Annotated in this window: 52 protein-coding genes and 4 tRNA genes (2 of these 56 only partly in view); 4 read left to right on the forward strand and 52 right to left on the reverse strand. The window is 65.7% G+C overall.

Going from position 1 to position 57,671, the window contains the following annotated elements; genetic code table 11:
- The 36 genes from J2X21_RS14955 to rpsL all read right to left on the reverse strand — a co-directional run.
- On the reverse strand, positions 1–10,228 hold the 5' portion of the coding sequence (locus tag J2X21_RS14955; RefSeq protein WP_310329987.1) for a two-partner secretion domain-containing protein. Its footprint begins 1,556 nt before the window's first position; 10,228 of the gene's 11,784 nt are visible here — the first part of the coding sequence; its start codon is at positions 10,226–10,228; its stop codon lies off the left edge, out of view.
- A gap of 154 nt (positions 10,229–10,382) precedes the next feature.
- Positions 10,383–12,092 carry a ShlB/FhaC/HecB family hemolysin secretion/activation protein gene (locus J2X21_RS14960; protein WP_310329988.1) on the reverse strand — a complete coding sequence of 570 codons (1,710 nt, stop codon included), beginning with the start codon at positions 12,090–12,092 and terminating at the stop codon, positions 10,383–10,385.
- A gap of 256 nt (positions 12,093–12,348) precedes the next feature.
- Complete coding sequence (gene rplQ, locus J2X21_RS14965) at positions 12,349–12,738, reverse strand: 50S ribosomal protein L17 (RefSeq protein ID WP_310329990.1); 390 nt, start codon at positions 12,736–12,738, stop codon at positions 12,349–12,351.
- Positions 12,739–12,833: 95 nt separating this feature from the next.
- Positions 12,834–13,823: a DNA-directed RNA polymerase subunit alpha gene (locus J2X21_RS14970; protein WP_056194188.1), complete on the reverse strand. Its 990-nt coding sequence runs from the start codon at positions 13,821–13,823 to the stop codon at positions 12,834–12,836.
- Positions 13,824–13,959: 136 nt separating this feature from the next.
- Positions 13,960–14,583 (reverse strand): 30S ribosomal protein S4, encoded by a 624-nt coding sequence (gene rpsD / locus J2X21_RS14975; RefSeq protein WP_310329991.1) that lies wholly within the window; start codon positions 14,581–14,583, stop codon positions 13,960–13,962.
- 234 nt (positions 14,584–14,817) lie between these two features.
- Positions 14,818–15,222: a 30S ribosomal protein S11 gene (gene rpsK / locus J2X21_RS14980; protein WP_056194196.1), complete on the reverse strand. Its 405-nt coding sequence runs from the start codon at positions 15,220–15,222 to the stop codon at positions 14,818–14,820.
- A 26-nt stretch (positions 15,223–15,248) separates the two neighbouring features.
- Positions 15,249–15,614, reverse strand: coding sequence for a 30S ribosomal protein S13 (gene rpsM / locus J2X21_RS14985; RefSeq protein WP_268154334.1), 366 nt, complete (start codon positions 15,612–15,614; stop codon positions 15,249–15,251).
- A 30-nt stretch (positions 15,615–15,644) separates the two neighbouring features.
- Entirely contained in the window at positions 15,645–15,758 is a 114-nt protein-coding gene (gene rpmJ, locus J2X21_RS14990) for a 50S ribosomal protein L36 (protein ID WP_056194202.1), read from the reverse strand.
- A 61-nt stretch (positions 15,759–15,819) separates the two neighbouring features.
- The gene (gene infA, locus J2X21_RS14995) at positions 15,820–16,038 is read right to left on the reverse strand and encodes a translation initiation factor IF-1 (RefSeq protein ID WP_011830996.1); all 219 of its coding nucleotides are present in this window, start codon (positions 16,036–16,038) and stop codon (positions 15,820–15,822) included.
- A gap of 54 nt (positions 16,039–16,092) precedes the next feature.
- Complete coding sequence (secY, locus tag J2X21_RS15000) at positions 16,093–17,403, reverse strand: preprotein translocase subunit SecY (protein ID WP_310329993.1); 1,311 nt, start codon at positions 17,401–17,403, stop codon at positions 16,093–16,095.
- 26 nt (positions 17,404–17,429) lie between these two features.
- A complete protein-coding gene (gene rplO / locus J2X21_RS15005; protein ID WP_310329994.1) occupies positions 17,430–17,861 on the reverse strand; it encodes a 50S ribosomal protein L15 in 432 nt (143 codons plus the stop codon).
- A gap of 26 nt (positions 17,862–17,887) precedes the next feature.
- Positions 17,888–18,070: a 50S ribosomal protein L30 gene (rpmD, locus tag J2X21_RS15010; protein WP_119046645.1), complete on the reverse strand. Its 183-nt coding sequence runs from the start codon at positions 18,068–18,070 to the stop codon at positions 17,888–17,890.
- Positions 18,071–18,090: 20 nt separating this feature from the next.
- Positions 18,091–18,612, reverse strand: a complete 522-nt coding sequence (gene rpsE / locus J2X21_RS15015) for a 30S ribosomal protein S5 (protein ID WP_268169241.1) — start codon at positions 18,610–18,612, stop codon at positions 18,091–18,093.
- A gap of 16 nt (positions 18,613–18,628) precedes the next feature.
- Positions 18,629–18,985, reverse strand: a complete 357-nt coding sequence (gene rplR, locus J2X21_RS15020) for a 50S ribosomal protein L18 (RefSeq protein WP_310329995.1) — start codon at positions 18,983–18,985, stop codon at positions 18,629–18,631.
- Between the two features lie 11 nt (positions 18,986–18,996).
- Positions 18,997–19,530: a 50S ribosomal protein L6 gene (gene rplF, locus J2X21_RS15025; RefSeq protein ID WP_310329996.1), complete on the reverse strand. Its 534-nt coding sequence runs from the start codon at positions 19,528–19,530 to the stop codon at positions 18,997–18,999.
- A gap of 18 nt (positions 19,531–19,548) precedes the next feature.
- On the reverse strand, positions 19,549–19,944 hold the full coding sequence (rpsH, locus tag J2X21_RS15030) for a 30S ribosomal protein S8 (RefSeq protein ID WP_119046642.1): 396 nt from the start codon (positions 19,942–19,944) through the stop codon (positions 19,549–19,551).
- Between the two features lie 23 nt (positions 19,945–19,967).
- Positions 19,968–20,273: a 30S ribosomal protein S14 gene (gene rpsN, locus J2X21_RS15035; RefSeq protein ID WP_310329997.1), complete on the reverse strand. Its 306-nt coding sequence runs from the start codon at positions 20,271–20,273 to the stop codon at positions 19,968–19,970.
- Positions 20,274–20,281: 8 nt separating this feature from the next.
- Positions 20,282–20,821 (reverse strand): 50S ribosomal protein L5, encoded by a 540-nt coding sequence (rplE, locus tag J2X21_RS15040; protein WP_310329998.1) that lies wholly within the window; start codon positions 20,819–20,821, stop codon positions 20,282–20,284.
- Between the two features lie 10 nt (positions 20,822–20,831).
- Positions 20,832–21,146, reverse strand: coding sequence for a 50S ribosomal protein L24 (rplX, locus tag J2X21_RS15045; protein WP_310329999.1), 315 nt, complete (start codon positions 21,144–21,146; stop codon positions 20,832–20,834).
- 23 nt (positions 21,147–21,169) lie between these two features.
- Positions 21,170–21,538 carry a 50S ribosomal protein L14 gene (gene rplN, locus J2X21_RS15050; RefSeq protein ID WP_056194233.1) on the reverse strand — a complete coding sequence of 123 codons (369 nt, stop codon included), beginning with the start codon at positions 21,536–21,538 and terminating at the stop codon, positions 21,170–21,172.
- Positions 21,539–21,807: 269 nt separating this feature from the next.
- Complete coding sequence (locus J2X21_RS15055; RefSeq protein WP_310330001.1) at positions 21,808–22,317, reverse strand: peroxiredoxin; 510 nt, start codon at positions 22,315–22,317, stop codon at positions 21,808–21,810.
- Between the two features lie 98 nt (positions 22,318–22,415).
- Positions 22,416–22,685 carry a 30S ribosomal protein S17 gene (rpsQ, locus tag J2X21_RS15060; protein WP_310330002.1) on the reverse strand — a complete coding sequence of 90 codons (270 nt, stop codon included), beginning with the start codon at positions 22,683–22,685 and terminating at the stop codon, positions 22,416–22,418.
- Positions 22,682–22,885 carry a 50S ribosomal protein L29 gene (gene rpmC / locus J2X21_RS15065; RefSeq protein WP_233374001.1) on the reverse strand — a complete coding sequence of 68 codons (204 nt, stop codon included), beginning with the start codon at positions 22,883–22,885 and terminating at the stop codon, positions 22,682–22,684. The genes rpsQ and rpmC overlap by 4 nt, the downstream gene beginning before the upstream one ends.
- Before the next feature lie 10 nt (positions 22,886–22,895).
- The gene (gene rplP / locus J2X21_RS15070; protein WP_310330004.1) at positions 22,896–23,312 is read right to left on the reverse strand and encodes a 50S ribosomal protein L16; all 417 of its coding nucleotides are present in this window, start codon (positions 23,310–23,312) and stop codon (positions 22,896–22,898) included.
- Positions 23,313–23,314: 2 nt separating this feature from the next.
- Complete coding sequence (rpsC, locus tag J2X21_RS15075; protein WP_310330005.1) at positions 23,315–24,175, reverse strand: 30S ribosomal protein S3; 861 nt, start codon at positions 24,173–24,175, stop codon at positions 23,315–23,317.
- A gap of 15 nt (positions 24,176–24,190) precedes the next feature.
- A complete protein-coding gene (rplV, locus tag J2X21_RS15080) occupies positions 24,191–24,520 on the reverse strand; it encodes a 50S ribosomal protein L22 (RefSeq protein WP_310330007.1) in 330 nt (109 codons plus the stop codon).
- Between the two features lie 12 nt (positions 24,521–24,532).
- Positions 24,533–24,811, reverse strand: a complete 279-nt coding sequence (gene rpsS / locus J2X21_RS15085) for a 30S ribosomal protein S19 (protein ID WP_088484478.1) — start codon at positions 24,809–24,811, stop codon at positions 24,533–24,535.
- A gap of 10 nt (positions 24,812–24,821) precedes the next feature.
- A complete protein-coding gene (rplB, locus tag J2X21_RS15090; RefSeq protein ID WP_310330008.1) occupies positions 24,822–25,646 on the reverse strand; it encodes a 50S ribosomal protein L2 in 825 nt (274 codons plus the stop codon).
- A complete protein-coding gene (rplW, locus tag J2X21_RS15095) occupies positions 25,647–25,961 on the reverse strand; it encodes a 50S ribosomal protein L23 (protein WP_310330009.1) in 315 nt (104 codons plus the stop codon). It lies immediately after the preceding gene.
- Positions 25,958–26,578: a 50S ribosomal protein L4 gene (rplD, locus tag J2X21_RS15100; protein ID WP_310330011.1), complete on the reverse strand. Its 621-nt coding sequence runs from the start codon at positions 26,576–26,578 to the stop codon at positions 25,958–25,960. The genes rplW and rplD overlap by 4 nt, the downstream gene beginning before the upstream one ends.
- Positions 26,578–27,249, reverse strand: coding sequence for a 50S ribosomal protein L3 (gene rplC, locus J2X21_RS15105; protein ID WP_310330013.1), 672 nt, complete (start codon positions 27,247–27,249; stop codon positions 26,578–26,580). The genes rplD and rplC overlap by 1 nt, the downstream gene beginning before the upstream one ends.
- Positions 27,250–27,525: 276 nt before the next feature.
- The gene (gene rpsJ, locus J2X21_RS15110) at positions 27,526–27,837 is read right to left on the reverse strand and encodes a 30S ribosomal protein S10 (RefSeq protein WP_132576760.1); all 312 of its coding nucleotides are present in this window, start codon (positions 27,835–27,837) and stop codon (positions 27,526–27,528) included.
- Between the two features lie 65 nt (positions 27,838–27,902).
- On the reverse strand, positions 27,903–29,093 hold the full coding sequence (gene tuf, locus J2X21_RS15115) for an elongation factor Tu (protein WP_310330015.1): 1,191 nt from the start codon (positions 29,091–29,093) through the stop codon (positions 27,903–27,905).
- A 122-nt stretch (positions 29,094–29,215) separates the two neighbouring features.
- Entirely contained in the window at positions 29,216–31,321 is a 2,106-nt protein-coding gene (fusA, locus tag J2X21_RS15120) for an elongation factor G (RefSeq protein ID WP_310330017.1), read from the reverse strand.
- A gap of 69 nt (positions 31,322–31,390) precedes the next feature.
- A complete protein-coding gene (gene rpsG / locus J2X21_RS15125; RefSeq protein WP_119046632.1) occupies positions 31,391–31,861 on the reverse strand; it encodes a 30S ribosomal protein S7 in 471 nt (156 codons plus the stop codon).
- A gap of 158 nt (positions 31,862–32,019) precedes the next feature.
- On the reverse strand, positions 32,020–32,394 hold the full coding sequence (rpsL, locus tag J2X21_RS15130) for a 30S ribosomal protein S12 (protein WP_233395045.1): 375 nt from the start codon (positions 32,392–32,394) through the stop codon (positions 32,020–32,022).
- A gap of 221 nt (positions 32,395–32,615) precedes the next feature.
- Here rpsL and J2X21_RS15135 point away from each other — a divergent pair, with 221 nt between their 5' ends.
- Positions 32,616–33,029 (forward strand): PIN domain-containing protein, encoded by a 414-nt coding sequence (locus J2X21_RS15135; protein ID WP_310330018.1) that lies wholly within the window; start codon positions 32,616–32,618, stop codon positions 33,027–33,029.
- 55 nt (positions 33,030–33,084) lie between these two features.
- On the opposite strand, the gene rpoC is transcribed toward J2X21_RS15135, so the two are convergent.
- The 13 genes from rpoC to J2X21_RS15200 all read right to left on the reverse strand — a co-directional run bounded on the left by rpoC (position 33,085) and on the right by J2X21_RS15200 (position 47,161).
- Positions 33,085–37,302, reverse strand: a complete 4,218-nt coding sequence (gene rpoC, locus J2X21_RS15140; RefSeq protein ID WP_310330019.1) for a DNA-directed RNA polymerase subunit beta' — start codon at positions 37,300–37,302, stop codon at positions 33,085–33,087.
- A 20-nt stretch (positions 37,303–37,322) separates the two neighbouring features.
- The gene (rpoB, locus tag J2X21_RS15145) at positions 37,323–41,444 is read right to left on the reverse strand and encodes a DNA-directed RNA polymerase subunit beta (protein WP_310330021.1); all 4,122 of its coding nucleotides are present in this window, start codon (positions 41,442–41,444) and stop codon (positions 37,323–37,325) included.
- Positions 41,445–41,786: 342 nt separating this feature from the next.
- Positions 41,787–42,167 (reverse strand): 50S ribosomal protein L7/L12, encoded by a 381-nt coding sequence (gene rplL, locus J2X21_RS15150; protein WP_310273307.1) that lies wholly within the window; start codon positions 42,165–42,167, stop codon positions 41,787–41,789.
- Between the two features lie 54 nt (positions 42,168–42,221).
- Entirely contained in the window at positions 42,222–42,755 is a 534-nt protein-coding gene (gene rplJ / locus J2X21_RS15155) for a 50S ribosomal protein L10 (RefSeq protein WP_310330022.1), read from the reverse strand.
- A 280-nt stretch (positions 42,756–43,035) separates the two neighbouring features.
- The gene (gene rplA, locus J2X21_RS15160; protein ID WP_310330024.1) at positions 43,036–43,746 is read right to left on the reverse strand and encodes a 50S ribosomal protein L1; all 711 of its coding nucleotides are present in this window, start codon (positions 43,744–43,746) and stop codon (positions 43,036–43,038) included.
- Between the two features lies 1 nt (position 43,747).
- Positions 43,748–44,185: a 50S ribosomal protein L11 gene (gene rplK, locus J2X21_RS15165; protein ID WP_310330063.1), complete on the reverse strand. Its 438-nt coding sequence runs from the start codon at positions 44,183–44,185 to the stop codon at positions 43,748–43,750.
- A 165-nt stretch (positions 44,186–44,350) separates the two neighbouring features.
- Positions 44,351–44,926: a transcription termination/antitermination protein NusG gene (gene nusG / locus J2X21_RS15170; RefSeq protein WP_310330025.1), complete on the reverse strand. Its 576-nt coding sequence runs from the start codon at positions 44,924–44,926 to the stop codon at positions 44,351–44,353.
- Positions 44,927–44,941: 15 nt separating this feature from the next.
- Entirely contained in the window at positions 44,942–45,328 is a 387-nt protein-coding gene (secE, locus tag J2X21_RS15175; RefSeq protein ID WP_310330027.1) for a preprotein translocase subunit SecE, read from the reverse strand.
- A 142-nt stretch (positions 45,329–45,470) separates the two neighbouring features.
- Positions 45,471–45,546 (reverse strand) — tRNA-Trp (locus tag J2X21_RS15180).
- Between the two features lie 13 nt (positions 45,547–45,559).
- On the reverse strand, positions 45,560–46,750 hold the full coding sequence (gene tuf, locus J2X21_RS15185; RefSeq protein ID WP_310330015.1) for an elongation factor Tu: 1,191 nt from the start codon (positions 46,748–46,750) through the stop codon (positions 45,560–45,562).
- Between the two features lie 52 nt (positions 46,751–46,802).
- Positions 46,803–46,877 (reverse strand) — tRNA-Thr (locus tag J2X21_RS15190).
- A gap of 76 nt (positions 46,878–46,953) precedes the next feature.
- Positions 46,954–47,027: transfer RNA gene (locus J2X21_RS15195), tRNA-Gly, on the reverse strand.
- 49 nt (positions 47,028–47,076) lie between these two features.
- A tRNA-Tyr gene (locus tag J2X21_RS15200) sits at positions 47,077–47,161 on the reverse strand.
- Between the two features lie 553 nt (positions 47,162–47,714).
- Between J2X21_RS15200 and J2X21_RS15205 the strand changes: the two genes are divergently transcribed.
- Both J2X21_RS15205 and J2X21_RS15210 read left to right on the forward strand, forming a co-directional pair.
- A complete protein-coding gene (locus J2X21_RS15205; protein WP_310330029.1) occupies positions 47,715–50,519 on the forward strand; it encodes a TonB-dependent receptor in 2,805 nt (934 codons plus the stop codon).
- Between the two features lie 103 nt (positions 50,520–50,622).
- Positions 50,623–52,233, forward strand: coding sequence for a tryptophan halogenase family protein (locus J2X21_RS15210; protein WP_310330030.1), 1,611 nt, complete (start codon positions 50,623–50,625; stop codon positions 52,231–52,233).
- Between the two features lie 7 nt (positions 52,234–52,240).
- Here J2X21_RS15210 and J2X21_RS15215 read toward each other — a convergent pair whose 3' ends face one another.
- Positions 52,241–53,260 carry a cupin-like domain-containing protein gene (locus J2X21_RS15215; RefSeq protein ID WP_310330031.1) on the reverse strand — a complete coding sequence of 340 codons (1,020 nt, stop codon included), beginning with the start codon at positions 53,258–53,260 and terminating at the stop codon, positions 52,241–52,243.
- A 7-nt stretch (positions 53,261–53,267) separates the two neighbouring features.
- Complete coding sequence (locus tag J2X21_RS15220) at positions 53,268–54,221, reverse strand: cupin-like domain-containing protein (RefSeq protein WP_310330033.1); 954 nt, start codon at positions 54,219–54,221, stop codon at positions 53,268–53,270.
- A gap of 400 nt (positions 54,222–54,621) precedes the next feature.
- Between J2X21_RS15220 and J2X21_RS15225 the strand changes: the two genes are divergently transcribed.
- On the forward strand, positions 54,622–57,273 hold the full coding sequence (locus J2X21_RS15225) for a TonB-dependent receptor (protein ID WP_310330035.1): 2,652 nt from the start codon (positions 54,622–54,624) through the stop codon (positions 57,271–57,273).
- A gap of 52 nt (positions 57,274–57,325) precedes the next feature.
- Here the strand turns inward: J2X21_RS15225 and J2X21_RS15230 are convergent, their stop codons facing one another.
- Positions 57,326–57,671 carry the 3' portion of a heavy metal translocating P-type ATPase gene (locus J2X21_RS15230; RefSeq protein WP_310330064.1) on the reverse strand. Its footprint extends 1,727 nt past the window's final position, so the window shows 346 of its 2,073 coding nt (coding positions 1,728–2,073); its start codon lies off the right edge, out of view; its stop codon occupies positions 57,326–57,328.

The following is a 57,671-nucleotide window of genomic DNA, read 5'->3' on the forward strand; positions in this document are numbered from 1 at the left end:
GGCTGCCCGCGGCCGTCAGCGCCACGCTGCCGGCCTCGATGACGGTGGCTCCGCTGTTGCGCTGCGCGGCGGTCAGCGTCAGCGTGCCGAGGCCCTGCTTGACGAGGCTGCCGCTGCCGCTGGCGACGCCGTCGAAGCGGCTGTCGGCACCGCCCGCGCCCAGCGCCAGGCGCGCGTTCAAGGCCAGCGCGCCGGCACCGGACAGCGACGCGACGGCCTGGTCGGCGTTGACCTGCACGCTGGCGCCGGCGTCCACGGCCAGCGTGCTGGCGCCGTGCAAGGCCTGGGCCACATGCAAGGACAGCGTGCCGCCGCTGACGTGCGTGCTGCCCGTGTAGACATTGGCCGCGCCCAGGCCCAGCGTGCCGCTGCCCTGCTTCACGAGGCCGCCGCTGCCGCTGATGACGCCGTCGAAGCGGCTGCTGCGGCCGCTGGTGCCCAGCGTCAGCGTGTGCGCGCCCAGCGCCACGTGGCCCGCGCCGTCCAGCGCGCCCAACGGCTGGTCTGACAGCAGCGCCAGCGTCGCGCCCGCAGCCACGCCGACGCCGGTCGTCGTGGGCAGCACGCCCGCGCCGTCCAGTTGCAGGCGGCCGGCGGCCACCTGCACATCGCCGGCCAGGTCGTGCCGGCCCGCCAGCGTGAACTCACCGGCGCCCAGCTTGACCAATCCACCCCGGCCAGTCAGCCGGCCATCGAAGCGCGTGCTGCCGCCGTTGGCACCCACGGCCAGTTGCGCGGTCTGCACGTCCACCGTGCCGGCACCGGCCAGCGAACCCAGCCGGATGTCCTGTTGCACGGTCAGCGTCGCGCCGGCATCCACGCTGACGGCCGTGCGTTCGTTCAATGCGTTAGCGCCGGCCAGCAGCAGCTCGCCGCCGGCCACGCGCGTGGCGCCGTCATGCGCGCCGTTCCCGCCCAACGTGAAGCGGCCGCTGCCCGTCTTGGTGAGTCCGCCGGTGCCGCTGATGTCGCCATCGAAGCGCGTGTCACTCCCGTCGGCACCGGTGGCCAGCGTGAAGGCGCCCAGGTCCACCGCGCCGGCGCCGCTCAGCGAGCCGGCGGTCTGGTCGTGGCCCAGCACCAGGCGCGCATCGGCCGCCAGCTGGATGGCGCTGGTGGCCGGCAGTGCGCCGGCCGCATCGGCGCGCAGCGTGCCGGCATTGACCTGCGTGGCGCCGCTGTAGTGGTTGGCCGCCGCCAGGCTCAACGTGCCGCCGCCATCCAGGCGCAGGCCCCAGCCCGCGCCGCCGTCGCCGATGGCGCCGCTGATCGTCAGGCCCTCGCCACCGGCCAGCAGCCCCGCGCGCGCGGCGCGCGCCAGCGGGGCGCGGGTCAGCACGCGCAGGTCGGACTGCAGCGTGACCGGCCCGGCCAGCGTGCCGCCGCCGGCGCTGTTCATCACGGTGCCGCCCTGGATCACCAGCTCGGCCCCCAGCCTGGCACCGTCGCGCAGGTCCAGCGTGCCGGCGGCTTCCAGCTTCACGGCACCGCTGCCGGCCTGGGCGTCGGGCCCCTGCAGCACCAGCGTGCCGGAGCGGATGCGCGTGCCGCCCGTGTAGCCCTGCGCGGTCTGCAGCGTCAGGCTGTGGCTGCCGTTCATGACCAGCTCGCCGCTGCCGGACAACGGCCCCTCCAGCCGGATCGCGCCGGCGCCGCCGAGATCCAGCCGCGTGGACACCGTGCTGGTGCGCAGCGTGTAGTCGCCGGCGCTGGACAAGGTCGCCACGCCGGCGCTGCCCACCGCGATGGCGGGCAGCTGGTTGTCGGCATGGGTCAGCGTGATGGTGCCCGCGCCGGCCTTCAGCGTCGCGAGGTCGGTGACCGTCAACGCGCCGCTCTGCGTGATGGCGGCGCCGGTTGCGGCCGTGTCTGCAGCCAGGCTGCCGTAGCGGCCGCCGATCAGATCCAGCGCGCCGGCCGACGTCAGTTCCAGCTGGGCCGCGTCGCCCGCAACCCGCAGGCCGTCGCGGCGCGCCATGTCGCCGTCGCGCAGCTGCACGCGGCCCAGGCTGCCGGTGCCGGCCTGCAGGTTCACCCGCCCGAGGTCGTTGCCCGCATGGGACAGATCCACGGCCAGTGCAGCGCCATTGGCAGTCAGCGTGGTCACCCCGCTGACGCGCAGCGCGCCGGTCTGGCGGATGCCACGCACCGCCGCAGCGGTCAGCGTGGTGTTGTTGCCGCCGCCCAGCGTCAGCACGCCGCCGCTGGACAGCTTCAGCGTCTGCACGTCGCCGCTGAAGCTGAGGTCCAGCGCGCTGCTGATGTCGGCGCTGACGAAGCTGCCGCCGTTGATGCCGCGCATCTGGATGGGGCCCAGCAGCTGGTTGCCGGCCTGGCCCAGCACCAGCTCCACGAGGCTGCCGTCGGCGATGAAGCCGGCCGTGCCATCCACGCGCATCGCGCCGGTCTGGCTGATGCGCCGGCCGCGCGTGGTGGCGCTGAGGTCGCCCGCCACGCTGCCGGCGCCCAGCTCGATGTCGCCGCCCGCATTCAGCGTCAGCTGCCGCGCCGTGAACGCGCCCAGCCGCAGCGCGCTGCTGGTGGCCAGGCTCACGTTGCCGCCCTGCACGCTGATGAGGCCGGCCAGCGCATTGCCGCCGTCGGCCAGCGTGATGTCGGCGCTGCCGGCGTTCAGCGTCGTCGCGCCGCCCACGGCGAGGCCGCCCGCGGCCTGCGTGATGACGCCGCTGCTGTCGACCTTCAGCTCGCCGGCGATGTTGCCGGTGCCCAGCTGCAGGCCGCCGGACGACACCGTCAGCGCGCCCAGGCTCAGCGAACCCAGGTTCAGCGCGCCGCCATTGCGCAGCAAGGCCGTGCCGCCGCGCAGGCCCAGCGGGCCGCCGAAGGTGTTGCCCGACTGCTCCAGCGTGATGTCCGCGCCGCCGGCGTCCAGCGTGGCGGCGCCGCTGACGGACAACGCGCCGGTCTGCGTGATGGCCCCGCTGCTGGTCGCGTTCAGCGCGCCGCCGACGCTGCCGCTGCCCAAGTCCAGCGCGCCCGACGCATTCACCGTGAGGTCGGATGTGGCCAGGCTGCCCAGGCGCAAGGCGCCGGCATTGCTGAGCGCCGCCGTGCCCCCGCTGAGGTTGACCAACCCCTGGAAGTGGTTGCCGGCGGCCGTCAGCGTGATGCCGCTGCTGGCCTGCAGCGTGCTGTCGCCGGCCACCGTCAGGCCGCCGGCGATCTGCGTGATGGGGCCGCCCAGCGCGCGCGCGCTCAGCGCGCCGCTCAGCGTGCCGCTGCCCAGCGTGATGCTGCCGGCGCTGGTGGCGTCCAGGCTGTTGAAGCTCAGCGTGCCCATCACGAGGCTGGGCTGGTTGTACAAGGTCACCGCATTGCCGGTCAGCGACAGCGCGCCCTGCAGCTGGTTGCCGGTGTTGGCCAGCGTGATGTTGCCGGTGCCGGCGTTGACATTGGCGGCACCGGTGACCTGCAGCGCACCCGCCTGTGTGATCGCATGGCCGCCGCTGCTGGCGGTCAGGTCGCCCGTCACCACGCCTCGGCCCAGGTTCAGCGCGCCGCTGCTGGTCACGCCGAGGTTGCCGGTGGCCAAGGTTCCCAGCGTCAGCGCGCCGGTGCCGGTCAGCTGCGTCGCGCCGCTGGTGAGCTGCACCGCGCCGCCCCATTGGTTGGCGGCCTCCATCAGCGTGACGGCACCGGCCTGCAGGCTGGTGGCGCCGGTGACGCTCAGCGCACCGGTCTGCGTGACGGCAGCGCCATGGGTGTTGACCGTCAGCGCGCCGGCCACGCTGCCCTGGCCCAGATCCAGCGCGCCGTTCGTGTCCAGCGTCAGCGCGCCCACGGCCAGCGTGCCCAGCGTCAGCGCGCCGTTGCTGCTGACCAGCGTCGCACCGCCAGCCAGGCTCAACGCGCCGCCCCAGCTGTTGCCGCCTCGGGTCAGCGTGATGCTGCCCGTGCCGGCCTGGATGCCGGTGGTGCCGGTCACATCGAGATCGCTGGTCTGCGTGACTGCACCGTTGCCGCTGTTGGCAGCCAGGTTGCCATCGACGGTTCCGCTGCCCAGGTTGAGCGCGCCGTTCGCTTGCAGCGTCAGCGCGTCGGTGTCCAGCGCGCCCAGCGTCAGCGCGCCGGTGGTGCGCACATGGGTGGCGCCGCCGGTCAGCGCAACCGTGCCGCCCAGCTGGTTGCCGGCGTGGCTCAACGTGATGGCGGCACTGCCGGCATCGACGGTCAGCGCGCCTGTGGTCAAGCCCGCTGTCTGGCTGACCGCGCCGCCCGTGGTCAGCACGAGGGACGCGACGTTGCTGGCGCCCAGCTGCACGGCGCCGCTGTCGGTCAACTGAGTGGCGCCGCCGGTGAGGCTGACGGTGCCGGCGAGGCGGTTGCCTGCGTTCGCCAAGGTGATGGCGTGGGTGCCGGCGTTGAAGCCGGCCGTGCCGTCCACGCGCAGCGAGGTGAGCAGCTCTTGCGAAATGGCGCCACCGGCTGCGGCGACGAGGTTGCCCGACATCGCACTGGCGCCCAGTTGCAGCGCGTTCTTGTCGGTGATGGCCACCGAGGCGCCGGTCAGGCTGACGCTCGCCTTGAAGTCGTTCAGCGGCCGGTTCAGCGTGATGCCGAAGCTGCCGGCGTTGAACTGGCTCGCGCCGTCGGCCTCGATGAAGCCCCCGGTCTGATGGATCGCGCCGGCGCTGGTCTCGACCACCAGCGTGCCCGTGGCCTCGATGTTGTGCGCCAGCGTGGCCGACTGGCCGCGCAGCGTGATGTTGCCGCCGGTCAGCGTGCCGAAGGTGTTGAACACCCCGCTCTGGCTGGACAGCGTCAGCGCCTCGGTGCCGGTGTTGATGTTGCCGGTGCCGGTCGGCAGCGTCAGTACATTGACGGTCTCCAGCACCAGCGCGCGGTTGGCCGGTTGCGTCAGCGCGAACAGATGCAGGTCGTCGATGCTCTTCAGCGACACGGCGCCGCCCGTGGCGGTGATGGCGCCGCGCCAGTCGTTGGCGGCCATCAGCGTGATGTCGGCGGTGCCGGCGTCGAGCGTGGCCGTGCCGCGCACGATGGCTGCGGCGCTCTGCGTGATGGCGCCACCCGCCGTGACATCCAGGTCGCCGGTGTCCAGCGCGCCCAGCGTCAGCGCGCCGCTGGCGTTCAGCGTGGTCGCACCGCCCGTCAGGCTCACGGCGCCGCCGAACTGGTTGGCGACGCCCCCCAGGTTGATCGCGGAGCCGCCGCCGGCATTGACCGTCGCGGTGCCGTTGGTGGCGGTGACACGGATGGTGCCGGCCGTCTGGTTGATGCCGCCGCCGCTGGTCGTCAGCGCCAAGCTGTCGACGGCCGTGATGTCGTGGCCCAGCGTCAGGCCGCTCTGGGCGGTGACGGACACGTTCTGCCCGGCCAGCTTGCCGCCGGCGGTGAAGCTGCCGCCGGTCGTCAGGCTGAGGTTGGCGCTGCCGGTGTCGATGTCGGTCATCGCGCCCAGGCTGAGGTTGCCGGTGCTGGACAGCGACAGCGCACTGTTCGCGGGCTGCGTCAGGCCCAGGATGTTCAGGGCGCCGTTCGACGCCAGGCTCAGCGAGTTGCCGCTGAGGGTGACGCCGTTCCACTGGTTGTCCGCGGCCGTCAGGCTGATGTTGCCGGTGCCCGAGGTCAGCGTGGCCGCGCCGGTGACATGCAGGCCCGCGCCGGTCTGCGTGAGCAGTCCGCCGCCGCTGTTGGCGTTCAGCGTGCCGTTGACATCACCCGCGCCCAGCGTCAGCGTGCCGCCCGCGGTGCTGGCGGTGAGCGCGCCGGTGTCCAGCGAGCTGATGTTCAACACCGCGGTGCTGCTGGCGCCGCTGCGGATGGCGGTGGTGCCCCCCGTCAACGCGACGGTGCCGCGCCAGTCGTTGGCCGCGTCGTTCAGCGTGATGGCGCCGCTGCCCGCGTTGATGCCGGCGTTGCCGGTGACGACCAGGCCGCCACCGAATTGCGTGATGGCCGCGCCGCCGGCCGTGGTCGCGCCCAGCGTGCCGTTGATGGTGCCGGCACCCAGCCGGATCGCGCCGGCCGTGGTGGTGGCGCTCAGCCCGGCGCTGTTGAAGTTGCCCAGCGTGATGTTGCGGCTGCCGGCGTCCAGCGTGGCCATGCCGCTGGCCGTCAGCGTGCCGCCCGACTGGGCGATGTGGCCGTTGCTGGTGGTGGCCGTCAGCGTGCCGACGCTGCCGCTGCCCAGCGTCAGGAGCCCGGTACCTGTGGTGGCGGTCAGCGCGCCGGTGCTGAGCGTGCCCAGCGTCAGCGCCTGTGCGCCGCTGTTGCTCACCTGCGTCGTGGCACCAGTCAGGTTGACGGTGTCTCGCAGGCTGTTGCCCGCCAGGTTCAGCGTGATGTCTCCGCCGCTGCCGGCGTTCAGCGTGCTGATGCCGGTGACGATCAGACCGCTGCCGAACTGCGTGATGGCCGCGCCGCCGGCCGTCGTCGCGTCCAGTGCGCCGGAGATGGTGCCGGCCCCCAGCCGGATGGCGCCGGCCGTGGAGGTGGCACTCAACGCGCCGCTGTTGAAGTTGCCCAGCGTGATGCCGCCGCTGCCGGCGTGCAGCGTGGCGGCGCCGCTGGCCGTCAAGGTGCCGCCGGCCTGGGCGATGTCGCCATTGCCGGTAGTGGCCGTCAGCGTGTCGACGTTGCCATGGCCCAGCGTCAGCGTGCCCTGCAGGGTGCTCGCGGTGAGGTTGCCCGTGTTCAACGCGTCCAGCATCAGCACGCTCGCGCTGCTGCCCGTGCTGGTGATGGCCGTGGTGCCGCCGGCCAGCGCCACCGTGCCGCGCCAGTCGTTGGCCGCATCGCTCAGCGTGATGGCGCCGCTGTCGGCGTTGATGCCGGCATTGCCGGTGACGACGAGGCCGCCCGCGGCCTGCGTGATGCCCGCGCTGCCGGCCGTCGTCGCGGTCAGCGCGCCGGCTATGGTGCCGGTGCCCAGCCGGATCGCGCCGGCCGTGGAGGTGGCGGTCAGCCCGTCGCTGTTGAAGCTGCCCAGCGTGATGTTGCCGCTGCCGGCGTGCAGCGTGGCGAGGCCGTGGGCCGTCAGCGTCGTCCCGGTGGCCTGGGTGATGTCGCCGCCGGCGGTGCTGGCCGTCAACGCACCGACCGTGCCGGCGCCCAGCGTCAGCACGGTCGTGCCGCTGGCCGTGCTGGTGATGGCCGTGGCGCCACCGGTCAGTGTCACCGTGCCGCGCCAGTCGTTCGCGGCGTCGTTCAAGGTGATGGCGCCGGTGCCCGCGTTGATGCCAGCACTGCCGGTGACGATGAGGCCGTTGGCCGCCTGCGTGATGGCGGCGCCGCCGGCCGTCGTCGCGTTCAGCGCGCCGGCTATGGTGCCGGCCCCCAGCCGTATCGCTCCGCCCGTGGACGTGGCCGTGAGGCCCGCGCTGCTGAAGTTGCCCAGTGTGATCGCGCCGCTGTCCGTGCCCAGCGTCGCGGCGCCGGTCGCGCCGATGCTGCCGCCCGTCTGCGTGATGGCGCCGGTGCTCGCCGTGGTGGCGGTCAGCGTGCCGGTGACGCTGAGGTCGCCCAGGCTGATGACTCCAGCGGTGGACGTGATGCCCAGCGTGCCGCTGGTGAGGTCGCTCAGCGTGACGCCCCCGCTGCCGGCGTTCAGCGTGACGGCGCCGCCCGCGGTCAGGCTCGTCCCGCCCACCTGGACGATGTCGCCATTGACGCTGTTCGCCGTCAGCGTGCCGACGGTGCCATGGCCCAGCGTCAGCGCGCCGCCCGCGGTGCTCGCGGTGAGGTTGCCGGTGTTCAACGCGCCCAGCGTCAGCACGGTCGTGCCGCTGGCCGTGCTGGTGATGGCCGTGGTGCCGCCGGTCAGCGCCACCGTGCCGCGCCAGTCGTTCGCGGCGTCGTTCAAGGTGATGGCGCCCGTGCCCGCGTTGATGCCGGCATTGCCGGTGACGATGAGTCCGCCCGCGGCCTGCGTGATGCCCGCACTGCCGGACGCGGTCGCATTCAGCACGCCGGCGATGGTGCCGAAGCCCAGCCGGATCGCACCCGCCGTGGAGGTGGCGGTCAGTCCGGCGCTGTTGAAGTCGTCCAGCGTGATCGCGCCATTGGCCGTGCCCAGCGTGGCGGCACCGCCCACGCTGATGCTGCCGCCCGTCTGCGTGATGGCACCGCTGCCTGCCGTGGTCGCGTTCAGCGTGCCGGCGCCGGTGACCGTGACGGCCCCCAGGCTGATGGCCCCGGCCGTGGACGTGATGCCCAGCCCGGCGCTGCTGAAACCGTCCAGCGCGACGCTGCCTATGCCCGCATTCAGCGTGGCGGCGCCGGTCACCGTCAGCCCGCCGGCGCCGCTGGCCTGCGTGATGTTGCCGTCGTTGCTGCTGGCGATCAGCACGCCCGTCACGTTGCCGCCCCCCAGGTTGAGGTTGCCGCCACCGGTGATTGCCGTGAGGTTGCCGGTGGCGACGCTGCCCAGTGTCAGGCCTTGCGTGCCGCCATTGGTCACCGCGGCGGTGCCGCCGCTGAGGTTCACCGTGCCGCGCAGCCTGTTGGACGCGTGGTTCAGCGTGATGGCGCCGGTGCCCGTCGTGAAGGAGGCGCTGCCGGCAATGTCCAGCGCACCGGTCTGCCCTATGGTGTTGGCGGCCGTCGTGGTGACGCTCAGCGCGCCGCTGGTGGTGGCGCCCAGCGAGATTGCGCCCTTGCCGTCGAGCGTCGCCGTACCGCCGGTGGTGATCGCGCCGGTGGTGATGCCACCCTCGGCCTTCAGCAGCACGTTCAGCGCCCCGGCCCCCGCGTTGATGGCGCCGGCACCCGAGAAGCTGATGCCACCCACGGACTCCAGCGTCAGCGAGCCGGCGCTGCCCACGATGGCGGCCTCGACGAGGATGTCGCCAGCCTCGCCCGCAGTGCCGACGCCCGTGGCGGTCTTGACGACGACGCCCGTGCCTGCGGCCAGCGCCGCGTTCAGCGTGGCGACGTCCAGCACCGCGCCGTCGGCACTGGGCTGGAAGGGAGTGGCCGTGGTGACATTGGCGTCCGCGGCGCTCTTGATGGTCAGGTTGGCCGGGTCCAGCAGCCATTGCCCCGCACGGCCCAGCGGCGCCGACACGTCCACGCCGCCGGTGGGCATGTTGAGCTGCCGCTTGCCCGAGGTCTCGACGTAGCCGCCGTTGCCGCCCAGCCGCCCGCCGCGGGCGGAGATGCGGCCATAGACGTCCGTGCGCTGGTCGGCCCAGACGGACACCAGGCCGCCATCGCCCCGCTCGACGGCATCCGCCTGCAGGCGCGCGCCGGCGGCAATCCAGGTGGACGCCGCGTTGTGCGCCGTGCCCTGCCCCTCGAAACCGCCGCCCACTTCGATGAGGCCGCCGCCCAGCCGCCCCGAGGCGTCCAGCCGCGCGGCATCCAGCAGGCCCACACGCCCGCCCAGCACCGTGACATGGCCGCCCTGCTCGCCCACGGCATCCAGCGTGCCGGCGACCAGCGTGTCGCCCGCCGTGCCGCCGTCGATGACGATGCGCCCGCCCTGCTGGCGCAGGCCACGCGCCTGCACGACGCCGTCCATGTTCAACACCTGGCCCGCCGCGCCGGCACGCGCCTGCGCGCGCAGCTCGACGCTGCCGCCGTTGGCGAGCATATGGCCGCTGAACTTCAGCGCGACATCGCGGTCGTCGTCGGTGCGCAGGTTGAACAGCACCAGGCCGTCGCCCTCGACGTCCACGGTGACGCTGCCGGCCGCCACCAGGCCCACGCGGCGCGCCTGGATGCTGCCGCCGACATCGAGCTTTGGCGCCAGCAGCGCGACGGTGCCGTCGGTGGCGGTGATGCTGCCGTCTGCCTGCAGGCCGCCCGCGCCTGGACCGGCCGAGAAGCGGTAGTTGCCGGCGAGGAAGGCGCTGTCGGACAGGTCCAGCGTGGACGCGACCAGCCCGCCCACATCGACCTGCGAGCCGCGGCCGAACACGATGCCGCGCGGGTTGACCAGGAAGACCCGGCCGTTGGACTGCATCTGGCCCAGGATCAGCGACGGGTCGCCGCCCACCACCCGATTCAGCAGCACGGATGACGCGCCGGGCTGCTGAATGCGCAGGCTTTCGTTGGCCGCGATGGAGAAGCTCTGCCAGTTGATGATGGCCTTGTCGCTGCCCTGCTGGATCAGCCCGTGGCCGGGCTGCGGCGTGGACAGCTGCACCTGGCCTTGCACCACCTGCGCCCCCTGCGGCAGCGCCTGCGCAAGCGGATAGGCGAGCGCCAGGCTCAGGGCCAGGCCCAGCGGCTTGAGCCTGTGCATGAAGCTGGCGGGCCGAGCGCCGGGCCGCTCCCAAGCCGGCCCGTTCTGGCGATGTGCTTGCCGGTCGAACCGGCAAGCATCGCCGTCCCCTCGGGGGACCGACCGGGCTTGCCCGCGTTCAGCGGGGCGAGACTGGGTGAGGGGCTTCTTCACTTTAGAAGTTCCAGGAGCCCTGCGCGTAGAAGCGCACTTTGCGGTGTTGGTCTTCGACCGCCGCGCGGCCATGCGTGGGCGTGGCCAGACTCATGCGCAGCGCATAGGCGCCGGCGCGAGCCCACACCAGCGACAGGCCGGCGCCGCCCAGCCAGCCGCGGTTGACATAGGACGGCTCACGCTGGATCAGGGCGGGGTCGTGCCGGTATTGCACGAAGGCGCCGTCGAAGAAGGCGGCCATGACCAGCTCGCTGGACCACTTGCCGAACAGGCTGGCCGGCGGCAGCCAGCGCAGTTCCAGGCTGGCCACGGTGCCGCTGTCGCCCGTGCCCTCGCCGGGGCCGAAGGCGCGCACGCCGTTGGGGCCGCCGGCACGAAACTGTTCGGTGGAGTCGAGGTTGGACATCGCCCACTGGCCGCGCACGGTGGCGTAGGCCAGCAGCCGGCCGCTGATGAGGTTCTGCAGCCGCGATGCCGAGAAGGTCAGCTTGCGGAACGTGGGCGCGTCGTCGCTGCCGCTGGGTGCGCCACCGACGAACTTCAGACGGCCCTGCAACAGATTCAGCTCGAAGGTGTTGACGCTGCCGCTGAGCAGGCTGTCACGGAAGTCGCCGCTGAAGCCGAGGTTGACGTCATCCACCCGCTTGCGCGTGGCCAGCGATGCGACGTTGTCGACATAGCGCTTCACGTCGGCCGAGCCCAGCACGAACAGATTGAGGTTGCGCGAGCGCACCCAGGGGTAGAGCGCGAACAGGTTGACCGTGGTGCCCGTGCCGCTGAGGTCCAGAGGGAACTCGTCGGTGTCCAGCTGGTAGCGCACGGCCGACAGCGAGGCGCCGGCCTTGAAGCCGTCGGCACCGATGGGGCTGGTGTAGCCCAGCAAAGCGAAGCGCAGACCGCCGGTGGCCGAGCTCAGGACCGACGCCGACAGCCCGTCGCCGCGGCCCAACGGGCTGGCCATGATGACCTGCCCGCCCAGGCGCTGGCCGCCGATGACCTCGGAGCCGTTCAGGTCGGCATCCACGCTGCCGCTGTAGCGCGCCTCGGCGCGCGGCGTGAATACCAGCGTGGCCGTGCCGGGGCGGGAACCAGCCCGCACCTCCGCCCGCGTGACGATGCCGCGCAGGTCGTTGATGAGGAACACCGTGCGCTCGACGGCGTCCACGGTCAGCACGTCTCCGGGCTTCAGGCGCTGCAGGTAGGCCTCCACCACTTCGCGGCGCACCGGCAGGCCTTCGCTCCAGTTCAGCACCACGCGGTCCAGCCGGCCTTCCAGCACGGCGATGCGTACGCCCTGGCCGTCGAACACCTGCTCGGGGATGTAGGCGTAGCCCAGGTAGTAGCCCAGGTCGCGCTGCAGGAAGCGGGTGACCTCGTTGGCGGCGTTGACGAGGTCCTCGAAGCCCTTGTCCTTGCCGGTGAAGGCCGCCGTCAGGCCCGGCAAGGCCGCGCGCAGCGCAGCGGGCGCGTCGGCGGCCAGCGTGTAGGCGGGCACGTCGATGCGCAACTCATCGTCGGGCTTGCCCAGTTCGCGCGCCACCGGCGGGCGCTCGGGCGGCAGCTCAGCGTTGCGCGCCACCTCGGGCGGGCGGGCCAGCTCACTGGCCGGCGGCACCACCGGCGGCGTGGCGGCTGCCGCGACGCCCAGCCCGACCGTCAGCATCGCGCCCGGCAACAGGCGGGCAGCGAGACGGCGGAGCGCTGGGATCAACGGGCGGGCGAGCGACAAGAGGCGGTTCCGGACGAAGGGTGGGGGCGGCGCTGCGAGCAGCCGCCCGACGAAGCCTGTGCCCGAGTCCTGGCCTGCCCTCGATCTGGCGGTCGCGTCCGGGATGAGTAGCGATGCGGGCCGTTGAGTTCCAGCGCCCCCGCATTCAGGCGCCCGTCCAACGGGCGGGCAGCCGATGTACAGACGAAAAAAGACCCGCTCGAGGCGGGTCTTTCGGGGTCAGCGGAAGCTGATGTGCTTATTCAGCGGCCTCGCCAGCGGTCTCGCCTTCGGCGCGGTCGACCAGTTCGACGTAGGCCATGGGGGCGTTGTCGCCGACGCGGAAGCCCATCTTCAGGATGCGGGTGTAGCCGCCCGGACGGGTCTTGAAGCGCGGGCCCAGCTCGTTGAAGAGCTTGGTGACGATGTCGCGGTCGCGCAGGCGGTCGAAAGCCAGGCGGCGGTTGGCCAGCGTGGGTTCCTTGGCGAGCGTGATCAGGGGCTCAACCACCTTGCGCAGTTCCTTGGCCTTGGGGACCGTGGTCTTGATCGCTTCGTGCTGCAGCAGCGAAACGCACATGTTGCGCAGCATGGCAGCGCGGTGGGCGCTGGTGCGGTTGAGTTTGCGGAGGCCGTTACGGTGACGCATGGTGCTTTTCCTTTCACTTCATTAATGCCGCCAGCCGGATCAGGTACTGGCGGGTGCACCGGGTGGCGTTGGTCAGCGCGCCACCCTTCCAAAAATTAACGCTTGTCCAGACCTTGCGGCGGCCAGTTTTCCAGGCGGGCGCCCAGAGTCAGACCGCGCGAAGCCAGCACTTCCTTGATTTCGTTGAGCGACTTGCGACCCAGGTTCGGGGTCTTCAGCAGCTCGGTCTCGGTGCGCTGGATGAGGTCGCCGATGTAGTAGATGTTTTCGGCCTTCAGGCAGTTGGCCGAACGCACGGTCAACTCGAGCTCGTCGACCGGGCGCAGCAGGATCGGGTCGAAGCTGCTGGAGCGCTGGGCCGGCTGGTCGAAGGCGTCGACCAGGTCGGTGCCTTGCAGCTGGGCGAACACGGCCAGTTGCTCAACCAGGATCTTGGCCGAGGCACGGATCGCTTCCTCGGGCGAGATGGCGCCGTTGGTTTCGATTTCCATGACCAGCTTGTCCAGGTCGGTACGCTGCTCGACCCGGGCGTTCTCGACGGCGTAGCTGACGCGCTTGACGGGCGAGAACGAGGCGTCGAGGACGATGCGGCCGATGCTCTTGGTCGGCTCGTCGCCGAAGCGGCGCATCGTGCCGGGCACGTAGCCACGGCCCTTCTCGACCTTGATCTGCATGTCCAGCTTGCCGCCTTGCGACAGGTGGGCAATGACGTGCTCGGGGTTGATGATCTCGACGTCGTGCGGGGTCTGGATGTCGGCCGCGGTGACGGGGCCTTCGCCTTCCTTGCGCAGGACCAGGGTCACTTCTTCACGGTTGTGCAGGCGGAAGACGACGCCCTTCAGGTTCAGCATGATGTGAACCACGTCCTCTTGCACACCGTCGATGGCCGAGTACTCGTGGAGCACGCCAGCAATCGTCACTTCCGTCGGCGCATAACCCACCATCGACGAGAGCAGCACACGGCGCAGGGCATTGCCCAGGGTGTGACCGTAGCCGCGTTCGAACGGCTCCAGCGTGACCTTGGCGCGATGACCGCCCAGGGGCTCCACGTTGATGGACTTGGGTTTGAGCAAGTTGGTTTGCATGAGGTCTTTCTTTCAATACCCTCGGTTCGTTACACCGATAAGGCTGAGGACCAGCCGGGCAGAGCCTTCGAGGGGCGAATGCCCGGACGAGGAAACGCCGACCGCACCCTTGCAGGCGTGGTCGGCGGGGAAAACATTAACGCGAGTACAACTCGACGATCAGCGATTCGTTGATCTCGGCGCCGAACTCATCGCGGTCCGGGGCCTTCTTGAACACGCCTTCCAGCTTGGTGCCGTCGACCTGAACCCAGGCCGGCAGGCCGATGGACTCGGCCAGCTTGAACGAGTCGGTCACGCGCAGCTGCTTCTTGGCCTTCTCGCGCACGGCGACGGTGTCACCGGCCTTGACCAGGTAGGAGGCGATGTTGACGACCTCGCCGTTCACCACGATGCCCTTGTGCGAAACCAGCTGACGGGCTTCTGCGCGGGTGGAGCCGAAGCCCATGCGGTACACGACGTTGTCCAGGCGCGATTCCAGCAGTTGCAGCAGGTTCACGCCGGTCGAGCCCTTGCGGCGCTCGGCTTCAGCGAAGTAGCGGCGGAACTGACGCTCCAGCACGCCGTACATGCGCTTGACCTTCTGCTTTTCGCGCAGTTGCAGGCCGAAGTCAGACGTGCGCTGACCCGAGGTGCGGCCGTGTTGGCCGGGCTTGCTGTCGAACTTGGCCTTGTCGCTGATGGCGCGGCGGGCGCTCTTCAGGAACAGGTCAGTGCCTTCGCGGCGGGAAAGTTTGGCCTTGGGGCCGAGGTAGCGTGCCACTTTGAGTGTCCTTGTTCAATCTGACGCCAGGGGGTGCCTGACGCGAGTCCAGCCGGTGTTGTTGTGGGCTTGGACGGTGGGCTTATGAGCAGCCCCAACATGAAGCTGACTCAAGACTGAAGCCGGCGCGGCACGAAAGTGCCCGCCGGCTCCGGGAAAACGCGCGATTATCGCACCGTCATCCGAATCTGCAAAATCCTTGTCACCTGAAGGTGCGCGGACTCAGACGTCGAATTAGATACGACGACGCTTCTGCGGACGGCAGCCGTTGTGCGGCACCGGCGTCACGTCGGAGATCGAGTTGATGCGGATGCCCAGAGCTGCCAGGGCACGCACCGACGACTCACGACCCGGGCCCGGGCCCTTGATCTTGACGTCCAGATTCTTGATGCCTTGCTCTTGAGCAGCACGGCCGGCCACTTCAGCCGCCACCTGGGCTGCGAAGGGCGTCGACTTGCGCGAACCCTTGAAGCCTTGGCCACCCGACGAAGCCCACGACAGGGCGCCGCCTTGACGGTCGGTGATGGTGATGATGGTGTTGTTGAACGAAGCGTGAACGTGCGCGATGCCGTCAGCAACGTTCTTGCGGACCTTCTTGCGAACGCGTTGAGCCGCCGAATTGTTGGGAGCCTTTGCCATATTGACCTTCTTTCAGTTCGGGCAGCTTACTTCTTGCCGGTCGCAGCCGACTTGCGCGGACCCTTGCGGGTGCGGGCGTTCGTACGGGTGCGCTGGCCGCGCATCGGCAGGCCACGACGGTGACGGAAGCCACGATAGCAACCCAGATCCATCAGACGCTTGATGTTGATGGACTGCTCACGGCGCAGATCGCCTTCGATGGTCAGCTTGTTGACTTCGTCACGGATCTTTTCCAGATCGCCGTCAGTCAGGTCCTTGACCTTCTTGTCGAAAGGAATACCGCAGGTCGTGCAGATCTTCTGAGCGGTCGTACGGCCGATGCCGTAGATCGAGGTCAGGCCGATCTCAGTGTGCTTTTGCGGCGGAATGTTGATACCAGCAATACGTGCCATGGTGGTCCTCTAATTCTGTCGTGCGGCCAATCAGCCTTGGCGCTGCTTGTGGCGCGGGTCGGTGCAGATCACGCGCACCACACCCTTGCGGCGGATGATCTTGCAATTGCGGCACATCTGCTTGACGGATGCCGAAACTTTCATGGTCTGCTCCTTGGCCTAACTCTTTTTGCGCTCTTGACGCGTTCCCGGGGGTTCAAACAGCTCACTTCGCCCGGAACACGATGCGAGCACGACTCAAATCGTAGGGCGTCAGCTCCACGGTCACTTTGTCACCAGGCAGGATGCGGATGTAGTGCATGCGCATCTTGCCGGAGATGTGCCCGAGGACGACATGCCCGTTCTCTAACTTCACACGAAACGTTGCGTTGGGGAGGTTCTCCAGAATCTCGCCCTGCATTTGAATGACGTCGTCTTTCGACATGCCAAATCTTCGTGTGGGTTAAAACAAACTTTTCCTTAGAACAGCTCGCCGCCCTCAACTGGGCTTGAAGCTGGCCTTCTTCAGCAGTGACTCGTACTGCTGACTCATGATGTAACTCTGTACCTGAGCCCAGAAGTCCATCGTCACGACGACGATGATCAACAGGGATGTGCCGCCGAAGTAGAACGGAACGTTGTACTTCAGCGTCAGGAACTCGGGCAGCAAGCACACTGCGGTGATGTAGATCGCGCCAGCCAACGTCAGCCGGGACAGGATCTTGTCGATGTGCTTGGCTGTTTGGTCACCAGGGCGGATACCCGGGATGAACGCGCCGCTCTTCTTCAGGTTGTCAGCAGTCTCGCGGCTGTTGAACACCAGCGCCGTGTAGAAGAAGCAGAAGAACACGATCGCCGCGGCATACAACAGCACGTAGATCGGTTGACCCGGCGCCACCATGGCAGCCAGATCCTTCAGCCAGCGCAGGCCGTCACCGGTCGCGAACCAGCTCACCACCGTGGTCGGCAGCAGGATGATCGACGACGCGAAGATCGGCGGGATGACGCCCGACATGTTCAGCTTCAGCGGCAGGTGCGACGACTGGCCACCATAGACCTTGTTGCCGACCTGGCGCTTGGCGTAATTCACCAGGATCTTGCGCTGACCACGTTCGACGAACACGACGACATAGGTCACCAGCACGATCAGTGCCACGATGAACAGTGCCGTGCCATAGCCCATTGCGCCGGTACGCACCAGTTCGAACAGGCCTCCGATCGCGCCGGGCAAGCCAGCTGCGATACCCGCAAAGATCAGGATGGAGATGCCATTGCCCAGACCACGCTCGGTGATCTGCTCACCCAGCCACATCAGGAACATCGTGCCGGCCACCAGACTGGACACCGCGGTCACGCGGAACCCGAAGCCAGGGCTCACAACCAAGCCCGCAGAACCTTCCAGCGCCAGTGCAATCGACAGGCTCTGGAACAACGCCAGACCCAGCGTCGCATAGCGTGTGTATTGCGTGATCTTCCGACGTCCCGCTTCGCCTTCCTTCTTCAACTGCTCCAGTGTCGGGACGACATATCCCATCAACTGGATGACGATGGACGCGGAGATGTAAGGCGTGATGCCCAACGCGAACACGGTGAAGCGCGACAGCGCACCGCCCGAGAACATGTTGAACAGGCTCAGGATGCCACCCGCCTGACCTTCGAAGAACTTGGCGAGCTGCGCCGGGTCGATACCGGGCACGGGGATATGCGCCCCGATGCGGTAGACGACCAGGGCCAGCAGCAGGAACACAAGCCGGCGACGCAGGTCGCCGAACTTGCCGCTCTTGGCCAGCTGATTCGCGTTGGTAGCCACGCTGGATCAGTTCCTTGTGTGCCGGATCAGGCGACCGAGCCGCCAGCCGCCTCGATGGCCGCCTTGGCGCCCTTCGTGGCGTTCACGCCCTTCAGCGCGACCTTGCGTTCGATCTTGCCAGCCAGGATGACCTTGACCGACTTGGTCAGCTGCGGCACCAGGCCGACGGCCTTCAGCGTCGACACGTCGATCTCTTCACCGGCCAGACCTTGCAGGTCCGTCAGCGTGATCTCGGCGTTGTACTTCAGCGTCAGCGACTTGAAGCCACGCTTGGGCAGGCGGCGCTGCAGCGGCATCTGACCGCCTTCGAAGCCGACCTTGTGGTAGCCACCAGCGCGGGACTTCTGACCCTTGTGACCGCGACCGGCGGTCTTGCCCAGGCCGGAGCCGATGCCACGGCCGACACGGCGCTTGGCATGCTTGGCGCCCGCTGCGGGCTTGATCGTGTTGAGTTCCATCGTCTTGTCCTCGAGGTGCGCGGCGCTTACAGCACCTGCACCAGATAGGCGATCTTGTTGATCATGCCGCGCACGGCGGGCGTGTCTTCCAGCGTGGACTGGCTGTTCAGCTTGCGCAGACCCAGGCCGGTCACGGTGGCACGGTGCGAGGCGCGGCAGCCGATGGGGCTGCGCACCAGCTTGACCGTCACGGTTTTCTTGTCAGACATCTTGTGCTCCGCTAAGGCGATCAGTTGAAGATTTCTTCAACCGTCTTGCCGCGCTTGGCAGCGACTTCCGACGCCGTCGTGGAACGCTTCAGAGCGTCCAGCGTGGCGCGGACCATGTTGTAAGGGTTGGTCGAACCGTGGCTCTTGCTCACGATGTCAGTCACGCCCATCACTTCGAAGACGGCGCGCATCGGGCCGCCGGCGATGACGCCGGTACCGACGGGAGCCGGGGCCAGCATGACGCGCGAGGCGCCGTGCTCACCGATCACGTTGTGGTGAACGGTGCCGTTCTTGAGCTGCACCTTGATCATGTTGCGGCGAGCCGATTCCATGGCCTTCTGCACGGCCACCGGAACTTCCTTGGCCTTGCCCTTGCCCATGCCGATACGGCCATCACCGTCGCCGACCACCGTCAGAGCAGCGAAGGACAGCGTACGGCCGCCCTTGACCACCTTCGTGACGCGGTTGACCGCGATCATCTTTTCCTTCAGGCCGTCGTCGTTGCCTTCAGCCTGCGCGCCGCGGGGTTGAAACTTTGCCATTTCGTATTCCTATGCGTCAGAACTGCAGACCGGCTTCGCGGGCTGCTTCGGCCAGTGCCTTGACACGGCCGTGGTAGGCGAAGCCCGAGCGGTCGAAAGCGACCTTCTCGACGCCAGCAGCCTTGGCCTTCTCGGCGATCAGCTTGCCGACCAGCGTGGCAGCAGCGACGTTGCCACCGTTGCTCACCTGTTCGCGAACCGACTTCTCGGCCGTGGAAGCAGCAGCCAGCACCTTGTCGCCGTCTTCCGACAGGACCTGGGCGTAGATGTGCAGGTTGGAGCGGAACACCGTCAGACGGGCCACGCGCTGGATCGCAATGCGAGCGCGGGTCTGGCGCGAACGACGCAGGCGTTGTTCTTTCTTGGTCATCATGGCGCTGCTCCTTACTTCTTCTTGGTCTCTTTGAGGGAGACCTTCTCATCCGAGTAACGGATGCCCTTGCCCTTGTAGGGCTCGGGCGGGCGGAAGGCACGCACTTCGGCGGCGATCTGGCCGACGACCTGGCGGTCAGCGCCCTTGATGATGATTTCGGTCTGGGTGGGGCACTCGACCTTGATGCCGGCCGGCATGTCCTTCACCACGGGGTGAGAGAAGCCGATCTGCAGGTTGAGCTTTTGGCCTTGAGCCTGGGCACGGAAACCCACGCCCACCAGGTTCAGCTTGCGCTCGAAACCCTTGCTGACGCCGTTGACCATGTTGGCCACCAGCGCGCGCATCGTGCCGCTCATCGCATCGGCTTCGGCCGACTCGTTGGCGGGCACGAAGCTCAGCTTGCCGGCTTCGTTCTTGACGGTGACGAGCTTGTTGACCGGACGCACCAGCGTGCCGAGCGAGCCCTTGACGCTGATCGAGTCAGCGGACACGGTCACATCCACGCCTTGCGGGACGTTGACCGGCATTTTTCCAACGCGGGACATTGTTTCCTACTCCTTCGCTTAGGCGACGTAGCAGAGCACTTCGCCGCCGATACCGGCAGCGCGCGCCTTGCGGTCGGTCATGACGCCTTGCGGGGTCGTGACGATCGCGACGCCCAGGCCATTCATGACCTGAGGAATGTCGTGGCGGCCCTTGTAGATGCGCAGGCCGGGACGGCTGACGCGCTCGATACGCTCGATGACCGGGCGGCCAGCGTAGTACTTCAGCGAGATTTCCAGCTCGGGGCGAGCTGCCTCGCCGCGAACGGCGAAGTCGTCGATGTAGCCTTCGTCCTTCAGGACCTTGGCAATCGCCACCTTCAGCTTGGACGACGGCATCACAACGTTCGTCTTCTCGACGATCTGCGCGTTGCGGATGCGGGTCAGCATATCGGCGATGGGATCACTCATGCTCATTTGCGATTACTCCTGTCGGCCGATTACCAGCTGGCCTTGACGACACCGGGGATGTCGCCCTTGAAGGCCAGTTCACGAATCTTGTTACGGGCCAAGCCGAACTTGCGGAAGGTGCCGCGCGGACGACCCGTCAGCTCGCAGCGGTTGCGCAGGCGAGTGGGGTAGGCATTGCGGGGCAGCTTTTGCAGCTCGAGGCGAGCGACGTAGCGCTCTTCATCGGACTTCTTGCTGTCGTCGATGATGGCCTTCAGTTCCGCGTACTTCTTGGCGAACTTGGCGACGAGCGCCTCGCGCTTCAGCTCACGTTGTTTGATCGAGAGTTTTGCCACGATTCACCTCAGTTCTTGAACGGAAACTTGAACGCAGCCAGCAGCGCCTTGGCTTCGTCGTCCGTCTTGGCAGTCGTCGTGATGCTGATGTTCAGACCACGCAGAGCATCCACCTTGTCGTATTCGATTTCGGGGAAGATGATCTGTTCTTTGACGCCGATGTTGTAGTTGCCACGACCGTCGAACGAGCGGCCGGAGATACCACGGAAGTCACGAACGCGCGGCAGCGCGATCGTCACGAAGCGGTCCAGGAATTCGTACATCTGGACGCCGCGCAGCGTGACCATCGCACCGATGGGCACGTTGTCGCGGATCTTGAAGCCGGCGATTGCCTTCTTCGACTTGGTGACGACGGGCTTCTGGCCGGCGATCTTGGTCAGGTCGCCAACGGCGTGGTCCATGACCTTCTTGTCGGCGACGGCCTCGCTCACGCCCATGTTCAGCGTGATCTTGGTGATGCGCGGCACTTCCATGATCGACTTGTAGCCGAACTTCTCGACCAGGCCGGGCACGATTTTTTCGCGGTATTGCGTTTGCAGACGAGCCATGACGGACCTCTTAAGCCTTGATCTCTTCGCCGGTCGACTTGAACACGCGCACCCGCTTGCCGTCGACGAGCTTGACGCCCACGCGATCGGCCTTGCCGGAAGCGGCGTTGAAGATCGCCACGTTGGATTGATGGATGGGCATGGTCTTGTCGACGACGCCGCCGGTGGTGCCCTTCATGGGGTTGGGCTTGACGTGCTTCTTGACGACATTCACGCCCTCGACCACCACGTGGTCGGCGTCAGTGCGAGCGGACACGGTGCCGCGCTTGCCCTTGTCGCGGCCGGTCAACACGATGACCTGGTCGCCGGTACGGATCTTGTTCATGGCTTACCTCAGACAGTGGGGGCTCAGAGCACCTCGGGGGCCAGCGACACGATCTTCATGAAGCGCTCGGTACGCAGTTCACGCGTGACCGGGCCGAAGATGCGGGTGCCGATGGGCTCCAGCTTGGCGTTGAGCAGCACGGCGGCATTGCCGTCGAACTTGACGAGCGAGCCGTCTTGGCGGCGCACGCCCTTGGCGGTACGAACCACCACGGCGCTGTAGACCTCGCCCTTCTTCACGCGACCACGCGGGGCAGCTTCTTTGATGCTGACCTTGATGATGTCGCCAATGTGCGCATAGCGGCGCTTGGAGCCGCCCAGCACCTTGATGCACTGAACGGACTTAGCGCCAGTGTTGTCCGCGACATCAAGCCGCGATTGCATTTGGATCATGTCTGTCCCCAACTTGCCCCGAGTTGCCTGCTTTGCAGCGCGACGCGTCGGTCAGTCTTGGGCCCGTGAATCGTTCAGCTTGGTTCTCACCAGCGCTGCCCGACGGTTGAGGGCGGATCCGAAGCCAGGCAGTTGCAAGCGAGGGTGCTCACGGGCCTGACGTTCGGCGAAGCTGCGCATTATGCAGCGAGAACCCGAAGGCCGTCAATGCCTGGCGCAGAAGTTTTTGAAGGGCCGGTGTCGCCGACCTTTCCGCGGAGGCCGATGGCTCAGGCGGCCTTGGCCTGCGCGAGCATCGTGGCGGCGTCGCTCACCTCGAATTTGCCGGGGGCTTCGATGTTCAGCGTCTTGACGACACCATCCTTGACCAGCATCGAGTAGCGCTGCGAGCGCACGCCCATGCCCTTGGCGGTCAGGTCCATCGTCAGGCCAGTGGCTTGCGCGAACGCGGCGCTGCCGTCGGCCATCATGCGAACCTTGCCAGCGGTCTTCTGGTCACGGCCCCAAGCGCCCATGACGAAGGCGTCGTTGACCGACACGCACCAGATCTCGTCGACACCGGCAGCCTTGAAGGCTTCTGCGGACTCGACATAGCCGGGCACGTGCTTGGCCGAACAGGTCGGCGTGAAGGCGCCGGGGAGCGCGAAGATCGCGACGGTCTTGCCGGCCGTGGCCTTCTCGATGTCGAAGCTGTTGGGGCCGAGCGAGCAGCCCTCGCCTTCCACTTCGATGAATTCCTGCAGGCTGCCGGCGGGCAGCTTGTCGCCGATCTTGATCATGGTGTGGCTCCTGATGGGATGGTGTTCTTCAATTGAAAAACCGGCGCGCCAGTTGCCCAGCGCGCCGGTTGTGCAGCGGTCATGAGACCGGTGTCTTCTTAGACGATCTCGGCCTTCTCGACCAGGCGAGTCACGACCCAGCTCTTGGTCTTGGAGATCGGACGGCCTTCGCTGATCTCGACGACGTCGCCCATCTTGTACTCGCCCTTTTCGTCGTGGGCGTGGTACTTGCGGGAACGGGCCACGATCTTGCCGTACAGCTCGTGCTTGGCGCGACGCTCGACCAGGACGGTGACCGTCTTGGCGCGCTTGTCGCTCACCACGCGACCGACCAGGGTGCGGGTGTTCTTGGCTTGGGCCTCAGTCATTTCGTGGCCTCCTTCTTCTTCTGCGCCAGGATGGTTTTGGCACGAGCGATGTCGCGGCGGGTCTTGCCCAGCTGGCTGTGGTTGGTCAGCTGCTGGGTAGCCTTTTGCATGCGCAGGCCGAAGTGTGCCTTCAGCAGGTCGGTCACTTCCTTCTCGAGGGCAGCGACGTCCTTGGCGCGGAGTTCAGTTGCTTTCGTCATGGTGTCTTCCTCAGGTACCGACCTGGCGGGCCACGAAGGTGCAACGCAGCGGCAGCTTGGCAGCAGCCAGCGTGAACGCTTCACGAGCCAGCGTCTCGGGGACGCCGTTGACCTCGTAGATCACCTTGCCGGGCTGGATTTCGGCAACGTAGTACTCGGGGTTGCCCTTGCCGTTACCCATCCGAACTTCGGCGGGCTTCTGCGAGATGGGCTTGTCCGGGAACACGCGGATGAAGATCCGGCCGCCACGCTTGATGTGGCGCGAGATCGCACGGCGAGCCGCTTCGATCTGGCGAGCCGTCAGACGGCCGCGTTCCGTGGCCTTCAGGCCGAAGTCACCGAAAGACACCGCGGCGCCGCGAGTCGCAACACCAGTGTTGCGGCCCTTCTGCTCCTTGCGGTACTTGCGACGATTAGGTTGCAGCATGTTTATTCTCCTTTGGCCTCACCGGCGGCGGGAGCCTTGCGGATCACGCGCTTACCGGCGGGCTTGGCTGCGTCACCCGTGGGGGCGGCGGCAGCGGGCTGGTCTGCTCCGTCACGCGGGCCACGGTCGCCACCCGGGCGGCCACGGCCACCGGGAGCGCCCGGACGGGCGTTACGGCGCGGGCGACGATCGTCTTCGGCGCCTGCGGGGGTGTTGATGACCGGAGCCTCGCCATTGGCAAGACGGTCACCGCGATAGACCCAGACCTTGACGCCGATGACGCCGTAGGTGGTCTTGGCTTCCGAGAAGCCGTAGTCGATGTCGGCCTTCAGGGTGTGCAGGGGCACACGACCTTCGCGATACCACTCGGTACGAGCGATTTCGATGCCGTTCAGACGACCAGCGCTCATGATCTTGATGCCTTGGGCACCCAGACGCATGGCGTTCTGCATCGCGCGCTTCATCGCGCGGCGGAACATGATGCGCTTTTCGAGCTGCTGGGTGATCGAGTCGGCGATCAGCTGGGCATCGACTTCAGGCTTGCGCACTTCTTCGATGTTGACGGCGACGGGCACGCCCAGACGCTTGGTCAGCTCAGCCTTCAGCGCTTCGATGTCTTCACCCTTCTTGCCGATCACGACGCCCGGGCGAGCCGAGAAAATCGTGATGCGGGCGTTCTTGGCGGGACGCTCGATCAGGATGCGCGAAACAGCGGCGTTCTTGAGCTTGGCCTTCAGGTAGTCACGAACCTGCAGATCTTCGGCCAGCATGCTGGCGAAGTTCTGGTTGTTCGCGTACCAGCGCGAAGCCCAGTTACGGGTGACAGGAAGGCGGAAGCCAACCGGATGGATTTTCTGTCCCATAGTCTTCCTAACGCCTTAGTTGCCGACGGCCACGAAGATGTGGCACGTGGGCTTGCTGATGCGGTTGCCGCGGCCCTTGGCGCGAGCCGAGAAGCGCTTCAGCGTGGCACCCTGTTCGACGTAGATCGAGGTGACCTTGAGGTCATCAATGTCAGCGCCGTCGTTGTGCTCGGCGTTGGCGATGGCGCTTTCCAGCGCCTTCTTGATGATCACGGCCGCCTTCTTCTGGGTGAAGGTCAGGATGTTGAGGGCCTGATCCACCTTCTTGCCGCGGATCAGGTCGGCCACGAGGCGGCCCTTGTCACACGACAGGCGGACGCCACGGACGATTGCTTTGGTTTCCATCGTCTCTAGTCCTTACTTCTTCCCGGCCTTCTTGTCGGCCGGGTGGCCCTTGAAGGTGCGGGTCAGTGCGAATTCACCCAGCTTGTGGCCGACCATCTGGTCAGACACATAGACCGGCACGTGCTGCTTGCCGTTGTGCACGGCGATCGTCAGACCGATGAACTCGGGCAGGATCGTCGAGCGACGCGACCAGGTCTTGATGGGCTTCTTGTCCTTGTTGGCAACTGCCTTGTCGACCTTGGCCTGCAGGTGGTGGTCAACGAAGGGGCCCTTCTTCAGCGAACGAGTCATGGCCTAGCCCTTACTTCTTGCGACGCGAGACGATGAACGTCTGCGTGCGCTTGTTGTTGCGAGTGCGGTAGCCCTTCGTCAGGGTGTTCCACGGCGACACAGGGACCTGGCCCTCGCCGGTGCGGCCTTCGCCACCACCGTGCGGGTGATCCACCGGGTTCATGGCGACGCCACGAACGGTCGGGCGGATGCCCTTCCAGCGGATCGCGCCAGCCTTGCCGTATTGACGCAGGCTGTGCTCTTCGTTGCTCACTTCACCGATGGTGGCGCGGCAGTCGATGTGCACACGGCGGACTTCGCCGGAGCGCAGTCGGATCTGGGCGTAGATGCCTTCACGAGCCATCAGGACCGCGGAGGTGCCGGCCGAACGGATCATCTGGGCGCCCTTGCCAGGCAGCAGCTCGATGCAATGGATGGTCGAACCCACCGGGATGTTGCGGATCGGCAGCGTGTTGCCAGCCTTGATCGGCGCTTCGGCGCCGCTCAGGATGGTCGCGCCCACTTCCAGACCGCGCGGGGCGATCACGTAGCGGCGCTCGCCGTCGGCGTAGCACACCAGCGCGATGTGGGCCGTGCGGTTCGGGTCGTACTCAATGGTCTCGACCTTCGCGGGGATGCCGTCCTTGTTGCGCTTGAAGTCCACGACGCGGTAGTGGTGCTTGTGACCACCGCCCTTGTGGCGCATCGTGATGTGACCGTTGTTGTTACGGCCGGACTTCTGCTTCTGGGGCTCCAGCAGCGAAGCTTCGGGTGCGCCCTTGTGGAGGTGCTTGTGCACCACCTTGACGACGCCACGGCGGCCGGGCGAAGTCGGCTTGACTTTGACGATGGCCATTTACGCGGCCTCCCCGGAGAAATTGAGCTCTTGGCCAGCCTTGAGGGCCACATAGGCCTTCTTGACATGGTCGCGGCGGCCGGCACGGCCACCAAAGCGCTTGGCCTTGCCCTTGACGTTGACCACGCTGACCGACTCGACCTCGACCTTGAACATCAGTTCAACAGCGGCCTTGATCTCGGGCTTGGTGGCGTCGCGCAGGACCTTGAACAGCACCTGGTTGTGCTTCTCGGCGACTTGCGTGGCCTTCTCGGACACGATGGGCGCGAGCAGCACGGAGGCCAGGCGGCCTTCGGAATACTTGGGGGCGCTCATGCCAGCATCTCCTTGAGTTGCTCGACCGCAGCCTTGGTCACCAGCACCTTCTTGTAGAAGACCAGCGACAGGGGATCGGCGTAGCGCGGCTCGACGACCAGCACATTGGCCAGGTTGCGCGAGGCCAGGGCCAGGTTGTCGTCCACGGTGTCGGCGATGACCATCACCGAGTCCAGGCCCATGGCCTTGAACTTGGCGGCCAGCAGCTTGGTCTTGGGGGCTTCGATCGCGATCGAGTCCACCACGGCCAGGCGGCCTTCACGGGCCAGCTGCGAAAGGATCGCAGCCATGCCAGCGCGGTACATCTTCTTGTTCAGCTTGTGCGAGAAGTTCTCGTCAGGCAGGTTCGGGAAGATGCGACCACCCCCGCGCCACAGCGGCGACGAGGTCATACCGGCGCGAGCGCGGCCGGTGCCCTTCTGGCGGAAAGGCTTCTTGGTCGAGTGCTTGACCTGTTCACGGTCCTTCTGGGCGCGGGTGCCTTGACGGGCATTGGCCTGGAAGGCGACGACGACCTGGTGAACCAGTGCTTCGTTGTAGTCGCGAGCGAAGACGGTGTCAGGTGCGTCCACCTTGGAGGTGGCCTGACCCTGCTCGTTCAGGAGCTCGAGCTGCATCAGTTGGCTCCCTTCTTGATCTTGACCTTGACGGCCGGGCGGACGACGACGTGGCCGTTCTTGGAACCCGGGACCGCACCGCGGACCAGCAGCAGTTGACGAGCTTCGTCAATGCGCACGATGTCCAGGTTCTGGGTGGTGACGGTTTCGTCGCCCATGTGGCCGGTCATCTTCTTGCCCGGGAACACGCGGCCCGGGTCTTGCGCCATGGAGATCGAGCCCGGCACGTTGTGCGAACGGCTGTTACCGTGCGACGCGCGCTGCGAGCTGAAGTTGTGGCGCTTGATGGTGCCCGCGAAGCCTTTACCGATGGACGTGCCTTGCACGTCGACCAGCTGGCCGGTCGCGAACAGCGTCACCGGCACGGTCGCACCAGCTTGATACTGGGCGGCGACGTCGGCTTCGACGCGGAATTCCTTGAGGATTTCACCGGCTTCGACACCTGCCTTGGCAAGGTGGCCGGCTTCGGGCTTGGTGACGCGCGAAGCTTTGCGCGTACCGAACGCCACTTGGATGGCGCTGTAGCCGTCGGTCTCTTGGGTCTTGACCTGGGTCACGCGGTTGTTGGACACGTCCAGCACCGTCACAGGGATGGCATCGCCATCGTCCGTGAAGATGCGCATCATGCCCACCTTGCGGCCCAGCAAACCGAGACGGTTGCTCAGACTCATGTTTTTCTCCAGCCCCATCAGCTCACGCCTCAGAAGCTATTGCGAACACCCGACATCGATTGGCCGGGCTGACCTGTGCAGCGCCTCACTTGGAACACCTTGCGAAGCACTGCGCGAATATCCGAGCAAGCAGGAGCCAACCCGGAAAAGCTGGCGAGTATAGCGCGAGGGATTCTCCCAATGCAAGCGCTGCGCCACCCACCACGCGAAAGATCAAGGCCCCGGCCTGTCGAGACAGGACCGGGGCCTTATGTCGCAAGCCCGAAGGCCTGGGATTTACTGCAGCTTGATTTCGACGTCGACGCCGGCAGGCAAGTCGAGCTTCATCAGCGCGTCAACCGTCTTGTCAGTCGGGTCGACGATGTCCATCAGGCGCTGGTGCGTGCGGATCTCGAACTGGTCGCGGCTGGTCTTGTTGACGTGCGGCGAACGCAGGATGTCGAAACGCTCCAGGCGGGTCGGCAGCGGCACGGGGCCCTTGACGATGGCGCCGGTTCGCTTGGCGGTCTCGACGATCTCGAGCGCCGACTGGTCGATCAGCTTGTAATCAAACGCCTTCAGACGGATGCGGATCTTTTGCTTTTGCATGACTTTTCCTTAAAGAGCGATGTGAACACCGGGCGGCAGCCACCCGGTGCACGGTCACGCAGTGATTACTCGAGGATCGTGGCGACGACGCCCGAACCGACGGTACGGCCGCCTTCACGGATAGCAAAGCGCAGGCCTTGCTCCATGGCGATCGGAGCGATCAGCTTCACGGTGATGCCGACGTTGTCGCCGGGCATGACCATTTCCTTGTCCTTAGGCAGCTCCACGGCACCGGTCACGTCCGTCGTGCGGAAGTAGAACTGGGGACGGTAGTTGTTGAAGAACGGGGTGTGGCGGCCGCCTTCTTCCTTGCTCAGAACGTAGATCTCAGCAGTGAAGTGGGTGTGGGGCTTGATGGTGCCGGGCTTGGCCAGAACTTGGCCGCGCTCGACGTCTTCACGCTTGGTGCCGCGCAGCAGGATGCCGACGTTGTCGCCTGCTTGACCTTGGTCCAGCAGCTTGCGGAACATTTCGACGCCCGTGACCGTGGTCTTCTGGACTTCGCGGATGCCCACGATTTCGATCTCTTCGCCGACCTTGATGATGCCGCGCTCGACGCGACCGGTCACCACGGTGCCGCGGCCCGAGATCGAGAACACGTCTTCCACCGGCAGCAGGAAGGCGCCGTCAACGGCACGGTCCGGCTGCGGGATGTAGGTGTCCAGCGCATCGGCCAGGCGCATGATGGCCTGCTCGCCCAGGTCGCCGGCGTCGCCTTCCAGAGCCAGCTTGGCCGAGCCCTTGATGATGGGGGTGTCGTCGCCGGGGAAGTCGTACTTGCTCAGCAGTTCGCGCACTTCCATTTCGACCAGCTCGAGCAGCTCGGCGTCGTCGACCATGTCGCACTTGTTCAGGAAGACGATGATGTACTTCACGCCGACCTGACGGGCCAGCAGGATGTGCTCACGCGTCTGGGGCATCGGGCCGTCAGCGGCCGAGCACACCAGGATGGCGCCGTCCATCTGGGCGGCACCGGTGATCATGTTCTTGACGTAGTCGGCGTGGCCGGGGCAGTCAACGTGCGCGTAGTGGCGGTTGGCCGTCTCGTACTCGACGTGCGCGGTGTTGATCGTGATGCCGCGGGCCTTTTCTTCCGGAGCCGCGTCGATCTGGTCGTACGCCTTGGCTTCGCCGCCGAACTTCTTCGACAGCACCGTCGCGATCGCTGCCGTCAGCGTCGTCTTGCCATGGTCCACGTGACCGATCGTGCCCACGTTCACGTGCGGCTTGGTCCGTTCAAACTTGCCTTTTGCCATTTCAATCTCCAGAAAAGAGCATTTCGCCAGTCTGTTGGTTTAGCGTTTCCACAGCGCCCGTTGTTCCCGCCGACTGGCGAAGCGGGTGGGCCGCTGTGAAGACGATTCGATTCAGAAGTCGATCAGGACTTGCCGCGCGCCGTGATGATGGCGTCGGCAACGTTCTTGGGCGCTTCGGAGTAGTGCTTGAACTCCATCGTGTACGTGGCGCGGCCTTGCGTGGCCGAGCGCAGCGACGTGGAGTAGCCGAACATTTCGCTCAGCGGGACTTCGGCCTTGATGACCTTGCCGCCGCCGACCATGTCGTCCATGCCCTGCACCATGCCGCGACGGCTGGACAGGTCGCCCATGACCGTACCGGCATAGTCTTCCGGCGTCTCGACTTCCACGGCCATCATGGGCTCGAGGATGACGGGGCTGGCGCGACGCATGGCTTCCTTGAAACCCATGGACGCGGCCATCTTGAACGCGTTTTCGTTCGAGTCCACGTCGTGGTACGAACCGAAGGTCAGCGTGGCCTTGACGTCGACAACCGGGAAGCCGGCCAGAACGCCGTTCGGCAGGCTGTCGATGATGCCCTTCTCGACCGCGGGGATGTATTCACGGGGAACCACACCGCCCTTGATGGCGTCGACGAACTCAAAGCCCTTGCCCGGCTCTTGCGGCTCAAGCGTCAGCACGACGTGACCGTACTGGCCCTTACCACCGGACTGGCGAACGAACTTGCCTTCGACGTCGGTCGCGGTCTTGCGGATGGTTTCGCGGTAGGCCACTTGCGGCTTGCCGACGTTGGCTTCCACGCCGAACTCGCGCTTCATGCGGTCGACGATGATTTCCAGGTGCAGCTCGCCCATGCCGGAGATGATGGTCTGGCCCGATTCCTCGTCGGTGCGCAGACGGAAGGACGGGTCTTCGGCAGCCAAGCGGCCCAGCGCGATACCCATCTTTTCCTGGTCAGCCTTGGTCTTGGGCTCGACGGCCTGCGAGATCACCGGCTCCGGGAAGATCATCTTTTCCAGCGTGATGATGCTTTCGGGGTCGCACAGGGTTTCGCCCGTGGTGACGTCCTTCAGACCCACGCAGGCGGCGATGTCGCCGGCCAGAATTTCCTTGATTTCTTCACGCTGGTTCGCGTGCATCTGCAGGATACGGCCGATACGCTCTTTCTTGCCGCGGATCGGGTTGTAGACGGTGGCACCCGACTGCAGCACGCCCGAGTAGACGCGCACGAAGGTCAGCTGGCCGACGTAGGGGTCGGTCATCAGCTTGAAGGCCAGCGCCGAGAACTTCTCCTCGTCGGTACGCTGACGCGTGATCGGCTGGTCGTCTTCGTCCGTACCCGAGACCGGCGGGATGTCCAGCGGCGAGGGCAGGAAGTCGATGACGGCGTCCAGCATGCGCTGCACGCCCTTGTTCTTGAAGGCGGTACCACACAGCATCGGCTGGATCTCGGTCGCGATGGTGCGCTGACGGATCGCGAGCTTGATCTCTTCCTCGGACAGGTCGCCCGTCTCGAGGTACTTGTTCATCAGCTCTTCGGTGGCTTCGGCGGCAGCCTCAACCAGCTTCTCACGCCATTCCTGGGCCACTTCGACCAGGTCAGCGGGGATGTCTTCGAAGGTGAACTTCATGCCCTGGGACGCTTCGTCCCAGATGATGGCCTTCATCTTGAAGAGGTCCACCACGCCCTTGAAGCCTTCCTCGGCACCAATGGGAATGACCACGGGCACGGGGTTGGCCTTCAGGCGGGTCTTCATCTGGTCGACGACCTTGAAGAAGTTCGCGCCGGTGCGGTCCATCTTGTTGACGAACGCGAGGCGGGGCACCTTGTACTTGTTGGCCTGGCGCCAGACGGTTTCCGACTGGGGCTGCACGCCACCCACGGCGCAATAGACCATGCAGGCACCGTCCAGCACGCGCATCGAGCGCTCGACTTCAATGGTGAAGTCCACGTGTCCGGGGGTGTCGATGATGTTGAAGCGGTGCTCGGGGTAGGACATGTCCATGCCCTTCCAGAAGCAGGTCGTCGCGGCTGACGTGATCGTGATGCCGCGCTCTTGCTCCTGCTCCATCCAGTCCATCGTGGCGGCGCCATCGTGCACTTCACCGATCTTGTGGTTCACACCGGTGTAGTAGAGGATGCGCTCGGTCGTGGTGGTCTTGCCAGCATCGATGTGCGCGGAGATACCGATGTTGCGGTAGCGCTCGATGGGGGTTTTGCGGGCCATGGTTTGCTCCAGAAGACAGGAGCCGCCAGCGGGTTGGTGGAAACCCGAGGCGGCTGAAAGACGGTGAGTTTAGAAGCGGAAGTGCGAGAAAGCCTTGTTGGCTTCTGCCATGCGGTGAACTTCGTCGCGCTTCTTCATCGCGCCGCCGCGGCCTTCAGCGGCCTCCAGCAGTTCGTTGGCCAGGCGTTGGGCCATCGACTTCTCACCGCGCTTGCGCGCCGATTCCTTGAGCCAGCGCATGGCGAGGGCCATCCGGCGGACGGGGCGAACTTCCACGGGAACTTGGTAGTTCGCACCGCCGACCCGGCGGGACTTCACTTCAACCATGGGCTTCACGTTGTTCAGGGCGACCATGAACACTTCCAGCGGGTCCTTGCCGATCTTCTTCTCGACTTGGTCCAGAGCGCCGTAAATGATGCGCTCAGCGACAGCCTTCTTGCCCGACTCCATGATGACGTTCATGAACTTGGACAGATCGACGGAACCGAACTTGGGGTCCGGCAGGATCTCGCGCTTGGGTACTTCGCGACGACGTGGCATGGCACTCTTCCTTTTGCTTCAGTTGGAGACGGTCTTCCTGACCTGCCTCCGCTGGACAACCACCGACGTCTGGGGTCATCCACTTACTCGGCCTGCTGAGACATTCAGCAGCCGCAACAACGTTGGGTCAGCTATGGAGCTGAGCCCGAACAGACGATTTACTTCTTCGGACGCTTGGCACCGTACTTGGAACGGGCCTGCTTACGGTCCTTGACGCCTTGCAGGTCAAGGGAGCCGCGCACGATGTGGTAACGCACACCGGGCAAGTCCTTCACACGGCCGCCGCGCACCAGCACGACGCTGTGCTCTTGCAGGTTGTGGCCTTCGCCGCCGATGTAGGAGATGACCTCGAAACCGTTGGTCAGGCGCACCTTCGCGACCTTACGCAGAGCGGAGTTCGGCTTCTTCGGCGTGGTGGTGTAGACGCGGGTGCAGACACCGCGGCGCTGCGGGCAGTTCTGCATCGCAGGCGACTTGGACTTCGTGACTTCGGCTTCACGGCCTTGGCGCACGAGTTGATTGATGGTTGGCATAAACGACTTGTTCCCGTTTGAAGTCAGTGACCTCCGCTTGCTGGCGCGCACCCAGCGCACTTGCGTGCGCCCATGGCAAAACGCGCCCAAAAGGCGGAGAGCCGGCGATTGTAGACCGTCAGGGTTTTCGGCACAAGGGCGGCAGGTAAGCTGTGCGGATGCCCCCGTCAGACTCTCCCGCCCTGCCCGTTCACGAAGCGCACGACAGCCGGCCCGCCATCGTGGTCGACACCCAGGTCGTCATGGACTGGCTGGTGTTCAACGATGCCCGCGTGCAGGCGCTGGCCGCGGCGCTGACCTCGGGCCGATTGCGCTGGCTGGTTGCCGCAGCGATGCGAGACGAGATTCGCCACGTGCTCGGACGCGGCGTGGCAGCGAGCTATGGGCCGGACCTGGCCCACATCGAAGCGCAGTTCGACGCGCACGCGCATCCCGTAGAAACTGCGCCGCAGCAACCGCTCGCAGGCCGGCTGGTGTGCCGTGATCCGGATGACCAGAAGTTCATCGACCTGGCGCTGGCCCGCGGTGCGCGCTGGCTGGTATCCCGCGACAAGGCGCTGCTCGCGCTCGCCAAGCGCGCGAAACCGCGCGGCCTGCTGATCGTCAAGCCCGAGACCTGGTCACCGGACGCTTGAAATGAAAAAGCCGCCCTGGCGGACCAGGGCGGCTTTTGTGGGCGAGCGGCGCGGATTACTCGGCGCTGCCCGTACCGGCGTCCACGTCGGCCATCTGCGCGGCAGCCAATTCCTCAGCTTCCTGCAGGGCGATGGCGCGGCGCTCGGCGTCGTCCATGGCTTCCTTGGCACGACGCGCTTCGTGGAAGGCCATGCCGGTGCCCGCGGGGATGAGGCGGCCGACGATGACGTTTTCCTTGAGGCCACGCAGCTCGTCGCGCTTGCCCATGATGGCAGCCTCGGTGAGCACGCGGGTCGTTTCCTGGAAGGACGCGGCGGAGATGAAGGAATCCGTCGACAGCGAGGCCTTGGTGATACCCAGCAGCACGTCGGCGTGGGTGGCAATGATCTTGCCTTCCTTGCGCAGCTTGTCGTTGGTGTCCAGCAGCTCCGAACGCTCAACCTGCTCGTTCAGGATGTAGTGCGAGTCGCCCGGGTTCGTGATCTGCACGCGACGCAGCATCTGGCGAACGATCACCTCGATGTGCTTGTCGTTGATCTTCACGCCCTGCAGTCGGTACACGTCCTGGACTTCGTCGACGATGTAGCGCGCCAGTTCCTCGATGCCCAGCAGGCGCAGGATGTCCTGCGGGTCTGCTGCGCCGTCGACGATCAGTTCGCCGCGGTTCACCACCTGGCCTTCGTGCACCAGGATGTTCTTTTCCTTGGGCACCAGCTCCTCGTGGGCCTTGCCGTCCGGATCGGTGATCTGCAGGCGGATCTTGCCCTTGGTCTCCTTGCCGAACGACACCGTGCCGGTCTGCTCGGCGAGCACGCCGACGTCCTTGGGCGAGCGGGCTTCGAAGAGTTCCGCCACACGCGGCAGACCGCCGGTAATGTCGCGGGTCTTCTGGCCTTCGACCGGGATACGGGCGAGCACTTCACCGGGCAGCAGGTCCTGGCCGTCGCGGATCTGGATCAGCGCGCCGACCTGGAAGCCGATGGCCACCGAGTGGTCGGTACCGGGGATCTTGACCTCGTGGCCTTGCGCATCCAGCAGCTTGACCTGCGGGCGCACGACCTTGGCGGCGCCGCGGCGCTTCGGGTCGATGACCACCAGCGTCGACAGACCGGTCACTTCGTCCACCTGCTTGGCGACGGTCACGCCTTCCTCGACGTTCTCGAACTTCGCCTTGCCGGCGAATTCCGTGATGATCGGGCGGGTCAGCGGATCCCAGTTCGCCAGCACCAGGCCGGCCTTGATGACCTGGCTGGGCTTGATGTTCAGGATCGCGCCGTACGGCACCTTGTGACGCTCGCGCTCGCGGCCGTGTGGGTCGGCAATGATGATTTCGCCGGAACGGGAAATCACGACCAGCTCGCCCTTGCCGTTGGTCACGTAACGCATCGTGGCGTTGAAGCCGATGATGCCGTCCGACTTGGCTTCGACGCTGGAGGCGACGGCAGCGCGCGAAGCGGCACCGCCGATGTGGAAGGTACGCATCGTCAGCTGCGTGCCGGGTTCACCGATGGACTGCGCGGCGATGACGCCCACAGCTTCGCCGGTGTTGACCAGGCCGCCGCGGCCGAGGTCACGGCCGTAGCACTTGGCGCACAGGCCGAAGCGCGTGCCGCAGGTCAGCGGCGTGCGGACCTTGATCTCGTCGACACCCGCCTGCTCCAGCACGTCGAGGACGTCTTCGTCCAGCATGTTGCCGGCGCCCAGCAGCGAGGCTTGCGTCTCGGGGTGGACGACATCGATGGCGGTGACGCGGCCGAGGACGCGGTCACGCAGCGATTCGATGACTTCACCGCCTTCGACCAGCGCGCGCATGGCCATGCCGTTGTCGGTGCCGCAGTCTTCCTCGATGACGACCAAGTCCTGCGTCACGTCGACCAGACGACGCGTCAGGTAGCCGGAGTTCGCGGTCTTCAGCGCCGTGTCCGCCAGGCCCTTACGAGCACCGTGGGTGGAGATGAAGTACTGCAGAACGTTCAGGCCTTCGCGGAAGTTCGCGGTGATGGGCGTCTCGATGATGGAGCCGTCAGGCTTGGCCATCAGGCCCCGCATGCCGGCCAGCTGGCGGATCTGGGCTGCGGAACCCCGCGCGCCCGAGTCGGCCATCATGTAGATCGAGTTGAAGGACTCTTGATCGACGGTCTTGCCGTTGCGATCCACCGTCTTCTCGACCTTCAGGTGCTCCATCATCTTCTTGCCGATTTCGTCACCGGCCTTGCCCCAGATGTCCACCACCTTGTTGTAGCGCTCACCGGCGGTCACCAGACCCGAGACGTACTGCTGCTCGATCTCCTTGACCTCGCTCTCGGCGCGCTCGATCAGCGTGTGCTTCTGGGCGGGCACCAGCATGTCGTCGATGGCGATGGAGATGCCGGCGCGCGTGGCCAGGCGGAAACCGCTTTGCAGCAGCTTGTCGGCCAGCACGACGGTTTCCTTCAGACCGCACTTGCGGAAGGAGGTGTTGATCAGTCGGCTGATCTCCTTCTTCTTCAGTGCCTTGTTGATGTTGCTGAAGGGCAGGCCCTTGGGCAGGATTTCCGACAGCAGCGCGCGGCCGACCGTGGTGTCCACGAGCTTGGTCTCGGGCTCGAATTCGCCCGTTTCCTTGTTCTTGGTCCATTCGGTCAGACGAACACTGATCTTGGCGGTGATTTCGACGACGCCGTTCTCCAGCGCGCGGATCACTTCCGGGATGTCCGTGAAGATCAGGCCTTCGCCCTTGCCGTTGGTGCGCTCGCGGGTGGCGTAGTACAGGCCCAGCACCACGTCTTGCGACGGGACGATGGACGGTTCGCCGGACGCGGGGAACAGCACGTTGTTGGAGGCCAGCATCAGCGTGCGGGCTTCCATCTGCGCTTCGATGGACAGCGGCACGTGGACGGCCATCTGGTCACCGTCGAAGTCGGCGTTGAAGGCCGAGCAGACGAGCGGGTGCAGCTGGATGGCCTTGCCTTCGATCAGCACGGGCTCGAAAGCCTGGATACCGAGGCGGTGCAGCGTCGGAGCGCGGTTCAGCAGAACCGGGTGTTCCTTGATGACTTCTTCCAGGATGTCCCAGACCACCGGCGTGCCAGATTCGACTTCCTTCTTCGCAGCCTTGATCGTCGTCGCGATGCCCATGGCTTCGAGACGGCTGAAGATGAAGGGCTTGAACAGCTCCAGCGCCATCAGCTTGGGCAGGCCGCACTGGTGCAGCTTCAGCGTCGGGCCCACCACGATGACCGAACGGCCCGAGTAGTCGACGCGCTTGCCCAGCAGGTTTTGACGGAAGCGACCGCTCTTGCCCTTGATCATGTCGGCCAGCGACTTGAGGGCACGCTTGTTCGCGCCGGTCATCGCCTTGCCGCGGCGGCCGTTGTCCAGCAGCGAGTCGACGGCTTCCTGCAGCATGCGCTTTTCGTTGCGCACGATGATTTCAGGGGCCTTCAGCTCCAGCAGACGGGCCAGGCGGTTGTTGCGGTTGATGACGCGACGGTAGAGGTCGTTCAGGTCGGAGGTCGCGAAGCGGCCGCCATCCAGCGGCACCAGCGGACGCAGGTCCGGCGGCAGCACGGGCAGCACGTCCATGACCATCCAGTTCGGCTTGATGCCGGACTTCTTGAAGGCCTCCATGACCTTCAGGCGCTTGGAGTTCTTCTTGACCTTGAGCTCCGAGCCGGTCATGTCGTTGCGCAGGCGGTCGATCTCGATGTCGAGATCCATGTCCTCCAGCAGCTTCTTCACGCCTTCGGCGCCCATCAGCGCGATGAATTCGTCACCGTACTCGACGCGCTTGGCGTCGTAGTCGTCCTCGCTCATGATCGAGAACTTCTTCAGCGGGGTCATGCCCGGGTCGACGACGACGTAGGCTTCGAAGTACAGCACGCGCTCGATGTCGCGCAGCGTCATGTCGAGCACGAGGCCCAGACGCGACGGCAGCGACTTCAGGAACCAGATGTGGGCGCAGGGCGCGGCCAGGTCGATGTGGCCCATGCGCTCGCGGCGCACCTTGGTCTGCGTGACTTCAACGCCGCACTTCTCGCAGATGACGCCGCGGTGCTTCAGGCGCTTGTACTTGCCGCACAGGCACTCGTAGTCCTTGATCGGGCCAAAGATCTTGGCGCAGAACAGGCCGTCACGCTCGGGCTTGAAGGTGCGGTAGTTGATGGTCTCGGGCTTCTTCACCTCGCCGAACGACCAGCTGCGGATCTTCTCCGGAGACGCCAGGCCGATCTTGATGGCATCGAAATGCTCATCCGGGGTGAATTGCTTGAAAAGGTCGAGTAGTCCCTTCATGGTGTCTTCCTTTTCCTTCCTTAGTTGCGCTCGAGCTCGATGTCGATGCCGAGCGAGCGGATTTCCTTGACCAGCACGTTGAACGATTCCGGCATGCCGGCTTCGATGGCGTGCTCGCCCTTGACGATGGACTCATAGACCTTGGTGCGGCCGTTCACGTCGTCGGACTTGACCGTCAGCATTTCCTGCAGGATGTACGACGCGCCGTAAGCTTCCAGCGCCCAGACTTCCATTTCACCGAAACGCTGGCCGCCGAACTGGGCCTTGCCGCCCAGCGGTTGCTGCGTGACCAGCGAGTACGGGCCGGTCGAACGGGCGTGCATCTTGTCGTCCACCAGGTGGTGCAGCTTCAGCACGTGCATGTAGCCCACGGTGACCGGGCGCTCGAACTGCTCGCCGGTGCGGCCGTCGCACAGCCAGGCCTGCGTACGGGTCTCGGTGAGGCCCTTGCGCGCGGCGATGTCGTCCGGGTAGGCCAGCTTCAGCATGCCCCGGATTTCCTCTTCCTTGGCGCCGTCGAAGACGGGGGTCGCGAAGGGCACGCCCTTGGCGAGGTTCTCGGCCATCTCCAGCACTTCGGTGTCGGACAGGTCGTCGATGTTCTCGGTCTTGCCACCGCTCTGGTTGTAGAGCTGGTCGAACAGCTTGCGCAGCTCAGCCACCTTCGAATGCTGTTGCAGCATGTCGCCGATGCGCTGGCCGATGCCCTTGCCGGCCCAGCCCAGGTGCACTTCCAGCACCTGGCCCACGTTCATCCGCGACGGGACGCCCAGCGGGTTCAGCACGATGTCGGCGGGCGTGCCGTCGGCCATGTAGGGCATGTCTTCGATCGGGGTGACCTTGGACACCACACCCTTGTTGCCGTGACGGCCGGCCATCTTGTCGCCAGGCTGCAGACGGCGCTTGACGGCCAGGTAGACCTTGACCATCTTCAGCACGCCGGCGGGCAGCTCGTCGCCCTGCGTCAGCTTCTTGCGCTTCTCCTCGAAGGACAGGTCGAAGCTGTGGCGGGTCTGGTCCAGCGCGTTCTTGATGGACTCGAGCTGGTTGGCAACGTCTTCCTCGGCCGGGCGGATGTCGAACCAGTGGAACTTCTCGACCGAAGCCAGGTAGTCCTTGTCGATCTTGGTGCCCTTGGCGATCTTCTGCGGGCCGCCGTTGGCGACACGGCCGACCAGCAGCTTCTCGATACGGTCGAAGGCGTCGCTCTCGACGATGCGCAGCTGGTCGTTCAGGTCCAGGCGGTAGCGCTTCAGCTCGTCGTCGATGATCTGCTGGGCGCGCTTGTCGCGCTGGATGCCTTCACGGGTGAAGACCTGCACGTCGATGACGGTGCCGCTGGTGCCTTGGTCGACGCGCAGCGACGTGTCCTTCACGTCAGAAGCCTTCTCGCCGAAGATGGCGCGCAGCAGCTTCTCTTCCGGCGTCAGCGTGGTTTCGCCCTTGGGCGTGACCTTGCCGACCAGCACGTCGCCCGGGTTCACTTCGGCACCGATGTAGACGATGCCCGACTCGTCCAGGCGGCCCAGTTGCTGCTCGGACAGGTTGGGGATGTCGCGGGTGATTTCTTCCGAACCCAGCTTGGTGTCACGCGCGTTGACCACCAGTTCCTCGATGTGGATCGAGGTGTAGCGGTCTTCGGCGATGACGCGCTCCGAGATCAGGATCGAGTCTTCGAAGTTGTAGCCGTTCCACGGCATGAACGCGACCAGCATGTTCTGGCCCAGAGCCAGTTCACCGATGTCGGTGGAGGCGCCATCGGCAATGATGTCCTCGGCCGCCACCTTGTCGCCACGGCGCACGATGGGGCGCTGATGGATGTTGGTGTTCTGGTTGGAACGCTGGTACTTGATCAGGTTGTAGATGTCGACACCGACCTCACCGGCCACGGTCTCGTCATCGTTCACGCGGATCACGATGCGGTTCGTGTCGACGTAGTCGACGACACCACCACGACGCGCGGCCACCACGGTGCCCGAGTCCTTCGCGGCGACGCGCTCGACGCCCGTACCGACGAAAGCCTTCTCGGGACGCAGCACCGGCACGGCCTGACGCTGCATGTTGGCGCCCATCAGCGCGCGGTTCGCGTCGTCGTGCTCCAGGAACGGCACGAGCGAGGCCGCGACGGACACGATCTGCGTCGGCGCCACGTCCATGTACTGGATGCGCTCGGGCGAGGTCAGCACCGATTCGCCGTTCTCACGGGCGGAGACCAGCTCGTCGCTCAGCGAGCCCTCGGCGTTCAACGTCGCGTTGGCCTGGGCGATGACGTACTTGCCTTCCTCGATGGCGGACAGGTAGTCGATCTGGTCGGTGACCTTGCCGTCCACCACGCGGCGGTACGGCGTCTCCAGGAAGCCGTACTCGTTCAGCTGAGCGTACAGCGCCAACGAGTTGATCAGGCCGATGTTCGGGCCTTCAGGCGTTTCGATGGGGCAGACGCGGCCGTAGTGGGTCGGGTGCACGTCGCGGACTTCGAAGCCGGCGCGCTCGCGGGTTAGACCGCCCGGGCCCAGGGCGGAAACACGACGCTTGTGCGTGATTTCCGACAGCGGGTTGGTCTGGTCCATGAACTGCGACAGCTGCGACGCACCGAAGAACTCCTTCAGCGCCGCGGAGATCGGCTTGGAGTTGATCAGGTCGTGCGGCATCAGGGCTTCGGTCTCGGCCTGGCCCAGACGTTCCTTGACGGCCTTCTCGATACGGGCGAGGCCCGAGCGGTACTGGTTCTCGGCCAGTTCGCCCACGCAGCGCACGCGACGGTTGCCCAGGTGGTCGATGTCGTCCACTTCGCCGCGGCCATTGCGCAGCTCGACGAGGATCTTGACGACGTCAAGGATGTCCTCGTTGGACAGGTTCATCGTGCCTTCCGGCGTGTCACGGCCGACACGCGCGTTGAACTTCATGCGGCCGACGCGCGACAGGTCGTACGTGTCGGTGCTGTAGAACAGGCGGTTGAACAGGGCCTCGACGGCGTCTTCCGTCGGCGGCTCGCCGGGGCGCATCATGCGGTAGATGGCGACGCGGGCGGCCAGCTGGTCGGCGGTCTCGTCAGACGCCAGCGTCTGCGAGATGTAGGCGCCTTCGTCCAGCTCGTTCGTGAACAGCGCCTGGACTTCCTTGACGCCGGCGGCGCGCAGCTTCTTCAGCAGCGCATCGGTCAGCTCGTCGTTGGCCTTGGCGATGATCTCGCCGGTGTCGGCGTCGATCATGTTCTTGGCCAGCACACGGCCGACCAGGAAGTCTTCCGGCACCGAGATGTGCTGCGTGCCGGACTGCTCCAGCTGGCGCACGTGGCGGGCGGTGATGCGCTTGTCCTTCTCGACGATGACGGCGCCGCTCTTGTCGACGATGTCGAAGCGGGCGACTTCACCCTTCAGGCGGTCGGCGACGAATTCGAGCTGCGCGCCAACGTCCATCAGGCGGAAGTTGTCGAACACGAAGAAGTGGGCCAGGATCTGCTCGGGGTTCAGGCCGATGGCCTTCAGCAGGATCGTGACCGGCATCTTGCGGCGGCGGTCGACGCGGAAGTACAGGATGTCCTTCGGGTCGAACTCGAAGTCCAGCCACGACCCGCGGTAGGGAATGATGCGGGCGCTGAACAGCAGCTTGCCCGACGAATGCGTCTTGCCCTTGTCATGTTCGAAGAACACGCCCGGCGAACGGTGCAGCTGCGACACGATGACGCGCTCGGTCCCGTTGACGATGAAGGAGCCGTAGTCGGTCATCAGGGGCACTTCGCCCATGTAGACCTCTTGCTCCTTGATTTCCTTGACGGTCTTCGCCTGGGGCGACTCGCGGTCATAGATGATCATCTGCAGGCGCGCGCGCACGGCGGCTGCATAGGTCAACCCACGCTGCTGGCACTCACGGGTGTCGAACGGCGGCTTGGCGATGTTGAACTCGAGGAACTTCATCTCGACGAACCCGTTGTGCGAAACAATCGGGAACGCCGACAGGAAAGCCGCCTGCAGCCCTTCGGGCTTGCGTTTGGCGGGGGCCACGTCCTTCTGCAGGAAGGCTACGTAGCTGTCCTTCTGCATCGTGAGCAGATAAGGAACGTTGAGGACACTCTCGCGCTTGCCGAAGCTCTTGCGGATCCGCTTGCGCTCGGTGTAGCTGTAGGGGGTTGCTTGCGCCATAAACACTCCGTGTCGAGTGCGCTCCCGGCCGTGGAGCGCACCGTGTGCGGCGACTGGCTGGCTCACGCGCCCGGGACGGGCGGCTGCCTAGCTTGGTGGTTGGCCACTACCAACCGCTGGCGGACAACTCGGGCATTGCACCCAAGTCCGACCAAACTGGTTCTCTGCAGTCGGATCAGAGAACACGTGAAAGAACCGCGCATCATACCGCGCGCGGTTCTTTCAGCTGTCCTCTACGGGGACAAACCCGTAAAGACGAAAAAGGGGATGCCCGAAGGCAACCCCTTTTCATGAATCCGGCAAGCCGGATCCGGTGGCGGGCGAGAACGCCCGCCCAATGAATTACTTCATTTCGGCCTTGGCACCGGCTTCGACCAGCTTCTTCACAGCGGCTTCGGCGTCGGCCTTGGAGATGCCTTCCTTGACGTTCTTCGGAGCGCCGTCGACCAGGTCCTTGGCTTCCTTCAGACCCAGGCCGGTGATTTCGCGGACGGCCTTGATGACGCCAACCTTCTGGGCGCCAGCGTCGGTCAGGACGACGTTGAACTCGGTCTTTTCTTCAGCAGCAGCAGCGGCACCGCCGCCAGCGCCACCGGCGGCCGGAGCAGCCATCGAAGCGGCGGACACGCCGAACTTCTCTTCGATTGCCTTGACCAGGTCGTTCAGTTCCAGAACGGACATGCTGTCCAGGGCGGTCAGGAAAGCGTCTTTATCGAATGCCATGATTAATTTCCTAAAAACAGATGGGTTGCGTATGAACGCGTGATTGGTCGTCGATCAGGCTGCGGCCGGGGCTTCAGCAGCAGCTTCCGTGGAAGCGGCGCCTTCGCCACGCTTTGCAGCCAGGGCAGCCAGCACGGCCGCGGTGCGTTGCACCGGCGACAGCAGCAGGCCGGCGATCTGCGACAGCAGGACTTCCTTGGACGGGACGGAGGCCAGAGCCTTCACGCCATTGACGTCCAGAGCCTTGCCACCGTAGGCACCACCCTTGATGACGAGCTTGTCGTTGGTCTTGGCAAAGTCAGCGATGACTTTGGCAGCCGCGACAGCGTCTTCCGAAAAGCCGTAGATCAGCGGGCCGACCATGCTCTCCGCAGCCGCTTCGAACGGGGTGCCGGCGACGGCGCGACGAGCCAGGGTGTTCTTCAGCACGTGAAGATAGACACCCTTGGCACGCGCATCGACGCGCAGCTTGTTCAAGGCTTCCACGGTGAGGCCACGGTACTCGGCCAACGCCAGCGTCTGCGACTTGGCAGCTTGCGCTGCGACGTCGGAGACAACGGCTGCCTTCTCGTTGCGATTGAGACTCAAGGTCTACTCCTCACATTTGCTCCCTCGGCCTTGCGGCTTCGAGAGCGCCAGGGATTCAGCGACCATCTGTCAGGAAAAGAATTCCTTTCAGCGGGACCGCCATCTGCGCTGGTTCTCCACCACCGACGAATCGGCGACTTCGATTTAAGGGGTCTCCACCAGCGGTCTTGGATGACGCGCCACCCGGTTGCCCGGGCAGCGCCCCACCAATCTTTGTTGCCCGGGGCCAGACTCGCCCCGCGCAGATTCAGTGCCCCAGGCCTTGCGGCCTGGTTACCGTTCAAGCCGCGGTAGCTTGAGCGTTGATCGAAGCGATTTCGACGCGAGCACCGACGCCCATCGTCGAGGACACGGCGACCTTGCGCAGGTAGATGCCCTTGCTCGAAGCCGGCTTGGCCTTGTTCAGGGCCTCGATCAGCGCGCGCAGGTTGCCTTCCAGCTTGTCGGTGTCGAACGAGCGACGGCCGAGGGTGCCGTGGATGATGCCGGCCTTGTCGACGCGGAACTGGACCTGGCCAGCCTTGGCGTTCTTGACGGCGGTGGCGACGTCGGGCGTGACGGTGCCGACCTTGGGGTTGGGCATCAGGCCGCGCGGGCCCAGGATCTGACCCAGCGTACCGACGACACGCATCGTGTCAGGCGAGGCGATGACCACGTCGAAGGGCATGTCGCCCGCCTTGACGCGCTCGGCCAGATCTTCCATGCCGACGACGTCGGCGCCAGCGGCCTTGGCTTCTTCAGCCTTGGCGCCTTGGGCGAACACGGCGACGCGCTTGGTCTTGCCGGTGCCGTTGGGCAGCACGACGGCGCCACGCACGACCTGGTCAGACTTCTTGGCATCAATGCCCAGTTGCACGGCCACGTCGATGGACTCATCGAACTTGGCGGAAGCCAGGCTCTTGACCAGGTCCAGGGCTTCGGTCAGCGCGTACAGCTTGGTCGACTCGACCTTGCCAGCCAGCGCCTTTTGCTTCTTGGTGAGCTTGGCCATGTCAGACCCCTTCCACGATGATGCCCATCGAACGGGCGGAGCCGGCGATGGTGCGGACGCCGGCGTCGACGTCAGCGGCGGTCAGATCCTTGGACTTGATCTTGACGATCTCTTCCAGCTGGGCGCGGGTCAGCTTGCCGACCTTGTCCAGGTGAGGACGTTGCGAACCCTTCTCGATCTTCGCGGCCTTCTTCAGCAGCACGGTCGCCGGGGGCGACTTGATGATGAAGGTGAAGCTCTTGTCCGCGAACGCGGTGATGACCACCGGCAGCTTCATGCCGGGCTCGAAGCCGCCAGCCGAAGTCTGGGCGTTGAACGCCTTGCAGAATTCCATGATGTTCAGGCCACGCTGACCCAGCGCAGGACCCACCGGCGGCGAGGGGTTAGCCTTGCCGGCCGGAATTTGCAGCTTGATGAAGCCGACAATCTTCTTTGCCATGTTTTCTCCAAACAGCGCCCGGGCGGCAAGCCTGGACACCTGAGTGCTAGCGCATCGGACTCGGACCGAAGTCCTTACCTTTGCTCCTCTTGTCCGCCTCTCGTTGCAGACTGGTCACGGGTCAGCGCTCAGGGCGCGCCGACCAAAGCCCGCGATTCTAGCGCGTCAGACCTTTTCGACCTGCGCGAAGTCCAGCTCCACCGGCGTGGCACGACCGAAGATCGTGACCGACACACGCACCTTGGACTTGTCGTAATTGACCTCCTCGACCGAGCCGTTGAAGTCGGTGAAGGGACCTTCCTTGACGCGCACGACTTCACCGACAGTCCACTCGACCTTGGGCCGGGGCTTCTCGACGCCTTCCTGCATCTGGTTGACGATCTTCATGACCTCGGCTTCCGAGATCGGAGCCGGGCGGTTCTTGGCGCCGCCGACAAAGCCCGTCACCTTGGACGTGTGCTTCACCAGATGCCAGGACTCGTCGTCCATGAACATCTCGACCAGCACATAGCCCGGGAAGAAGCGGCGCTCGGTGACGGCCTTCTTGCCGTTCTTCAGCTCGACGACTTCTTCGGTCGGCACCAGGATGCGGCCGAACTTGTCCTGCATGGCGGCGCGGTCGATGCGCTCGCGCAGGTTGCGCTCGACAGCCTTCTCCATGCCCGAGTAGGCATGAACGACGTACCAACGCTTGGGCAGGCCGGCGGGAGCTTCGGTCGTGACGACTTGTTCTTCAGACATTCGAATTCCTTGCGATCAGCGCTTCCAGCCCAGGATCAGGTCGTACAGCACCCACTCCAGCGTCTTGTCCGTCATCCACAGGAACAAGGCCATCACGACAACGAAGGCAAACACATAGCCCGTCATCTGCGTCGCTTCCTTGCGGGTGGGCCAGACGACCTTCTTGACCTCGCGCACGGAGTCGCGGCCATAGGCAATCAACGACTTGCCATGCTCCGACAGGAAGAACGCGCCCACGGCAGCTGCCAGCAGCACGATCAACGAGGCCCACTGCACCAGGGCGCCTTGCTTCGCCAAGCCGTAGTAAGCCACCAGCGCACCGATCAGCAACAGCAGCGCTGCGGCCAACTTGGCCTTGTCCGCACCGCTGGTCACGGTCTCGACTTGAGGAGGATTCGCCATCAGTTCACTTTCACGCGCCGCCCGGAAGCGACTTTCAGACGCTGCCACAGGCCGTAGCCATCAGCAGCAAGGCCCGCCGAGATCACTCTCGCGGGCCGATGCTTGTTTAGCCAGGATACCAACCGTCGTGATCAGCGACTGTTGGCAGGGGCAGAGGGTCTCGAACCCCCAACCTTCGGTTTTGGAGACCGACGCTCTGCCAATTGAGCTATGCCCCTGTGGCCTGAAAACTTACTCGAGGATCGTGGCGACGACGCCCGAACCGACGGTACGGCCGCCTTCACGGATAGCAAAGCGCAGGCCTTGCTCCATGGCGATCGGAGCGATCAGCTTCACGGTGATGCCGACGTTGTCGCCGGGCATGACCATTTCCTTGTCCTTAGGCAGCTCCACGGCACCGGTCACGTCCGTCGTGCGGAAGTAGAACTGGGGACGGTAGTTGTTGAAGAACGGGGTGTGGCGGCCGCCTTCTTCCTTGCTCAGAACGTAGATCTCAGCAGTGAAGTGGGTGTGGGGCTTGATGGTGCCGGGCTTGGCCAGAACTTGGCCGCGCTCGACGTCTTCACGCTTGGTGCCGCGCAGCAGGATGCCGACGTTGTCGCCTGCTTGACCTTGGTCCAGCAGCTTGCGGAACATTTCGACGCCCGTGACCGTGGTCTTCTGGACTTCGCGGATGCCCACGATTTCGATCTCTTCGCCGACCTTGATGATGCCGCGCTCGACGCGACCGGTCACCACGGTGCCGCGGCCCGAGATCGAGAACACGTCTTCCACCGGCAGCAGGAAGGCGCCGTCAACGGCACGGTCCGGCTGCGGGATGTAGGTGTCCAGCGCATCGGCCAGGCGCATGATGGCCTGCTCGCCCAGGTCGCCGGCGTCGCCTTCCAGAGCCAGCTTGGCCGAGCCCTTGATGATGGGGGTGTCGTCGCCGGGGAAGTCGTACTTGCTCAGCAGTTCGCGCACTTCCATTTCGACCAGCTCGAGCAGCTCGGCGTCGTCGACCATGTCGCACTTGTTCAGGAAGACGATGATGTACTTCACGCCGACCTGACGGGCCAGCAGGATGTGCTCACGCGTCTGGGGCATCGGGCCGTCAGCGGCCGAGCACACCAGGATGGCGCCGTCCATCTGGGCGGCACCGGTGATCATGTTCTTGACGTAGTCGGCGTGGCCGGGGCAGTCAACGTGCGCGTAGTGGCGGTTGGCCGTCTCGTACTCGACGTGCGCGGTGTTGATCGTGATGCCGCGGGCCTTTTCTTCCGGAGCCGCGTCGATCTGGTCGTACGCCTTGGCTTCGCCGCCGAACTTCTTCGACAGCACCGTCGCGATCGCTGCCGTCAGCGTCGTCTTGCCATGGTCCACGTGACCGATCGTGCCCACGTTCACGTGCGGCTTGGTCCGTTCAAACTTGCCTTTTGCCATCTTGCGCTCCTGAGGCGAACCCGTTGAGACGAGTAGAAAAAGAGAAAAGCTGTGGTGCCCTTGACGCGGATCGAACGCGTGACCTCTCCCTTACCAAGGGAGTGCTCTACCACTGAGCCACAAGGGCATCGGCACGGGTTTGACGCCAGACGAACTGGCCGGCAAACCGGTGTCGACGCTTTGACAACCAAGCCACCCACAAATGGAGCGGGAAACGGGAATCGAACCCGTGTCATTAGCTTGGAAGGCTAAGGTTCTACCATTGAACTACTCCCGCCCTGGGGGCTGCTGACCTCGACATGCAACCAACTGCGGACTGCATGCTTTGGTGGAGGAGGCTGGATTCGAACCAGCGTACGCAATGCGGGCAGATTTACAGTCTGCTGCCTTTAACCACTCGGCCACCCCTCCTGAGGCAAGCCCGCAACTATAGCACAGAACAAAGACGGCGCAACAGACGCCTCACAAAACACAAAGCCGGGCGAGCGCCGGCGATGGCGCCTCACGCGCAGCCAGGCACGAGCACGGAGCGCCCTTGCGGCACGCGCCTCTGAACGGAAGCCTGTCACCGGGAAAACGCGCCCGAGGCGCGGCGCAACCACTCGGGACCCATCCGGCACCGAACCCAAACCAAATCCCGCAGCGAACGCCCAGGCACTGGATCGTCTCCCGGCAGCAACACAGCAAGCTCACCGAAAGATACCAATCAAATGCCAATTCAAGGCCGCCAACCCAGTCTCCCAGAGGTGACGCACCCTTGAATAGAGGTCAGCGGAGGCACCACCCGGGAAACTCCCCGGTAGAGACTGGTAGCAAAGTGGCGTTATCAATCGTTACAGTGGCATTACAGTGGATGCATGACTGCATGAGGGCATCGAGCAGCAGCAACCGGACTGAAGGTGGTACGCAGCCATGCTGTCCCGCCACCGCCGACGATTTCATTGGCCACAACGAGGAACAGTACATGAAGGTCAAACAGACCCCCATCTCGCAGGCAGTGCTCATCGCTCTGCTCGGCGCCAGCAGCACCACATTCGCGCAACAGGCTCCGACGCCTCAGCAGCTCGACACGGTCACGATTACCGGCATCCGGGCATCGCAGGAGAAGTCGCTCAGCGTCAAGCGCAATGCCGACGCCCACATCGACGTCATCTCGGCCGAGGACATCGGCAAGATGCCTGACAAGAACGTGGCCGACTCGCTGGCCCGCATCCCGGGTGTGACGGTGCTGAACAGCCCCGCCGGCGGCTCGGGCGGCTTCGACGAGCGGGATCGCGTCGGTCTGCGCGGCACCAATCCCAGCCTGACTCAAACACTTGTCGACGGTCATGGCATCGCCAACGGCGACTGGTTTGTCCTGGACCAGACCGGCGCAGGCGTCGGCCGCAGCGTGAGCTTCTCCCTGCTGCCTTCCGAGCTGGTCAGCCGGGTCGAGGTGCGCAAGAGCTCCGAGGCCTCTCTGGTGGAAGGCGGCACGGCTGGTTCTGTCAACATCATCACCCGTCGCCCGCTGGATTTCGCCAAGTCGCTGACCGCAGAAGTCGGCGTGGGCGCCGTTTACGCCGACCTGCCGAAGAAGACCGACCCCCAACTGTCGGCGCTGCTCAACTTCCGCAACGAGGCGCGCACCTTCGGCTTGATGGTGCAGGCCTTCTCGGAGCAGCGCAGCCTGCGTCGTGACGGCGTGGAAGCGCTGGGCTATATCAACAAGCTCGACGCGACGACCGCACCGGCCCTGGTCGCCGCGCGTCCGGACCTGAACGGCGTGTTCACGCCCGACCTGATCGGCTCCGCCCTCTTCACGCAGGAGCGCGAGCGCAAGGGCGGCCTGATCCGCGCGCAGATCAAGCCCAACGCGAACTTCGACACCGTGCTGACGGCGTTCTCGTCCAAGATGGAAGCGGACAACTACAACCGCAACTACCTGATGGCGCCTCGCGGCGGCTTGCTCAACACCGCGACCATCTCCGACTATGAGGTAAAGACCGACAGCAACGGCAACAAGACGCTGACGAAGGCCACCTTCAACTGGGCCACGCCGTCGACCGCCGGCTACTACGACCTGATCAGCCGCAAGGCGTCTGCTGAAACCGGCTTCGTCAGCGTGGACTCCAGGCTCAAGGTGAGCGACGCGTTGACGTTCACGGCCAATGCCGGCACGTCGCGCGGCAAGGGCAAGACGCTCAGCCAGGACGTTGTCGAACTGGCAATCGTCTCCTCGCGCGCCAGCTACTCGCTGAATGGCACGGACACGGCGCCGTCGTTCAGCTTCACCAACCCGACGACGCGCGCCGACTGGATCTTCGGCGCGCAGAACGTTGTCGTGCACGACAAAGAGTCCTGGGCCCAGATCGACGGCGAGTACGACCTCGATGTGGGTGTGCTGAAGACGCTGAAGTTCGGCGTGCGCGGCGCCCAGCACAAGCGCTACACCGACCCCATCGTGGCCCAGGGCCCGGGCTGCGCGAGCGGCACACCCTATCGCGCCGGCGCATTCGACTGGAGCCAACCGAGCGCCTGCTCGGTTGCCGGTCCGAACGGCACCACGGTCGATGCCCCGCAGAACTCGTTCTACACGCTGCCGGCCTTCGGCGGCAGCTATCCCAGCAACTTCGGCAGCGGTCTGGGCAGCGGTTTCCCCACCAACATCCCGTTCATCACCGCGGAGGCGCTGGCCGACTACAACCGCCGCGTGACCACCCGTGACCCGGTCACCCGTCGCTGGGCGGAGCAGGAGTACTCGGTGAAAGAGAACTCCACGGCCGCGTATGTCCAGGGCGACCTGATGGGCGATGGCTGGAGCGGCAACGTGGGTCTGCGCGCGGTGCGCACCAAGCAGAGCTCCAGCTCGTTCCGCGCCAGCCTCGCCAGCGAGACCCCGACGATCACCGGTTCGGCGTTCGGCAACTACACCGTCACGTCGTCTGACCTGACCTACACCGACTGGCTGCCCAGCGCCAGCGTGCGGATCGACCTACGCAGCGACATCGTGGCGCGTCTGGCGGTGAACCGCACGGTCACCCGTGCCGACTACACGGCGCTGTCCGGCTACACCGCCCTCAACTCCACGGGCATGTTCCTGGACAACACCGTGGTGGGCGGCGGCACGGCCGGCAACCCGAAGCTGAAGCCGGTCCGTTCGACCAACTTCGACGGCAACATCGAGTGGTACTTCGCTCCGCGTGCTTTCGTGTCGGCAGGCGCATTCCTGATGGACATGAGCAGCTACATCACCGATGGCACGTTCCGCGCGAACTACCCGGTGTTGCTGATCAACACGAACCAGGTCGGCGGCAATCCGCAGCTCGCAAACCGCGACTTCCTGGTGACCGGTCCGGTCAACAAGAAGGCCCGCGTGAAGGGCGTCGAGTTCGCGTTCGAAACGCCGATCGCCGCGAACTTCGGCGTGATGGCCAACTACACTTATGCGGATGGCGAGGACGAGACCGGCGACGTGCTGCGCGGCAACGTGAAGAACTCGTTCACGCTCGGCGGTTTCTTCGAGAACGAACGCTTCTCGGCTCGCGTGAACTACAGCTACACCGACGACATCTTTGTCGGCAACGACCGCGGCACCAAGTACTTCCAGAAGGGCACGGGCGTGCTGTCCGCATCGCTGGGCTACAAGTTCAGCGAGAGCTTCAGCGTGAGCCTTGACGGCCAGAACCTGAACGACCCCAAGCTGAAGTACTACGCCTCGGAACTGCAGCCGCGCGCCATCTACCGCAACGGCAGCCAGTACTACCTGACCGCCCGCGTCAAGTTCTGATGCAGGCCGGCACCGCGGAACCCTCGGGTTCCCGCGGTGGCCGTCACCCACCAAAATCGAAAGGGAGCGTGCAGTCCACGCTCCCTTTTTTTTTGCCCAGGCCATGAGCGAAACCGCCACCATCATCGACAAGTACATCGCCTCCCGCCCGTTGGGCGGCAGCACGGACGTGCCACCGCCGGTGAAGCACATCTGCGTCGTCGGCGGCGGCTCGGCGGGCTGGATGACGGCGCTGATGCTGGCCACCACGGCCTACGGCCCGCGGCTGAAGGTGACGGTGCTGGAGTCCCCCCAGGTCGGCATCATCGGCGTGGGCGAGGGCTCGACGCCCTGGCTGCGCCGCTTCTTCGAGATCCTCGGCATCGAGGAGTCCGAATGGATGCCGGCCTGCAACGCCACCTACAAGAGCGGCATCACGTTCGACGGCTGGTCCACCAAGCCCGGCTTCGAGCGCTACTTCCACCCGTTCGTGTCGATGCTGGACAACATGACCATGCATCCGTTCGTCGACAACGTGCACGCCCGACTGGAAGGCGCCAACGTCGACGCCCACCCCGATCGCTTCTTCCTGTCGACCGCCCTCGCCCGCCAGGCCAAGGGGCCGCGCGCGGACGCCAACTTTCCGTTCGACGTCTGGTACGGATATCACTTCGACGCGACGCTGCTGGGCCAGTTCCTCGGCCGCAAGGCGGTCGCGCGCGGCGTGACGCATCTGCAGCGCCACGTGAACCACGTGCTGCTGAACGAGCAAGGCGACATCGCCGGCCTGCAGCTGGACGGCGGCGAGACGCTGGAAGCCGACCTCTTCGTCGACTGCACCGGCTTCGCGTCGCTGCTGACCGGCAAGGCGCTGCAGACGCCTTTCATCGGCTTCGGCGAGAACCTCTTCAACGACGCCGCCGTCGCGATGCCAACGCCGCTGGACGGACCGCTGGAGTCGCAGACCGTCGCCACCGCGCTGCGCCATGGCTGGGCGTGGAAGATCCCGCTGACGCACCGCCAGGGCAACGGCTACGTCTACAGCAGCGCGCACTGCTCGGCCGACGAAGCCGAGACCGAACTGCGCCGCCACCTGGGCCTGCTGGATGCAGACATTCCCGCCCGCCACCTCAAGATGCGCGTCGGCCGCATGGAGAAGATCTGGCACCGCAACTGCGTGGCGATCGGGCTGTCGCAGGGCTTCATCGAACCGCTGGAGGCCACGGCGCTGCTGTACGTGCAGGTCACCGCATCGATGCTCGTGGAGGTGCTGGAAAAGCGCGCGCTCGGGCCCGACGCGCAGGCGCAGTTCAACGAGGCGATGCGGCAACGCTTCGAGAACACGCGGGACTACATCGTCGCGCACTACAAGACCAACTCGCGGACGGACACCGAGTACTGGCGAGCCAACGCGGAGAACATGCGCCTGTCCGAGTCCTTGCAGGCGGTGCTGATGACCTGGATGTCCCGCAAGCCGCTCGTGACCGCCTTGAAGGCGGGACGCTTCGGCCAGGGCTACCCTGCCGTGTCCTGGTACGCGCTGCTCGCCGGCATGGGCATCTTTCCCGACGCCGAGGACCTCGTGCCCCCCACCGCCCACCAGGCCCGCCACGACCTGGCGGCCGTCGATCACTTCATCGCGCGCAGCCTCGGCAACTTCCCCGACCACCGCGAACTACTGGCCAACATCCCGCCGGGCAACAGCGACAAGCTGCTGCAGGTCTACGCCTGGTAGCGGAGCGTCACGCGCGCGTCAGCATGTCGATGAGCTGCCGGCGCACGGCGGCATCGCGGTCGGCATCGATGGGCCCGAACAGGTGCCGCTGGTCCGGCGGGAGGTGGGACAGCCTCTCGCCAAGCGCACCGAACACGTAGTGGTCGAACAAGGCCCGCCAGCCCTCGCGCTCGCCGTCGGGCAGGTGGCGCAACGCCAGCATGGCCAGGCGCAGCGCGGCCAGGTGCAGATCGTCCGGTCGTCGCGGCGCCGCCAGCGGCCGCCACCAGTAGTTCATCAGGATGTTGAGGTGCGGAGCCAGCGACTCGACCTGATGGAACCACAGCGGCGGCATGTAGATCGCATCGCCCGGCTCCAGCTCGGCCACGACGGCGCGCTCCAGCGCCTGCGCGAGCAGCGGGAAGCGCGCCGTGTCGGCGCGGTGCAGGTCGGGCACGGTGGACATGGGTGCCGGCGTCGGCGCGTAGTCCGGCGGGCCCAGATACAGCAGCGGCGCGCAGGACGGCGGCAGCAGCGTGAAGCGCCGCCGCCCCGCCGCCACGCAGGCGATGTTGTGCGAATCGTCGAAGTGCGCGGGCACCGTTGCGCGATTGCCGATCCAGATGCGCGGCGGGATGGTCACGTCCAGCAGCGCCAGCCGGTTGGCCTGCTCCAGGCCCGGCAGTGCCTCGGACACCAGCGCACTCTGCACGGCCAGGCTGGGCGGCTCGGGGAAGTGGCTGTAGCGCCAGAGCTGCTCGAACAACGCGGCGAACGGCCGCTGGTCATGCATGAAGTTGAAGCCCGCCAGATCGGGCCGGTAGCTGAACGCCCGCGTCGCATCGGGCTTGGCCAGCACGGCATCGACCGGCTGGCCGCCGTCGAAGCCCATCAGGTACTGCAGACAGGGCTCCAGGCCCGCCCGGCCCTGCGCCACCAGCGGCCAGTGCGCGACGGCACCGCGCAGCACGACCGGCTCGTAGCCCGGCACCACGTCGCGCTCGAAGCGCTCGCGCGTGACGCCGGTCATCTCCTTCATCGGCTGCATGGGCACCTCAATCCTGCCGCCGCGCCAGCACACCGTGCCAGGCCTCGGGGATGTGGGCGGCCGGGTCCTGCTCGCGCTGCACGACGTAGTGCCCGAACATCGCCGCCCAAGCCTCGCGCTGGGTGGCGGGCAAGGCATTCAGCACCTGGATGGCCTGCAGCAGCGCGTGCGCGGGCGCGGGCAGGTCCTTCTCAACTGCCACCGGCCACCAGTAGTTGATGAGCAGGTTGACCTTCTCCAGCGCCTGCACCTGGTGGAACCACAGCGGCGGGATGTAGAGGGCGTCGCCCGGCCCCAGGTCGGCCACGAGGGCCGCGGCCAGCGCATCGCGGTAGCGCGGATAGCGCTCGAAGTCCGGCGCGTCGGGATGCACCACCGAGATCGGAGCACCCGACGGCGTGTGTTCCAGCGGGCCGATGTAGAGGTTGCCCACCTGATCCGGCGCGAACAGCGTGAAGCGCCGCCGCCCGGCCGCGACACAGGCCAGGTTGTGCGGATGGTCGTGATGCACCGGCACCGTCAGCGCATTGCCCAGCCAGAAGTTGGGCACGACGCCGGGTAGCGCCTGCAGTCGGTTGTCGTCCAGAAAACCCGGGATCACGTCGCCGACCTTGGCGCACTGCGCCGCGATGGCCGGTGCATGGCTCGCCGGCAGGTAGGCCGCCAGGTGACCCATGAACTCCGGCAGCGTCATGCGCGCCTTGACGAAGGCGAAGTCGGTCAGCGCGTCGTTGTAGCCCATGACGCCGCGTGCCGCCGCGCGGGTCTTCGTGGCCATGACCTCCGCGCCGCGGTCGAAGCGGCCGAGATAGTCGCAGATGGCCAGCGGCGCCTGGCGCCCTGCCTGCACGGCCGGCCAGTCCGCCACCAGACCCGCCAGCAGCACCGGCTCGGCGCGCCGCGCCAGGCGCTCTTTCAACTGCGGCTCGTCGGCCGCCGACCAGATTTCCACGGGCTTCACGGCCGGCATTGTCCCGGTTCACCCATGCCGCCCAACACCGACAAACCCTGTACCAGATGAAGGCCACTTCCGTGTTGGACGACGAGAACCTGCCGCAACGCAAGCGCTTCGTCGCCGTCCCGCAACAGGTCAGCAGCAGGCCTCTCGAATACCAGTCGGCCTGAGCCGCCTCGCGACTCCCTGGTAGCCCGGCCATTCGTCATAGAGGAATACATGAGCCACCCGGGAAACTACTGGCATCAAATTGGTAGCAAAGTGGATTTATCGATGGCTATAGTGGCATTGCATTGGTTGTACGCATTCAACAACAAACGAGACGACAACCGGACTCAAGGTGGTATGCAACCGGCCCGAGGCAGCCACCCTGCAACGAACCATGGCCATTACGAGGATTCAGTTCATGAAGGTCAAGCAGACCCCCATCGCCGCCGCTGTGTCGCTGACACTGCTGGGCGCTTCGCTCGCCGTCCAGGCCCAGCAAGCCGCCGCTCCCGCCGCCCAGCTGGACCAGGTCGTCATCACCGGCATCCGCGCCTCGCTGGAGAGCGCCGCCACGATCAAGAAGAACTCCACCGCCGTCGTCGACGCCGTGTCGGCCGAAGACGTGGGCAAGCTGCCGGACTCCGACGTGGGCCAGGCGCTGGGCCGTATCCCCGGCATCTCGGTGGGCCGCGCGTTCGGCCAGGGCGCCACTGTCTCCATCCGCGGCTCCGACCCGCAGATGACCTACACGACGCTGAACGGCCAGACCGTCGCGTCCACCGGCTGGTATGACCAGCTGGACATCGACCGCTCGTTCAACTACTCGCTGCTGCCTTCCGAGCTGATCGGCGGCATGGAGGTCTACAAGTCGCAGCAGGCCGACCTGACCGAAGGCGGCATCGGTGGCACGGTCATCGTCAAGACCCGCAAGCCGCTGGACATGGCCGCCAACAGCGGCTTCGTCGGCGTCAAGTACGGCAAGGGCACCATCAGCGACGCCGAGAAGGAAGTCTCGGGCCTGTTCAGCTGGAAGAACCAGGCCAAGACCTTCGGCGTGCTGGCCGCCGGCGCGCACTCGCAAGGCGCGTACATCCGCAACGGCATCGAAGCCGACAACCGCTGGTCCGGCGACATCGCCCCCACCGCCTTCATCCAGGACCGCAAGCGCGACGCGCTGAACGTGACGCTGCAGGCCCGCCCGGCCGAAGGTCTGGACCTGGGTCTGAACCTGCTGCGACTCAAGCTGGTCGGCGACAACAGCAACAGCAGCGACTACATCTTCCAGGACCCCGAGAACTCGACGAACTGCACGAAGCGCAACACCGACGTGAAGTCGGCGTGGAACCCCAAGGGCATGTGCGTCTACAGCTCGACCACGGCCGCCAACCCGCTGCCCACGCAGTTCTTCCAGGTCTGGGCGCGCGCCGCCGAGATGACGTCCGACACCGCGACGTTTGACGCCCACTACCGCACGGGCAACGCCAAGTACGACCTCGTCGCCGGCGTGACCAAGGCCGAAGGCGGCACCAAGCTGACGGCCAACTACCAGGCCGGCAACTGGGACGCCGGCTTCAGCCGCCCCGCCTGGCAGGGCACCATCGACGCGACGGGCAAGCAGATCGTCATCAGCCCGACGTCCAACCAGTCCTTCACCGCCGCCAACCTGCCCACGCAGATGGGTCCGCAGTCCTGGGCCACGTCGCGTGCGCCGAACAAGGACCAGGAGAAGTACCTGCAGATGGACGCCACCTTCGACCTCGACTGGGGCACCATCAACAGCTTCAAGACTGGCCTGCGCTATGCCGACCACACGTTCGAGAAGCGCGCCTTCCGTCCGATCTGGGCGTCGACCATCGCCACGTCGGCCACGTCCGGCCTGTTCGCCGGCACGGCCGAAGCCGCCAGCTGGAACATCCCGCGCCCCAACGTGGACGCGATGGTGGCCGGCACGCTGAAGAACATCACCGGCTGGAACGAAGACCGCAGCGCGTTCAGCGAACTCAACGAGAAGAACACGTCGGCCTACGGCATGTTCGAGTTCGAGTCGGGCAACATGCGCGGCAACTTCGGTCTGCGCTTCATCTCGACCAAGGTGTCCAGCACCGGCTACAAGTTCGACGGCACGCCACTGGCCGCCGGTGACTACGCCGGCAACGCGAACTGGGGCCGCAGCCACGACGTCAAGACGGCCAAGTACAACGATGTGCTGCCCAGCGTGAACTTCGCGTTCGACCTGCGCAAGGACCTGGTGCTGCGCGCCGCCGCCGCCCAGGCCATCACGCGCCCGAACTTCGCCAACATGTTCGGCGTGTCCGTGTCCGGCTACAACGACGACCGCGCCGGCAATGAAACCTGGACGCTGGGCAGCGTGGGCCTGAAGCCCATGAAGTCCAGCCAGGTCGACCTGAGCCTGGAGTACTACTACGGCAAGGGCAACCTGCTGTCGGCGACCTACTTCAACAAGGACGTCCAGAACTTCATCACCACCAACGTGGCGCTGAACCAGAAGATCGGCCTGGTGGACCCGCTGACCAAGGTCGACAACTGGACCGTGCAGAGCTTCGTCAACGCCGGCGGCGGCCGCCTGCAAGGCCTGGAGCTGCAAGCCAACCACGCGTTCAACAACGGCTTCGGCGTCGTTGCCAACTACACCTTCACCGAAGGCACGGCACCGGCCCAATCGTTCGCTGACAACCTGGGCATCTTCACGCAGTCGTCCAAGCACAACGTGAACATGGTCGGCTACTACGAGACCGCCGCCTACTTCGGTCGCCTGGCCTACAACTGGCGCTCCAAGTACATCATTCGTGAGAACGCCTACTGGTACGGCAACCGCATGCACGACAGCTACGGCACGCTGGACGCCAGCTTCGGCTGGAACATCAACAAGTGGCTGAAGCTCAGCTTCGAGGCCATCAACCTGACCAAGCAGGACGATGTGCAGTACGGCGTGATGTCCACCAGCCTGCCGGCCGATGGCCTGCACAAGGATCCGCTGAAGGCCGGCTACCCCGCCTGGTCCTTCAAGGGCGAGACCAGCTACAAGATCGGTCTGACCGCCAAGTTCTGATCGGCGGCCATCCCGCCCTGACGACGAAGGCCCGGCATCTGCCGGGCCTTTTTCATTTCACGCCACGCAAGAGGCGCAAGCCGTTGAACACGACCAGCAGGCTGGCCCCCATGTCGGCGAACACGGCCATCCACATCGTGGCGCTGCCCAGCACGGCCAGCACGAAGAACACCGCCTTGATGCCCAGCGCCAGCGCGATGTTCTGCCACAGCACCGCATGGGTCTTGCGCGACAGGCGGATGGTCTCGGGCACGCGGCGCAGGTCGTCGTTCATGACCAGCGCGTCGGCCGCCTCCTTGGCGATGTCGGTGCCGGCCGCGCCCATCGAGAAGCCCACCGCGGCGGCGGCCAGGCTGGGCGAGTCGTTGACGCCGTCACCCACCATGGCCACCGGCTCA

The organism is Roseateles asaccharophilus (assembly GCF_031458115.1).
Taxonomy (GTDB): Bacteria; Pseudomonadota; Gammaproteobacteria; order Burkholderiales; family Burkholderiaceae_C; genus Pelomonas; species Pelomonas asaccharophilus_A.

Coding starts and splice junctions, on each gene's coding strand:
- rplQ (WP_310329990.1), bottom strand. CDS start 12,738: ATGCGTCACCGTAACGGCCTCCGCAAACTCAACCGCACCAGCGCCCAC.
- J2X21_RS14970 (WP_056194188.1), bottom strand. CDS start 13,823: ATGCAAACCAACTTGCTCAAACCCAAGTCCATCAACGTGGAGCCCCTG.
- rpsK (WP_056194196.1), bottom strand. CDS start 15,222: ATGGCAAAGGCTCCCAACAATTCGGCGGCTCAACGCGTTCGCAAGAAG.
- rpsM (WP_268154334.1), bottom strand. CDS start 15,614: ATGGCACGTATTGCTGGTATCAACATTCCGCCGCAAAAGCACACTGAG.
- rpmJ (WP_056194202.1), bottom strand. CDS start 15,758: ATGAAAGTTTCGGCATCCGTCAAGCAGATGTGCCGCAATTGCAAGATC.
- infA (WP_011830996.1), bottom strand. CDS start 16,038: ATGTCGAAAGACGACGTCATTCAAATGCAGGGCGAGATTCTGGAGAAC.
- rplO (WP_310329994.1), bottom strand. CDS start 17,861: ATGGAACTCAACACGATCAAGCCCGCAGCGGGCGCCAAGCATGCCAAG.
- rpmD (WP_119046645.1), bottom strand. CDS start 18,070: ATGTCTGACAAGAAAACCGTGACGGTCAAGCTGGTGCGCAGCCCCATC.
- rpsE (WP_268169241.1), bottom strand. CDS start 18,612: ATGGCAAAGTTTCAACCCCGCGGCGCGCAGGCTGAAGGCAACGACGAC.
- rplR (WP_310329995.1), bottom strand. CDS start 18,985: ATGATGACCAAGAAAGAACAACGCCTGCGTCGTTCGCGCCAGACCCGC.
- rplF (WP_310329996.1), bottom strand. CDS start 19,530: ATGTCCCGCGTTGGAAAAATGCCGGTCAACGTCCCGCAAGGCGTGGAT.
- rpsH (WP_119046642.1), bottom strand. CDS start 19,944: ATGAGCATGAGTGATCCCATCGCCGATATGCTGACCCGCATCCGCAAC.
- rplE (WP_310329998.1), bottom strand. CDS start 20,821: ATGGCTCGTCTGCAAACGCAATACCGCGAAAAAATCGTGCCCGGCCTG.
- rplX (WP_310329999.1), bottom strand. CDS start 21,146: ATGAACAAGATCCGTACCGGCGACCAGGTCATCGTGTTGACCGGCCGC.
- rplN (WP_056194233.1), bottom strand. CDS start 21,538: ATGATCCAAATGCAATCGCGGCTTGATGTCGCGGACAACACTGGCGCT.
- J2X21_RS15055 (WP_310330001.1), bottom strand. CDS start 22,317: ATGATCAAGATCGGCGACAAGCTGCCCGCCGGCAGCCTGCAGGAATTC.
- rpsQ (WP_310330002.1), bottom strand. CDS start 22,685: ATGACTGAGGCCCAAGCCAAGAACACCCGCACCCTGGTCGGTCGCGTG.
- rpmC (WP_233374001.1), bottom strand. CDS start 22,885: ATGACGAAAGCAACTGAACTCCGCGCCAAGGACGTCGCTGCCCTCGAG.
- rplP (WP_310330004.1), bottom strand. CDS start 23,312: ATGCTGCAACCTAATCGTCGCAAGTACCGCAAGGAGCAGAAGGGCCGC.
- rpsC (WP_310330005.1), bottom strand. CDS start 24,175: ATGGGACAGAAAATCCATCCGGTTGGCTTCCGCCTTCCTGTCACCCGT.
- rplV (WP_310330007.1), bottom strand. CDS start 24,520: ATGGAAACCAAAGCAATCGTCCGTGGCGTCCGCCTGTCGTGTGACAAG.
- rpsS (WP_088484478.1), bottom strand. CDS start 24,811: ATGACTCGTTCGCTGAAGAAGGGCCCCTTCGTTGACCACCACCTGCAG.
- rplB (WP_310330008.1), bottom strand. CDS start 25,646: ATGGCCATCGTCAAAGTCAAGCCGACTTCGCCCGGCCGCCGTGGCGTC.
- rplW (WP_310330009.1), bottom strand. CDS start 25,961: ATGAGCGCCCCCAAGTATTCCGAAGGCCGCCTGGCCTCCGTGCTGCTC.
- rplD (WP_310330011.1), bottom strand. CDS start 26,578: ATGCAGCTCGAGCTCCTGAACGAGCAGGGTCAGGCCACCTCCAAGGTG.
- rplC (WP_310330013.1), bottom strand. CDS start 27,249: ATGAGTCTGAGCAACCGTCTCGGTTTGCTGGGCCGCAAGGTGGGCATG.
- rpsJ (WP_132576760.1), bottom strand. CDS start 27,837: ATGCAAAAGCAAAAGATCCGCATCCGTCTGAAGGCGTTTGATTACAAG.
- tuf (WP_310330015.1), bottom strand. CDS start 29,093: ATGGCAAAAGGCAAGTTTGAACGGACCAAGCCGCACGTGAACGTGGGC.
- fusA (WP_310330017.1), bottom strand. CDS start 31,321: ATGGCCCGCAAAACCCCCATCGAGCGCTACCGCAACATCGGTATCTCC.
- rpsG (WP_119046632.1), bottom strand. CDS start 31,861: ATGCCACGTCGTCGCGAAGTACCCAAGCGCGAGATCCTGCCGGACCCC.
- rpsL (WP_233395045.1), bottom strand. CDS start 32,394: ATGCCAACCATCAATCAACTCGTGCGCCAAGGCCGTGAAGCCGAAGTC.
- rpoC (WP_310330019.1), bottom strand. CDS start 37,302: ATGAAGGGACTACTCGACCTTTTCAAGCAATTCACCCCGGATGAGCAT.
- rpoB (WP_310330021.1), bottom strand. CDS start 41,444: ATGGCGCAAGCAACCCCCTACAGCTACACCGAGCGCAAGCGGATCCGC.
- rplL (WP_310273307.1), bottom strand. CDS start 42,167: ATGGCATTCGATAAAGACGCTTTCCTGACCGCCCTGGACAGCATGTCC.
- rplA (WP_310330024.1), bottom strand. CDS start 43,746: ATGGCCAAGCTCACCAAGAAGCAAAAGGCGCTGGCTGGCAAGGTCGAG.
- rplK (WP_310330063.1), bottom strand. CDS start 44,185: ATGGCAAAGAAGATTGTCGGCTTCATCAAGCTGCAAATTCCGGCCGGC.
- nusG (WP_310330025.1), bottom strand. CDS start 44,926: ATGTCTGAAGAACAAGTCGTCACGACCGAAGCTCCCGCCGGCCTGCCC.
- secE (WP_310330027.1), bottom strand. CDS start 45,328: ATGGCGAATCCTCCTCAAGTCGAGACCGTGACCAGCGGTGCGGACAAG.
- tuf (WP_310330015.1), bottom strand. CDS start 46,750: ATGGCAAAAGGCAAGTTTGAACGGACCAAGCCGCACGTGAACGTGGGC.
- J2X21_RS15205 (WP_310330029.1), top strand. CDS start 47,715: ATGAAGGTCAAACAGACCCCCATCTCGCAGGCAGTGCTCATCGCTCTG.
- J2X21_RS15210 (WP_310330030.1), top strand. CDS start 50,623: ATGAGCGAAACCGCCACCATCATCGACAAGTACATCGCCTCCCGCCCG.
- J2X21_RS15215 (WP_310330031.1), bottom strand. CDS start 53,260: ATGCAGCCGATGAAGGAGATGACCGGCGTCACGCGCGAGCGCTTCGAG.
- J2X21_RS15225 (WP_310330035.1), top strand. CDS start 54,622: ATGAAGGTCAAGCAGACCCCCATCGCCGCCGCTGTGTCGCTGACACTG.